54 protein-coding genes (1 of these 54 only partly in view) are annotated in these 57,120 nt (G+C 68.9%); 30 read left to right on the plus strand and 24 right to left on the minus strand.

What is annotated here, in order from left to right:
- Positions 1-111: 111 nt before the first annotated feature.
- The 3 genes from ACZ54P_RS21415 to ACZ54P_RS21425 form a co-directional block, all read right to left on the minus strand.
- On the minus strand, positions 112-690 hold the full coding sequence (locus tag ACZ54P_RS21415; RefSeq protein ID WP_465463306.1) for an LOG family protein: 579 nt from the start codon (positions 688-690) through the stop codon (positions 112-114).
- Positions 690-1,475: an LOG family protein gene (locus ACZ54P_RS21420; protein WP_465463307.1), complete on the minus strand. Its 786-nt coding sequence runs from the start codon at positions 1,473-1,475 to the stop codon at positions 690-692. Before ACZ54P_RS21420 ends, ACZ54P_RS21415 begins: the two co-directional genes overlap by 1 nt.
- A gap of 113 nt (positions 1,476-1,588) precedes the next feature.
- Positions 1,589-3,451, minus strand: a complete 1,863-nt coding sequence (locus ACZ54P_RS21425; protein ID WP_465463308.1) for a glycoside hydrolase family 9 protein — start codon at positions 3,449-3,451, stop codon at positions 1,589-1,591.
- 192 nt (positions 3,452-3,643) lie between these two features.
- Here ACZ54P_RS21425 and ACZ54P_RS21430 point away from each other — a divergent pair, with 192 nt between their 5' ends.
- From ACZ54P_RS21430 to ACZ54P_RS21455, 6 genes are all read left to right on the plus strand, one after another.
- Positions 3,644-3,853: a DUF397 domain-containing protein gene (locus ACZ54P_RS21430; protein WP_465463309.1), complete on the plus strand. Its 210-nt coding sequence runs from the start codon at positions 3,644-3,646 to the stop codon at positions 3,851-3,853.
- Between the two features lie 38 nt (positions 3,854-3,891).
- A complete protein-coding gene (locus ACZ54P_RS21435; protein WP_465463310.1) occupies positions 3,892-5,214 on the plus strand; it encodes a helix-turn-helix domain-containing protein in 1,323 nt (440 codons plus the stop codon).
- A gap of 278 nt (positions 5,215-5,492) precedes the next feature.
- Complete coding sequence (locus tag ACZ54P_RS21440; RefSeq protein WP_465463311.1) at positions 5,493-7,757, plus strand: M4 family metallopeptidase; 2,265 nt, start codon at positions 5,493-5,495, stop codon at positions 7,755-7,757.
- Between the two features lie 85 nt (positions 7,758-7,842).
- Complete coding sequence (locus ACZ54P_RS21445) at positions 7,843-9,432, plus strand: M28 family peptidase (protein ID WP_465463312.1); 1,590 nt, start codon at positions 7,843-7,845, stop codon at positions 9,430-9,432.
- A gap of 208 nt (positions 9,433-9,640) precedes the next feature.
- Positions 9,641-10,696, plus strand: coding sequence for a chitinase (locus tag ACZ54P_RS21450; RefSeq protein WP_465463313.1), 1,056 nt, complete (start codon positions 9,641-9,643; stop codon positions 10,694-10,696).
- An 82-nt stretch (positions 10,697-10,778) separates the two neighbouring features.
- Complete coding sequence (locus ACZ54P_RS21455; RefSeq protein ID WP_465463314.1) at positions 10,779-12,035, plus strand: helix-turn-helix domain-containing protein; 1,257 nt, start codon at positions 10,779-10,781, stop codon at positions 12,033-12,035.
- 123 nt (positions 12,036-12,158) lie between these two features.
- On the opposite strand, the gene dapE is transcribed toward ACZ54P_RS21455, so the two are convergent.
- Positions 12,159-13,232 carry a succinyl-diaminopimelate desuccinylase gene (dapE, locus tag ACZ54P_RS21460; protein WP_465463315.1) on the minus strand — a complete coding sequence of 358 codons (1,074 nt, stop codon included), beginning with the start codon at positions 13,230-13,232 and terminating at the stop codon, positions 12,159-12,161.
- A gap of 48 nt (positions 13,233-13,280) precedes the next feature.
- Between dapE and ACZ54P_RS21465 the strand changes: the two genes are divergently transcribed.
- From ACZ54P_RS21465 to ACZ54P_RS21475, 3 genes are all read left to right on the plus strand, one after another.
- Complete coding sequence (locus ACZ54P_RS21465) at positions 13,281-13,670, plus strand: hypothetical protein (RefSeq protein ID WP_465463316.1); 390 nt, start codon at positions 13,281-13,283, stop codon at positions 13,668-13,670.
- 28 nt (positions 13,671-13,698) lie between these two features.
- Positions 13,699-14,685 (plus strand): 2,3,4,5-tetrahydropyridine-2,6-dicarboxylate N-succinyltransferase, encoded by a 987-nt coding sequence (gene dapD, locus ACZ54P_RS21470; protein WP_465463317.1) that lies wholly within the window; start codon positions 13,699-13,701, stop codon positions 14,683-14,685.
- Positions 14,686-14,802: 117 nt separating this feature from the next.
- Entirely contained in the window at positions 14,803-15,774 is a 972-nt protein-coding gene (locus tag ACZ54P_RS21475; protein WP_465463318.1) for a CHAD domain-containing protein, read from the plus strand.
- Here the strand turns inward: ACZ54P_RS21475 and ACZ54P_RS21480 are convergent.
- Entirely contained in the window at positions 15,750-17,153 is a 1,404-nt protein-coding gene (locus ACZ54P_RS21480; RefSeq protein WP_465463319.1) for an FAD-dependent monooxygenase, read from the minus strand. The two genes, ACZ54P_RS21475 and ACZ54P_RS21480, sit on opposite strands and share 25 nt — an antisense overlap.
- A gap of 79 nt (positions 17,154-17,232) precedes the next feature.
- On the opposite strand from ACZ54P_RS21480, the gene ACZ54P_RS21485 reads away from it, so the two are divergent.
- Complete coding sequence (locus ACZ54P_RS21485) at positions 17,233-17,841, plus strand: TetR/AcrR family transcriptional regulator (protein ID WP_465463320.1); 609 nt, start codon at positions 17,233-17,235, stop codon at positions 17,839-17,841.
- Between the two features lie 102 nt (positions 17,842-17,943).
- Here the strand turns inward: ACZ54P_RS21485 and dapC are convergent, their stop codons facing one another.
- From dapC to ACZ54P_RS21500, 3 genes are all read right to left on the minus strand, one after another.
- A complete protein-coding gene (gene dapC / locus ACZ54P_RS21490) occupies positions 17,944-19,035 on the minus strand; it encodes a succinyldiaminopimelate transaminase (protein WP_465463321.1) in 1,092 nt (363 codons plus the stop codon).
- The gene (gene fdxA, locus ACZ54P_RS21495) at positions 19,032-19,352 is read right to left on the minus strand and encodes a ferredoxin (RefSeq protein ID WP_465463322.1); all 321 of its coding nucleotides are present in this window, start codon (positions 19,350-19,352) and stop codon (positions 19,032-19,034) included. Before fdxA ends, dapC begins: the two co-directional genes overlap by 4 nt.
- Positions 19,353-19,462: 110 nt before the next feature.
- The gene (locus ACZ54P_RS21500; protein ID WP_465463323.1) at positions 19,463-19,657 is read right to left on the minus strand and encodes a hypothetical protein; all 195 of its coding nucleotides are present in this window, start codon (positions 19,655-19,657) and stop codon (positions 19,463-19,465) included.
- Positions 19,658-19,709: 52 nt separating this feature from the next.
- On the opposite strand from ACZ54P_RS21500, the gene ACZ54P_RS21505 reads away from it, so the two are divergent.
- The 7 genes from ACZ54P_RS21505 to ACZ54P_RS21535 all read left to right on the plus strand — a co-directional run bounded on the left by ACZ54P_RS21505 (position 19,710) and on the right by ACZ54P_RS21535 (position 24,714).
- Complete coding sequence (locus ACZ54P_RS21505) at positions 19,710-20,444, plus strand: GNAT family N-acetyltransferase (protein ID WP_465463402.1); 735 nt, start codon at positions 19,710-19,712, stop codon at positions 20,442-20,444.
- Positions 20,441-21,439 carry a 2-phospho-L-lactate transferase gene (cofD, locus tag ACZ54P_RS21510; protein WP_465463324.1) on the plus strand — a complete coding sequence of 333 codons (999 nt, stop codon included), beginning with the start codon at positions 20,441-20,443 and terminating at the stop codon, positions 21,437-21,439. Before ACZ54P_RS21505 ends, cofD begins: the two co-directional genes overlap by 4 nt.
- Positions 21,432-22,769, plus strand: a complete 1,338-nt coding sequence (locus ACZ54P_RS21515; RefSeq protein ID WP_465463325.1) for a coenzyme F420-0:L-glutamate ligase — start codon at positions 21,432-21,434, stop codon at positions 22,767-22,769. Before cofD ends, ACZ54P_RS21515 begins: the two co-directional genes overlap by 8 nt.
- Positions 22,766-23,311, plus strand: a complete 546-nt coding sequence (locus ACZ54P_RS21520) for an NUDIX hydrolase (RefSeq protein ID WP_465463326.1) — start codon at positions 22,766-22,768, stop codon at positions 23,309-23,311. Before ACZ54P_RS21515 ends, ACZ54P_RS21520 begins: the two co-directional genes overlap by 4 nt.
- A gap of 31 nt (positions 23,312-23,342) precedes the next feature.
- Positions 23,343-24,059 (plus strand): hypothetical protein, encoded by a 717-nt coding sequence (locus tag ACZ54P_RS21525; protein WP_465463327.1) that lies wholly within the window; start codon positions 23,343-23,345, stop codon positions 24,057-24,059.
- An 83-nt stretch (positions 24,060-24,142) separates the two neighbouring features.
- Positions 24,143-24,493: a GntR family transcriptional regulator gene (locus tag ACZ54P_RS21530; RefSeq protein ID WP_465463328.1), complete on the plus strand. Its 351-nt coding sequence runs from the start codon at positions 24,143-24,145 to the stop codon at positions 24,491-24,493.
- Positions 24,494-24,522: 29 nt separating this feature from the next.
- Positions 24,523-24,714, plus strand: a complete 192-nt coding sequence (locus tag ACZ54P_RS21535; protein ID WP_465463329.1) for a hypothetical protein — start codon at positions 24,523-24,525, stop codon at positions 24,712-24,714.
- On the opposite strand, the gene ACZ54P_RS21540 is transcribed toward ACZ54P_RS21535, so the two are convergent.
- Positions 24,715-25,611 carry a DNA-3-methyladenine glycosylase family protein gene (locus ACZ54P_RS21540; protein WP_465463330.1) on the minus strand — a complete coding sequence of 299 codons (897 nt, stop codon included), beginning with the start codon at positions 25,609-25,611 and terminating at the stop codon, positions 24,715-24,717. It abuts the gene before it with no gap.
- Between the two features lie 2 nt (positions 25,612-25,613).
- The gene (gene manB / locus ACZ54P_RS21545) at positions 25,614-26,693 is read right to left on the minus strand and encodes a mannose-1-phosphate guanylyltransferase (RefSeq protein WP_465463331.1); all 1,080 of its coding nucleotides are present in this window, start codon (positions 26,691-26,693) and stop codon (positions 25,614-25,616) included.
- Positions 26,694-26,897: 204 nt separating this feature from the next.
- Here manB and ACZ54P_RS21550 point away from each other — a divergent pair, with 204 nt between their 5' ends.
- Positions 26,898-27,338, plus strand: a complete 441-nt coding sequence (locus ACZ54P_RS21550) for a hypothetical protein (RefSeq protein ID WP_465463332.1) — start codon at positions 26,898-26,900, stop codon at positions 27,336-27,338.
- A gap of 81 nt (positions 27,339-27,419) precedes the next feature.
- Here ACZ54P_RS21550 and ACZ54P_RS21555 read toward each other — a convergent pair whose 3' ends face one another.
- Both ACZ54P_RS21555 and ACZ54P_RS21560 read right to left on the minus strand, forming a co-directional pair.
- Positions 27,420-28,460, minus strand: coding sequence for a serine hydrolase domain-containing protein (locus ACZ54P_RS21555; RefSeq protein ID WP_465463333.1), 1,041 nt, complete (start codon positions 28,458-28,460; stop codon positions 27,420-27,422).
- 58 nt (positions 28,461-28,518) lie between these two features.
- On the minus strand, positions 28,519-29,382 hold the full coding sequence (locus ACZ54P_RS21560; protein WP_465463334.1) for a glycosyltransferase family 2 protein: 864 nt from the start codon (positions 29,380-29,382) through the stop codon (positions 28,519-28,521).
- Between the two features lie 122 nt (positions 29,383-29,504).
- Between ACZ54P_RS21560 and ACZ54P_RS21565 the strand changes: the two genes are divergently transcribed.
- Positions 29,505-30,038: a hypothetical protein gene (locus ACZ54P_RS21565; RefSeq protein WP_465463335.1), complete on the plus strand. Its 534-nt coding sequence runs from the start codon at positions 29,505-29,507 to the stop codon at positions 30,036-30,038.
- Between the two features lie 141 nt (positions 30,039-30,179).
- Here ACZ54P_RS21565 and ACZ54P_RS21570 read toward each other — a convergent pair whose 3' ends face one another.
- Both ACZ54P_RS21570 and ACZ54P_RS21575 read right to left on the minus strand, forming a co-directional pair.
- A complete protein-coding gene (locus tag ACZ54P_RS21570; protein WP_465463403.1) occupies positions 30,180-31,316 on the minus strand; it encodes a glycosyltransferase family 4 protein in 1,137 nt (378 codons plus the stop codon).
- A gap of 40 nt (positions 31,317-31,356) precedes the next feature.
- Positions 31,357-32,442, minus strand: a complete 1,086-nt coding sequence (locus ACZ54P_RS21575; protein ID WP_465463336.1) for a glycosyltransferase family 4 protein — start codon at positions 32,440-32,442, stop codon at positions 31,357-31,359.
- Positions 32,443-32,461: 19 nt separating this feature from the next.
- Here ACZ54P_RS21575 and ACZ54P_RS21580 point away from each other — a divergent pair, with 19 nt between their 5' ends.
- The 3 genes from ACZ54P_RS21580 (at position 32,462) to ACZ54P_RS21590 (ending at position 37,183) form a co-directional block, all read left to right on the plus strand.
- A complete protein-coding gene (locus ACZ54P_RS21580; RefSeq protein ID WP_465463337.1) occupies positions 32,462-33,400 on the plus strand; it encodes a glycosyltransferase family 2 protein in 939 nt (312 codons plus the stop codon).
- 188 nt (positions 33,401-33,588) lie between these two features.
- On the plus strand, positions 33,589-36,102 hold the full coding sequence (locus tag ACZ54P_RS21585; protein ID WP_465463338.1) for a glycosyltransferase: 2,514 nt from the start codon (positions 33,589-33,591) through the stop codon (positions 36,100-36,102).
- Positions 36,095-37,183, plus strand: a complete 1,089-nt coding sequence (locus ACZ54P_RS21590; protein ID WP_465463339.1) for a glycosyltransferase family 4 protein — start codon at positions 36,095-36,097, stop codon at positions 37,181-37,183. Before ACZ54P_RS21585 ends, ACZ54P_RS21590 begins: the two co-directional genes overlap by 8 nt.
- A gap of 76 nt (positions 37,184-37,259) precedes the next feature.
- Here the strand turns inward: ACZ54P_RS21590 and rfbD are convergent, their stop codons facing one another.
- Entirely contained in the window at positions 37,260-38,138 is an 879-nt protein-coding gene (gene rfbD, locus ACZ54P_RS21595) for a dTDP-4-dehydrorhamnose reductase (RefSeq protein WP_465463340.1), read from the minus strand.
- Complete coding sequence (rfbB, locus tag ACZ54P_RS21600) at positions 38,135-39,124, minus strand: dTDP-glucose 4,6-dehydratase (RefSeq protein WP_465463341.1); 990 nt, start codon at positions 39,122-39,124, stop codon at positions 38,135-38,137. The genes rfbD and rfbB overlap by 4 nt, the downstream gene beginning before the upstream one ends.
- 149 nt (positions 39,125-39,273) lie before the next feature.
- On the opposite strand from rfbB, the gene ACZ54P_RS21605 reads away from it, so the two are divergent.
- From ACZ54P_RS21605 to ACZ54P_RS21615, 3 genes are all read left to right on the plus strand, one after another.
- A complete protein-coding gene (locus tag ACZ54P_RS21605) occupies positions 39,274-40,815 on the plus strand; it encodes an LCP family protein (protein WP_465463342.1) in 1,542 nt (513 codons plus the stop codon).
- A gap of 90 nt (positions 40,816-40,905) precedes the next feature.
- Positions 40,906-42,222 (plus strand): LCP family protein, encoded by a 1,317-nt coding sequence (locus ACZ54P_RS21610; protein ID WP_465463343.1) that lies wholly within the window; start codon positions 40,906-40,908, stop codon positions 42,220-42,222.
- Between the two features lie 9 nt (positions 42,223-42,231).
- Positions 42,232-42,939 (plus strand): TIGR03089 family protein, encoded by a 708-nt coding sequence (locus ACZ54P_RS21615; protein WP_465463344.1) that lies wholly within the window; start codon positions 42,232-42,234, stop codon positions 42,937-42,939.
- 63 nt (positions 42,940-43,002) lie between these two features.
- Here ACZ54P_RS21615 and ACZ54P_RS21620 read toward each other — a convergent pair whose 3' ends face one another.
- The 3 genes from ACZ54P_RS21620 to ACZ54P_RS21630 all read right to left on the minus strand — a co-directional run bounded on the left by ACZ54P_RS21620 (position 43,003) and on the right by ACZ54P_RS21630 (position 45,621).
- Positions 43,003-43,428: a DoxX family protein gene (locus ACZ54P_RS21620; protein WP_037316109.1), complete on the minus strand. Its 426-nt coding sequence runs from the start codon at positions 43,426-43,428 to the stop codon at positions 43,003-43,005.
- Between the two features lie 421 nt (positions 43,429-43,849).
- Entirely contained in the window at positions 43,850-44,278 is a 429-nt protein-coding gene (locus ACZ54P_RS21625; protein ID WP_465463345.1) for a hypothetical protein, read from the minus strand.
- A 170-nt stretch (positions 44,279-44,448) separates the two neighbouring features.
- Entirely contained in the window at positions 44,449-45,621 is a 1,173-nt protein-coding gene (locus ACZ54P_RS21630; protein ID WP_465463346.1) for an acyl-CoA dehydrogenase family protein, read from the minus strand.
- A 104-nt stretch (positions 45,622-45,725) separates the two neighbouring features.
- Between ACZ54P_RS21630 and ACZ54P_RS21635 the strand changes: the two genes are divergently transcribed.
- Positions 45,726-47,375 carry a class I adenylate-forming enzyme family protein gene (locus tag ACZ54P_RS21635; protein WP_465463347.1) on the plus strand — a complete coding sequence of 550 codons (1,650 nt, stop codon included), beginning with the start codon at positions 45,726-45,728 and terminating at the stop codon, positions 47,373-47,375.
- Positions 47,376-47,445: 70 nt separating this feature from the next.
- Here the strand turns inward: ACZ54P_RS21635 and purE are convergent, their stop codons facing one another.
- From purE to ACZ54P_RS21660, 5 genes are all read right to left on the minus strand, one after another.
- Positions 47,446-47,943, minus strand: a complete 498-nt coding sequence (gene purE / locus ACZ54P_RS21640) for a 5-(carboxyamino)imidazole ribonucleotide mutase (RefSeq protein ID WP_125789901.1) — start codon at positions 47,941-47,943, stop codon at positions 47,446-47,448.
- 12 nt (positions 47,944-47,955) lie between these two features.
- Complete coding sequence (locus tag ACZ54P_RS21645) at positions 47,956-49,140, minus strand: 5-(carboxyamino)imidazole ribonucleotide synthase (protein ID WP_465463348.1); 1,185 nt, start codon at positions 49,138-49,140, stop codon at positions 47,956-47,958.
- Positions 49,141-49,199: 59 nt separating this feature from the next.
- Positions 49,200-50,405 carry a glycosyltransferase 87 family protein gene (locus ACZ54P_RS21650; RefSeq protein WP_465463349.1) on the minus strand — a complete coding sequence of 402 codons (1,206 nt, stop codon included), beginning with the start codon at positions 50,403-50,405 and terminating at the stop codon, positions 49,200-49,202.
- Entirely contained in the window at positions 50,380-51,753 is a 1,374-nt protein-coding gene (locus ACZ54P_RS21655) for a glycosyltransferase 87 family protein (RefSeq protein WP_465463350.1), read from the minus strand. Before ACZ54P_RS21655 ends, ACZ54P_RS21650 begins: the two co-directional genes overlap by 26 nt.
- A 79-nt stretch (positions 51,754-51,832) precedes the next feature.
- Positions 51,833-52,705, minus strand: coding sequence for a GGDEF domain-containing protein (locus tag ACZ54P_RS21660; RefSeq protein ID WP_465463351.1), 873 nt, complete (start codon positions 52,703-52,705; stop codon positions 51,833-51,835).
- A 256-nt stretch (positions 52,706-52,961) separates the two neighbouring features.
- On the opposite strand from ACZ54P_RS21660, the gene ACZ54P_RS21665 reads away from it, so the two are divergent.
- From ACZ54P_RS21665 to ACZ54P_RS21680, 4 genes are all read left to right on the plus strand, one after another.
- A complete protein-coding gene (locus tag ACZ54P_RS21665; protein ID WP_465463352.1) occupies positions 52,962-55,235 on the plus strand; it encodes a sigma-70 family RNA polymerase sigma factor in 2,274 nt (757 codons plus the stop codon).
- A 12-nt stretch (positions 55,236-55,247) separates the two neighbouring features.
- Positions 55,248-55,748: a GtrA family protein gene (locus tag ACZ54P_RS21670; RefSeq protein WP_465463353.1), complete on the plus strand. Its 501-nt coding sequence runs from the start codon at positions 55,248-55,250 to the stop codon at positions 55,746-55,748.
- 125 nt (positions 55,749-55,873) lie between these two features.
- Entirely contained in the window at positions 55,874-56,413 is a 540-nt protein-coding gene (locus ACZ54P_RS21675; protein ID WP_465463354.1) for a GtrA family protein, read from the plus strand.
- Between the two features lie 264 nt (positions 56,414-56,677).
- Positions 56,678-57,120 carry the 5' portion of an MDR family MFS transporter gene (locus ACZ54P_RS21680; protein WP_465463355.1) on the plus strand. It continues 916 nt past the right edge of the window, so only the first 443 of its 1,359 coding nucleotides appear in the window; it begins with the start codon at positions 56,678-56,680; the stop codon falls past the right edge of the window.

Below are 57,120 nucleotides of genomic sequence, written 5' to 3' on the forward strand. Positions count from 1 at the left end.
AGCCGAATCGGCCGACAAGGAGTCGGCGGCGCGGGGCGGGATGGGTTGGCCGTGAGTGGCGATTCGGGCTAGAACCCGAATCGCCACTCACGACCCACCGGACAAAAAGCGCTACTTAGCCCACTTAGGCCGCGGAGGAGGCACGTAGTCCGCGAAGGCGTCCAGAAGGACCGAAGCGTCCGAGTCGATCAGAAGCATGTCCCGGTACCCCGCCGACAAGAAGCCTTCCGAGACCATGTGGTCGGCGAACTTCAGCAGCGGCGCGTAGTACCCGCCGACGTCGACCATCCCGATCGGCTTCTCGTGCAGCCCGAGCTGGGCCCAGGTCCACACCTCGAACAGTTCCTCCAGCGTCCCGGCCCCGCCGGGCAGCGCGAGGAAGCCGTCGGACAGCGCGGCCATCTTCGCCTTCCGCTGGTGCATGTCGGCGACGACGTGGAGTTCGGTCAGGCCGGCGTGCGCGATCTCGACGCTGCCCAGCGCCTCCGGGATCACGCCGATCACCTCGCCGCCCGCGGCCAGCGCGGCGTCCGCGATGACGCCCATGGTGCCGACCGAAGCCCCGCCGTAGACGAGCCCGATCCCCCGCGCGGCCAGCAGCGTTCCCAGCGCACGGGCCTCGGCCGCGTAGCGCGCGTCGAAGCCCATCGACGAGCCGCAGAAGACGCATACCCTGCGCGGCGCCGCCATCAGTGGGTGTCCTCCCACGCCTTGTACGACTCTTGCACGACGCGCACGGCGTCGTCGATGTCGTCGGTGACGTGCAGAAGTTCGAGGTCCTTCTGGCCGATCTTGCCTTCGGCGAGCAGCGAACTGGCGATCCAGTCGTACAGGCCACCCCAATAGGCGCTGCCGAACAGCACGACCGGGAACTTCGTGACCTTCTTCGTCTGCACCAGCGTGAGCGCCTCGAACAGCTCGTCGAGCGTGCCGAAGCCGCCGGGGAGGCAGATGAACGCCTGCGAGTACTTGATGAACATGGTCTTGCGGGCGAAGAAGTACCGGAAGTTGACGCCGAGGTCGACCCATGGGTTCAGGCCCTGCTCGAACGGCAGCTCGATGCCGAGGCCGACGGAGAACCCACCCGCCTCGTTGGCGCCGCGGTTCACCGCTTCCATCGTGCCGGGGCCGCCGCCGGTCATCACCGCGAAGCCCGCGTTCGCGAGCGCGCCGCCGATCTTGCGGCCGAGTTCGTATTCCGGGTTGTCCCGTTTGGTCCGCGCCGAACCGAACACCGTCACCGCGCGCGGCACCTCGGCCAGCGCACCGAAGCCTTCGACGAACTCCGCCTGGATCCTCAGCACCCGCCACGGGTCGGTGTGCACCCAGTCGCTCGGCCCCCGTGAGTCCAGCAGGCGCTGGTCGGTGGTGCTGCCCTGGTCACGGCGATCCCGCCGCAGCACGACCGGGCCCTTGTGGCGCTCGATCGGACGTTCCGGGTACTGGCCGTCGGGGAACTCGCTTGTCTCACTCACCCCGCCAAGACTACGACGTCGTCACGGTCCGGAGCGGCAGCATCGCCGCGAACAGGAGTTGTCGGATTCGCGAACGCGGGACCCGCTCGGGCGAGCGGGTCCCGCGAAAGCGGCTAGGAACGTCCGGTCAGCGCGAACGCGAGCATGGCCGTCGAGGTGAAGTCGATGGCCGGCTCGTTGCTGGGCCACGAGGCGAGGTCATCGGCGTAGCGGGCCTCGGGGGTGTCGAAGGCTTCGAAGGGTTTCTTGCAGTCCTTCGAACCGGGCGGGAGCTCCATGTGCTCGAAGTTCTCCGCCCCGTTGGGACCGTTCACGACGGCGCCGTAGAGCAGTTTCTCCTCGCCGGCGAGGTTCGCCGCCTGATGGTGCGGGCACCGCGGGTACGTGGTGCCGACGCCGACGACCAGCGAGATGCCCCAGGCGTTCGCGCCGAGAGTGAAGTTCCGCTGCTGCGAGCCGAACGCCGCGTACCGGCGGTCCCCGGTCAGGTCCGCGTACAGCCGCTCGGTCGCGGCGAACCCGAAGCTTTTGCTCGCCGCGTCGAATTCCTTCACCGAGACGGCGGTCCGGAAAGGACTCTGAGCCGCGCTCGCGACACCTTCGTCGAGCTGACGGCGGAGGTCGCTGATCAGCTCCTTCGGACCGAGCGCCGCACCCGGGACACCGTGCCGCAGGAGCTTCGCCAGTTCGGCGTGCGCCAGCGCGCTGGTGTCGTACAGGTTGAGCGTGCTCTTCTCCTCGAGGTCGATGTATGCCTTCGCCCAGTGTGCCGCCTGCCGCGTCCAGTCGGTGGACCGCGGATCCCGCAAGGCCTTCCCCGCCAAGGCGAGCTGCGTCGCGCCGAGTTCCATGTCGTCCCGCCAGGACGATTCCGGGTAGTACGCGTGCGGGAACGCGGTGACCAGTTCGCCGACGTTCTCGGTCTTGGCCTGCGCGAACACCGAGGCGGCTTCGGCCAGGTACTTCCCGGCCAGCGCCGGGTTCCGCCGCGCCTCCACCTGCGCGCCGAGCGCGAACGCGGCGGCCACGCGGCCGGCGAGGTTCGGGCTGAGCGCGGAACCGCCGGGGTTCGCCGGGAAGACCGGCCGGTGCTTCACGAAATACTTAGGGTCACCGGGTTTCACGTCGAGCGGGTCGTCGTCGTGTGGGTTCCGCCAGACGTCGTGGTCACCGAGGAAGCCGAACTTGTCGCTCCCCGTCCCGATCCCGACCTGGGCGTAGAGCGTCTTGCTGTTCTGGTCCCACATCTTGTCGAGCCAGTCGAGGCCGAGCGTGACCTCCTTGGCCAGCGCCGGGTCGTAGCCCTCGCGGAGCACATAACCCAGCTCCGCCAACGAGTACGCCGTGTTCGACGTGAACTTGACGAAGTCGCCCGCGTCGACCCAGCCGCCCTCGACGTCGATCGGCCCGCCTGCCGGCTTCAGCGGTTCGGTGATCTCGTCACCGAATTCACCGCCGAACGCGGGCCATTCGTAGACCGTGGCCTGCTTGTCCGCCAGATGTGAGGGTTTACGGTCGAGACGGCCCGGAACGATGTCGTCGCCGTCGCGCTGCGCCTGGAAGAACTCGTTGGTGGCACGGACGAGCGGCGTGAAGAGCCGCTGCTTCGTGTCCACCCGGAACGTCGGCGACGTCGCCTTGGTCTCGCCGCTGACCTCGATCCGGTACTTGCCCGGCAGCCAGACCTTCGACAGGTCGAGCTGGTACACCGCCGGGTATTGCGCGTTCCACGCGCCGAGCGAAGCCCCGGTCCGTCCACGATGGACGGTCCGGCCGCGTTCGTCGACCACCGAAAAAGATCCCGGCGCACTGGACAGAAGATAGGCGTATTTGGTCTCGGTGATGCCGTAGCCGACCTGATCGACCCGGACCTCACCTCGCACCGCCGCCGCGGCCGAAACCGCCGGAACCGTCAAACCCCCGAGGACCAGTGCCGAAACCGCGGCCACCGCCCGGGACCAGGAACTCACCATCATCGGCGCCCCGCTCACAATTGGTCTTGCTTAGTTAAGAAAGTTTCCTTTTTATTGCGCACGACGCTAGCGCCCCGGCCAGCCCTCGTCAATATGTCCGTTTCACCCGACCGGTGAGTTCAGTTGCCAGTCGGGAAACCACAGGATTCGAAGCATGGTCAGCGGGTATCCCACAGATGACCGAATGGAGCTTCGATGACCCTCACCTGGCACGAGCGCATGTCCGGCTGGCACAAGTCGAGCTATACGCACTGGGAAGAGAACGCCTGTGTCGAAGTCGGCACCGACGGCACCCTCGTCGGCATCCGGGACACCAAGCAGCGGGAACTCCCGCTCCACGTCAGGCCGGTCCTCGTGGTCTCCGCGACCGGTTTCACCGCGCTTCTCACCCACCTGTCCGGCTGACCCCGGATACCCGCCGGGTAATCGTCTACCGTGTACCGATGCCGTCCCTGCGAACGGAGGCCGAACCACTCGGCGCGCGGATCCGGCGGTTGCGCAAGGCCCGCGGGCTGACCCAGCGTGAGCTCGCCGAGCCCCGCTACGACCGCGGTTTCCTCGCCAAAGTCGAGTCCGGCAGCCGCGTGCCCTCGGACGACGTCCTCTCCCATCTCGCGGTGCGGCTCGGCCTGACCGAGGACGAACTCCGCTTCGGCAGGCCGCCGGGCGCGGCCGAAGAACTCACCGCCGCGCTCGAGACGGCGTATCGGGAGCTGCAACAGGGTGGCCTCGATGCCGCCGAGCGGGAGTTCACCCGGATCGAAGACCGGGCGGCCGCATACCGGCTGCCGGACGTCCAATGCCACGCGCGGTTCTATCTCGGCGAAGTCCGGTGGCAGCGGTACGACATCCCATCGGCGGCCGAGGGCTTCGCCCACGCGATGGAACTCGCCGAAGCCGCGTCGCCCCGGTTGCGCGCGATGATCGTCAACCGGGTCGCCGCCTGCCGCGCACTATCGGGTGATCTGGGCGCGTCGGTCGCGCTCGTCGAAACCGCGCTCGCGGAACTCCGCGCCGCCGGCCCGGTCGATCCCGACGCCGAACTCGCACTGGTGACCGCGCTCATCCACCCGCTCATCGAAATGGGCGCGCTCCGCCGCGCCCGGCGGGCTGCCGAAGAAGGACGGCGCGCCCTCGCCTCCGCGCACCGCAAGGACATCGCCGCGCGCTACCACCGGCAGGCCGCGCAATTGTGGCAGGCGATCGGACTGGCCGACCGCGCCGAAAAGGATCTTTCGCGAGCGCTGCGGTTGTTCACTTCCATCGGCTACGACCGCGACGCCGCCCGGAGCCGCTGGGCCCGCGGCTTCCTGTGGCGGCGGCTGGGCAAACTCGACGACGCGCACGCCGAACTGCTGCTCGCCCGCGATCTCTTGGCCGAAGCCGGCTCTCAGGAAGGCGTCCTCGGCGCGACCATCGAACTCGCCGACGTCCGCCGCCGTCAAGGCGCGCTCGACGAGGCCGCCGAACTCGCCGAGGGAATCCGCCCGCTTCTGGATCGATCCCCCGACATCGAAGCCCAGGCGGAGGTTCTCCGCCTGCTGGGACTCATCGCCCGCGCCCGTGGCGATCTGCCCAAGGCGACCGCGTTACTCGAAGAAGCGGCCACCGCACAGGAAAAGTCCGAATTGCGCGGCGCGCTCGTGGCGACGTCGCTGCATTTGGGCGACACCTTGCGCGCCCGCGGCCTGCTCGGCGAAGCGGCGGCGGCGTATCGGCGTGGCGTTCGCGCGGCCGCGATGTCCGATTCCGGGCCGTTGGACTGAAAACCATACGAAAGTCGCCATATGTCGCGGCTGGCGGGAAAATCCTTACTACACAGGGATTTTACTCCTGGCGAAAAGATCTTCGACTGTTCCGCTAGGCCATCCGGCCCATTGACTCGTCCGGTGACCGGCTCCTTTACTCGGACGTGTCCATCGGGATAACTCCAGTTATCCCGGCGGACACACTCCCCGTCCCCGCCGTGCTCCCACCCCGGTCGAATTCCCCGCCGCGCCGCTGGCCGTCCCGGGTACACGGTCCTGCCCATGGAAGGTTCCCCATGACCGTTCAACGAGGGCTCAGAACAGGGTTGGCGGCCATCGCCGGCCTTGCCCTGAGCTTGACGTTCCCGGCGACCCCGGCGAACGCGACCACCGTCACCAGCCAGCCCGCGAGCCCCGATTCCGTGGCCGCGAACGCGGCCGACCAGGCCGCCGCGGCCGGTGTGGACAGTCTGCGCAAGGGCGCCCAGGAGGCTTTCCGCCGCGTCGGACTGACTCCGGGTGGCGGAGGGCTCTTCTACGCCGCTTACGAACGAACCTATCGTGGCCTGCCGGTGGTCGGCGGGGACGCGGTCGTGGTCGCCGACGGCGCCGGACGCGTCCGGGGCACCAGCGCCGCGGAGACCGCGGCGATCTCGGTCGACATCAAGGCCAAGATCACCGCGGCGAAGGCGACCGAGGTCGCCCGCGGCCAGCTGTCCACAGTGGACGGCGTCACCGCGCCGAAGCTCGTCGTACTGGCGGGGAATTCTCCGAAGCTCGCCTACGAGGTGGTCGTCGCCGGCACCAAGGCGACGGCGCCGAGCAATCTGCACGTCTTCGTGGACGGGACCACCGGCGCCATCCTTCAGACGCGTGACGACGTCAAGATGTCCAACGCTCCCGCTGCCGCGCAGACCACGACCGGTGAGGTCGGCACGCTGGGCGCCGGGAACAGCTACTACGTCGGCAACGTCTCCATCGACACGACGAACTCCGGTGGCACGTACACCATGCGCGACCCGCAGCGCACCAACATCAGCTGCGCCCGCCAGAACGGCTCGCCCTTCAGCGGACCGGACGACAACTGGGGCAACGGCTCCGGCACCGACCTGGAAACCGCCTGTGTCGACGCGCTCTTCGGCGTCCAGACCGAGTGGAAGATGCTGAGCGAATGGCTCGGCCGCAACGGGATCAACGGCAACGGCGGCGGCTTCCCCGCCTACGTCGGCCTGAACCAGGCCAACGCCTACTGGAACGGTTCCTCGACCACTTACGGCCGCTCCTCGGACAGCCAGCGCCAGGCAACCCCGATGGACGTCGTCGCGCACGAGTACGGCCACGCCATCTTCCAGACCACGCCGGGCGGCGCGGGCAGCGGCAACGAGAACGGCGGCCTCAACGAGTCCACCGGTGACATCTTCGGCGCCATCACCGAGCACTACGCCAACAACGCCAAGGACACCCCGGACTACGACGTCGGCGAGGGCGTGAACCTGGTCGGCCGCGGGCCGATCCGCTACATGAACCAGCCGAGCCGGATCTCCGGCAACCCCGACTGCTACTCGTCGTCCATCCCGAACACCGAGGTGCACGCCGCCGCCGGTCCGCAGAACCACTGGTTCTACCTGCTGGCCGAGGGCACCGCGCCGGTGGGCAAGCCCGCCAGCCCGACCTGCAACAACACCTCGATCACCGGTATCGGCATCCAGAAGGCCGGGAAGATCTTCTACAACGGCCTGCTGAAGAAGACCTCCAGCTGGAACCACAAGGCGGCCCGCAAGGCCACCCTGGAAGCGGCGCTCGCGCTGTACCCGGGTTCCTGCACCGAGTTCACCACCACCAAGGCGGCGTGGGACGCGGTCAGCGTGACCGCGGCGACCGGCGAACCGACGTCGTGTACCCCGCAGGGCAACGACTTCTCGGTCGGCGTCACCCCGGCGTCGGGATCGGTGAAGCCGGGCGAATCGGCCTCCGTCACGGTGAACACCGCGACCACCAACGGTACGGCGCAATCGGTGGCACTGAGCGCCAGTGGCCTCCCGGCCGGGGCGACCGCGACGTTCAACCCGGCTTCGGTGCAGTCCGGCACCTCCTCGACGCTCACCATCGCGACGTCGGCGAGCACCCCTGAGGGCACCAGCACCATCACGGTGACCGGTACCGGGGCCAGCGGCGCGCGCACCGCGCAGTACAAGCTGACCGTCGGCACCGGCGGTGACGTGCGGACCTACAGCAACGACACCGACTACGCGCTGAACGACTACGCCACGGTGAACAGCCCGATCACCTCGACCGCGACCGGCAACGCGGTGTCGCCGGTCAAGGTGACGGTGACCGGCACGCACACCTGCTCCGAGGACCTTCGCATCAGCCTGAAGGCCCCCGACGGCAGCACGTATTCGGTCAAGGCGACCGGTTCCCTGCCGTGCACCGATCTGGGCACCCGGAACTACTCGGTCAACGTGACCAACGAAGTCGCGGCCGGCACCTGGACCCTCGTGGTCTACGACGCCTACGCGCAGGACACCGGCACGCTCAGCAGCTGGTCGATCACCGTCTAGCCCCCGTTCCGTGAAGGCCTCCTTGCTTACCTTGAGGGTAGGGAAGGGGGCCTTCACGGACCGCCCGAGAAAGGAATACCCCGGCATGAAGTGGGGAAAGCGATTAGGCGCGGCCGTCGTCGGCATGGCCGCCGTACTGGGTGTCGTCACGGCGCCCGCGCAGGCGGCCACGGCCGCCGCCGCGCCGGACATCTCGCTCGCCAACGTCAAGGCGCACCTGAGCGCGTTGCAGACGATCGCCAACCAGAACGGTGGCAACCGCGCCTCCGGACGACCTGGCTATCCGGCGTCGGTGTCCTATGTGGCACAGAAACTGCGCGACGCCGGCTACAACGTCACGTTGCAGACCTGCACGACCTGCGCGGGCCAGAACCAGAACGTGATCGCGGAATGGCCGCAGGGTGACGCCAGCCAGGTGATCATGCTCGGCGCGCACCTCGACAGCGTCGCCGCCGGTCCCGGGATCAACGACAACGGTTCGGGTTCGGCCTCGATCCTCGAAGTCGCGCTGACCCTGGCGCGCGAGAACCCGACCATGGCCAAGCGGGTCCGCTTCGGCTGGTGGGCCGACGAGGAGTCCGGGCTGCGCGGGTCCAAGCACTACGTCAACAGCCTGCCGCAGACCGAGCGCACGAAGATCAAGACCTACCTGAACTTCGACATGATCGGCTCCGACAACTGGGGCTATTTCGTCTATGACGACGTGGCTTCGGTCAAGGCGGTGTTCGACGAGTACTTCAGGACGATCGGCATCCAGACCGAGGGCGACACGGAAGGCGACGGCCGTTCGGACCACGCGTCGTTCAAGAGCGCGGGCATCCCGGTCGGCGGTCTCGCGACCGGTGCCGGATACACGAAGAGCGCCGCGCAGCAACAGAAGTGGGGCGGCACCGCCGGAAGGGCGTTCGACAGCTGCTACCACCGCGCCTGCGACACGCTGTCCAACATCCCGGACACCCCGCTGGAGAAGAACAGCGACGCGATCGCCTACGCGGTCTGGAAGCTGGCTGTCGGCGCGTCGACGGGCCCCGACTTCTCGATCGGCCTTTCGCCAGCCTCCGGCACCGTCCAAGCAGGACAGTCGGCGACCGTCACGGTCAACACCACGACGACTTCCGGTGCGGCACAGGCGGTTTCGCTGAGCGCCAGTGGTCTTCCCGCCGGGGCGACCGCGACGTTCAACCCCGCTTCGGTGCAGTCGGGCGGTTCCTCGACGCTCACCATCGCGACGTCGGCGAGCACTCCCAACGGCACCAGCACGATCACGGTGACCGGTGACGGGACCTCGGTGGACCGCACGGCGCAGTACACGCTCACGGTCGGCGACGTCAGCGTGCGCACGTTCACCAACGGCACCGACTACGCGCTGAACGACTACGCGACGGTCAACAGCCCGATCACGTCCAGCGCGACGGGTACGGCGACCTCGCCGGTCAAGGTGTCGGTCACCGGGACGCACACCTGCTCCGAGGACCTCCGGATCAGCCTGAAGGCCCCCGACGGCAGCACGTATTCGGTCAAGGCCACCGGTTCGCTCCCCTGCACCGATCTCGGTACCAGGACGTACTCGGTGCCGGTGACCAACGAAGCCGCTTCCGGCACGTGGACGCTCGTGCTTTACGACGCCTACGCGCAGGACACCGGCACGCTCGACAGCTGGACCATCACCGTCTGACCACCCGAATGACGAAGGCCATCTCACGAGGACACCCGGCCTCGTGAGATGGCCTTCGTGCTTTTCACGGAACGAGGTCCGGACAACTTTTCGATATCTGGTCTAGACCACCCGATCGTCGGTAGCGGCGTGCGGACACCGCGATCTATGTTGAGCCGAACGGCCGCTTCCTGTTCAACCGCATTCCTTTTCGAGAGGGGAGCTGGGTATGTTCGGTCGCGTCTCACGGCTGCTCGCCATCACCGGCGCGGCGGTACTCGCCGCCACCACACTCGTCGTCTTGACCCCGGCGCAGGCCTCGGTGGACGCCGACGTCTGCCCGGTCAAGTCGAAGCCCGCGGGCAAGGTCCTGCAGGGCTACTGGGAAAACTGGGACGGCGCTTCGAACGGCGTCCATCCGCCGATGGGCTGGATCCCGATCACCGACGCGCGGATCAAAGCCAACGGATACAACGTGATCAATGCCGCCTTTCCGGTCATCCTGTCCGACGGAACGGTCAAATGGGAGGACGGGATGGACGCGACTGTGAAGGTCGCGACCCCCGCCGAAATGTGCGCCGCGAAGGACGCGGGCGCGACGATCCTGATGTCGATCGGCGGTGCCACCGCGGGAATCGACCTGAATTCCACCGCGGTCGCCGACAAATTCGTCTCGACCATCGTGCCGATCCTGAAGAAGTACAACTTCGACGGGATCGACATCGACATCGAGACCGGCCTCGTCGGCAACGGGAACATCAACTCGCTGTCGCCGTCGCAGAGCAACCTCATCCGCATCATCGACGGCGTACTCGCCCAGATGCCGCCGAACTTCGGCCTCACCATGGCACCGGAGACCGCGTACGTCACCGGCGGCAGCGTCGTCTACGGCTCGATCTGGGGCGCGTACCTGCCGATCGTCAAGAAGTACGCGGACAACGGCCGGCTGTGGTGGCTGAACATGCAGTACTACAACGGAAGCATGTACGGCTGCTCGGGCGATTCGTACCAGGCCGGGACGGTTCAGGGCTTCGTCGCACAGACGAATTGCCTCGACAAGGGTTTGGTGATCCAGGGCCAGACGATCCGCGTGCCCTACGACAAGCAGGCGCCAGGGCTGCCCGCGCAGGCCGGTGCCGGTGGCGGATACATGTCGCCCAGCCTGGTTTCCCAGGCATGGCGCAGCATTCCGTCGCTGAAGGGCCTGATGACGTGGTCGATCAACTGGGACGGCTCGCGGAACTGGACGTTCGGGCGAAACGTGAAAGCGTTGCAGGGCCGCTGAGACCCGCCTCGTGAGTGCTAATGACGGTTAGAACCGTCATTAGCACTCACGAGTCAGTTGTCGCGCCGTATCGTTCTCGGTCATGGGCGAGGAGATCGGTGGACGACTGCGACGGCTGCGCGCCGAGCGCGGCCTCACACAGCGTGAACTCGCCGAGCCGCACTACACCGCCGCGTACGTTTCGTCCGTCGAGACGGGGGCACGGACCCCATCCGGTGACGCGCTGCGCCATTTCGCCGCCCGGCTCGGGGTCGACACCGGCGAACTGCTCGGCGTGACCTCGCCCCGCGACGACGTCCGGCTCGATCTGGACATCGCGATGGCCGCGTCGGACTTCCTGACGGGGAAGGGCTCGGCTCTGAAAATGCGGCGGCTGGCCCGGCGAGCGGAGCGGATCGGCCGGGCGCGCCAGGCAGGGCTCGCCTGGCTGTGGCTCGCGCGGTACAGCGAGAGCGACGATCGGCCACGACTGATCGCCGCCGCCGAAGCCGCCCTCAGCGAGGACGTCCCGCCGTACCGCGAACTGGCCATGGCGTCGCGGGCGAACGTCCTGATCGGCTGGGGCGAACCGCACCACGGGATGCACCTGCTCCGGACCGCACTCGACGCGAGCCTTGAGGACCATCCGCATCCTGTGCTCCTGCTGACCTTGCGGGGACACCTCGCCGAAGGGCACCTCCGCCTCGGCGAGACCGCTCAGGCCGCGCAGCACGCGAGCGAGGCACTGCGGCTGGCTCGCGGGGACGAGGAGATCCTGACCGAACTCACCGAGAACCAACGACGATTGGCCGAGGCCTACCTCGGCGAAGGGCGGGTGGCGGACGCCGTCGCTGCCGTATCGGTACTGCACGATCTGCTCCACGAGCGTGCCTTGCGGCCGGTGCTGGCCCGGTGTCTGTTCGCGCGGGCCCTGGTCCGTCGTGCCGACGACCTTGAAGGCGCTCTCGCGGACCTTCGCGCGTCAAGGGCGGCCGCGCCCGATCACGCCGTCACCCTGGAACTCGCCGACCTCTGCCGCGAACTCGGTCGCCTCGACGACGCCGCCGCGCTGCTCTCCGAAGCGGCCGAAGCCATCCCGGCGGACTCGCCGCACTCCGCTTCGCTCATGTTCCAGCAGGGCTCACTGGCGTTGGCCCGTGGCGATCTCGAAGCAGCCGAAGCGGGCTTCACGCACGCCATCGACGTGGCCGCGCTCCGCGACGCTCGCGGCGTCTTGGCCGCTTCGGTCGACAAAGCGGGAGGGCTGCTTCTCGATCAAGGGCGCATCGAAGAGGCCGCGGACCTGCTGCGGCGTGGACTGCTCCTGCTGGGCGCCGAAGAGGACTCGCCGGGGCGATAGCAAAGGTCCCTTGCTCCCTTTCCGCAGGTCAGAGTGGCCAGGCGGCCATGAAGGAATCGGGACACTCAACGTCTCGATTCCTTCATCGTCACGGGAACGGTTCCCGCGGTTCAGCGACGGCGCCTAGCCGAGAAACTCGCGCAGCACCGCGGCGACCTGACGGATCTCACCGGCCCGCACGTGTTCCTGCCGCGTGTGCGCCAGCGTCGGGTCGCCGGGACCGAAGTTAACCGCCGGAATCCCGAGGGCCGCGAAGCGTGCGACATCGGTCCAGCCCAGCTTCGCGACCGCCTTGCCACCGGCCGCCGCGACCAGCTCGGCCGCCGCGGGGACGCTCAAGCCGGGCAAAGCGCCTGGCGACAAGTCGACAACCTTCACGTCGTAGCCCTCGAAGACCTCGCGAAGGTGGGCTTCGGCCTGCTCGGCGCTCCGGTCCGGGGCGAAGCGATGGTTCACCGTGAGCACGGCCTCGTCCGGTACGACGTTGCCCGCGACCCCGCCGCCGATCTTGGTGGCCTGCAGGCCCTCGCGGTAGGTCAGGCCGTCGATGTCGACCACTCGCGGCGTGTACTCGGCCAGCCGGCGCAGCGGTTCGGCGAGGCCGTGGATCGCGTTGACGCCCATCCAACCGCGCGCGGTGTGCGCCCGGACGCCTTCGACGCGGATCTCGATCCGCATCGTGCCCTGGCAACCACCCTCGATGCCGCCGTTCGAAGGCTCGCCGAGGATCGCGAGGTCGCCCCGCAGCCATTCGGGCAGCTCGCGCTCGATACGGCCGAGACCGTTCTTCGTCGCTTCGATCTCTTCGCAGTCGTAGAACACGAACGTGACGTCGTGCCGGGGTTCCCGGAGAGCGGCGGCGAGGTGCAGGAAGACGGCGTCGCCGCTCTTCATGTCGACGGTGCCGAGGCCGTGCAGGATCTCGTCGTCACCTGTCCCCTCACGGCGCACCGGCAGGTTCTCGTTGACCGGAACGGTGTCGAGATGCCCGGCCAGCACCACCCGCGAAGGACGGCCGAGGTTCGTGCGGGCGAGGACGGCGTCACCGTTGCGGATCACCTCGAGGTGGGGCGCCTGCGTCTCCAACGCGGCCTGCACGGCGTCCGCGATGACCTTCTCCTCTTCCGAGACGCTGAAGATGTCCACCAGCGCGGCGGTGAGGTCGACGGGGTCCGCGTGCAGATCGAGCGAAGGCATGCCCGCACCGTACCGGCGGGGCCGCGGGGCTACCGTGAGGGAGTGCGCATGCGAGTGGTCTTGGTCGCCCTTCTCCTGCTACTCAGCGGCTGCGGATCGGGCGAGGTCCCGGTGACGGTGAAGCCCACCCAGAGCGCCGGTCCGGACGTGCTGCCGATCAAGCTCAAGGCACTGACCACCGACCGGTGCTATCTGACGCCGGGAGCCGAATCACCCAAGGGCTGCCAGAAGTACGTCACCGAACTCTCCAGCGCCGCGGGCAGTGTCCGCAAGCGCAGGCCGGATCTGTCGGCGAGCGCCGACGCCCTCGATCGCCCGATCGCCGCCTTCCGCACCGCGAACTGCCAGGACCAGGCCGCGCCCGGCGGCGCGTGCGGCCAGGCGCTCGTCGACATGTCGGCGGCGTTGACCAGCGTGAAGAGCCTCGTCGGCGGTTGACGCAGGTCACTGGGTTACCGTTCAGGGCGTGAGCGAGCAGACCCCTGATCCCGAAACGACCGGCGCCACCGGCGTCGGACTGGCCACCGTCACGACCGACGGCACGGTGCTGGACACCTGGTTCCCGCTGCCCAAGCTGACCGAGAACGCCGAGGACAAGCCCGGCACGGTGCGGCTGACCGCGGAAGAGGCCTCCGAGGCCCTCGGCGAGGCGGCCGCCGCCCAGCTCGGTCCGGACACCGACCGCGGCGTCGAGGTCGTCGCGGTCCGCACCACCATCGGCCACCTCTCCGACGCCCCCGGCGATACGCACGACGTCTATCTGCGCCTGCACCTGCTGTCGCACCGGCTGGTCCGGCCGCACGGCGCGAACCTCGACGGCATCTTCGGCCTGCTGGCCAACGTCGTGTGGACCAACCACGGGCCGTGCCCGGTCGAGGGCTTCGAGGCGACCCGGCTGCGGCTGCGGGCGCGTGGCGACGTCACCGTCTACAGCGTCGACAAGTTCCCCCGGATGGTCGACTACGTCGTGCCGACCGGCGTCCGCATCGCCGACGCCGACCGCGCCCGTCTCGGCGCGCACCTGGCCAACGGCACCACGGTCATGCACGAGGGCTTCATCAACTTCAACGCCGGCACGCTCGGCGCCTCCATGGTCGAGGGCCGGATCTCCGCGGGCGTCGTGGTCGGCGACGGTTCCGACGTCGGCGGCGGCGCGTCGATCATGGGCACCCTGTCCGGCGGCGGCAAGGAGACCATCTCGATCGGCGAGCGCTGCCTGATCGGCGCGAACGGTGGCATCGGCATCTCGCTCGGCGACGACTCGGTCGTCGAGGCCGGCCTCTACGTCACGGCGGGCACGAAGGTGACCTTCGAGGGCAAGGTCGTGAAGGCGCGGGAGCTGTCCGGCATCTCGGGCGCGATGTTCCGGCGGAATTCGGGGACCGGCGCCGTCGAGGTCGTCGCGCGCAGCGGCGTCGGCATCGAGCTGAACGCGGCCCTGCACGCCAACTGACCTGCGAAAAGAGAGCAAGGGACCTTTGCTGTCACTCTCCCCCGGAGAGCGATAGCAAAGGTCCCTCGCTTCTCTCACGGCCTGTACCACCTCGCCGGTTCACCTAGAATTCATCTTGTGACAGCCGAGGCCCCGCCGCGCAAGAACGTCCCTTCGACCACCCCTGCCGCACTCGGGCTCGGTGAACGTCCCGCGAAAGCCGGGCCGGACGATCCGGCGGCCGCCCACGTCCGGGTCAAACTCGACGTCGAGATCCGCGCGCTCCTCGCGCACGAACCCGGCACCAAATCCGGCGCCGACCCCGAGGACCTGCACCAGATGCGGGTCGCGCTGCGCCGCATGCGCAGTGTCCTCAAGCTGTCGGGCCGCCTCATCGGACCGGACGCCGAACCGGTGCGCGCGGAGCTGGGCTGGCTCGGCCAGTCACTTGGTGAAGTCCGGGATCACGACGTCCTGATCGGACATCTGCGGGAGGTCGTCGCGGAGTTCGAGGTGCGCGACCAGCCCGCCGCGCGCCGTCTGGTCTCGAAGTTCGTCACCGAACGCGGAGTCGCGAAGCGGCGGCTCACACGCGCGCTCGCCAGCCCCCGGTACGCCGCGATGTTGCAGGACATCGGCCGTCTCGCCCGGCAGCCCGCCACCGGCGAATCCACTTCCGGGGCCGGGTCCTCCTCAGCGGATCTCGTCGCCGGCCTCGCGAAGCCGCATCAAAAGCTCGCGAAGGCCGTGAAGGCGCTTTCCACCAATCCCCCGGACGACGACCTTCACGCGCTTCGCATCTACGGCAAGAAGCTCCGCTACGCCGCCGAGATGGCCAAGCCTGCCGCGAAGAAGAAGCAAGCGGAGCGGATCCAGCGGCTGATCAAGGCCACGAAGAACTTCCAGACCGTCCTCGGGGAACATCAGGACGCCTGCGTCGCCGCCGATCGCATGCGCACTGTCGTCGCCTCTGTCGACGCCGAGGTCGCCTTCATCGCGGGCCGGGTCGCGGAGAAGGAACTGCTGCGCCGAGCCGAGGTCCGTGCCGTGTGGCGCGATGCCTGGGCCGAGGTCGACGAGGCCGCTCAGGCGGTGATCGCGCGAAGGTAGCCGTCCGGCCGGATCAGCACCTGGCGCCCGTTCTCGGCCTCGTATGCGGCGAAAGCGTGCCCGCCGACGTCTTCGAAGTCCACATCGGACAGGGTGCTGCCCGCGGGCAGGATTCGGCGCGCGCCTTCGGGCGCGGGACCGTCGCCGAACACCAGCACGGTCGCCTGCGGGCCGCGTAGCAGTTCGAAGAGCCGGACGGGTTTGCCGTTCGCGTCGGCCAGCGGCGCGTCCGGCGCGCGGTCGCCGGGCCGGATCCGGCCGGTCGACGCGGGCGCGAGCGGGCCGCCGCGATACCCGATGTCGAGCTGACGCGTGTTCTCGCCGCGTTCGTGCGCGTCTTCCGAGCCTTCCTTGTACTTCTCCAGGATCTCCGTGCTGATCTTCAGCACTCGCGCCGCGACGCCGCGCCGCTCGGGCTCGTAGCTGTCGAGCAGCTCGGCCGAACCATCGGCGAGTTTCCAGCCCAGGTTGTACGCGTCCTGCACGCCGGTGTTGAGCCCCTGTCCGCCGGTGGGCGGGTGGACGTGCGCCGCGTCGCCGGCGAGGAACACGCGACCCTCCCGGAATCGTCCGGCGAGCCTGATGTTCGGCCGCCACACCGTCGACCAGGCGAGATCGTGCAACCGGACCCCACCGCCGGACAGCTCGTCGAACCGGGACTGCAACGTCTTCAGCGACGCCTCGACCGCCTCCTCGCCCAGTGACGCGCCGAACTGGAAGTGCGGCACCCCGGGCAGCGGCGTGAGCACGATCCCCGACATCGGGTCCTCGGGCTTCGCGAACCAGTGCCCGTACGCGCGATCGAGCCCCTCAGCCTGGACGTCGCCGAGCAGCATGCGGATCGATTCGTCGGTGGTGCCCTCGAACGCGATCCCGAGCGCCTTGCGCACGAAGCTCTTGCCACCGTCCGCGCCGACGAGGTAGCCGACCCGGATCCGCTCGCCCGGCAGCTCGGCGGTCACGCCGTCGGCGTCCTGTTCGAACCCGAGCAGCGGGGTACCAAGCTCGACCTGGACACCGAATTCGGCGAGCCGGTCGCGCAAGATCGCCTCGGTTCGGGACTGGCCGAGGAACCAGCCGTTCGGATACGGCACGTCCGGCGTCGGCTCGACCGGTTCGGCCATCATCCGCTCGCCGACGACTTCGCCGCCCAGGTGGATGCGTATCGGCACCGGCGCCTGCCCGGCGGCTAGCACGGCGTCCAGCACGCCGAGATCTTCGAAGACCTCCAGCGTGCGCGGTTGGAGGCCGTCGCCGCGTGAACCCTCGAAGAACGTCTCGGCTTTCTCCACGATCCGCACACCGACACCGCGGCGCGCGAGATCGATGGCCAGCGTGAGCCCGGTCGGCCCGGCTCCCGCGATCAGAACCTCGGTCATCTCTCCTCCAGTGAATTATAATTCAGTGAATCTTGATTCACTATGACCGTTGCTAGCCTTCCGTGTCAAGGAGGTGCCGATGACGGCGACGAGCCGCAAGGAGAAGGCGGCGGAGACCGAGACCGCGCTCAAGGACGCGGCGAAGCGCGTTTTCGCGGCGAAGGGGTACCTGAACACCAAGATCACCGACATCACGGCGGAGGCCGGCCGGGCGGCGGGATCGTTCTACAACCACTTCGCGAGCAAGGAAGAGCTACTCGAAGCGCTCCTCGCGGACCTCGCGGCGGCGAGCGACGTCAACGCGTCCTCGCCGGAGCACAAAGCCGACTTCACCGACCCGGACGCCGTGCGCTGGCACGTCCGCGAGTACTGGAACTTCCATCGCGACAACGCCGCGACGATGCTCGCGCTGCGCCAGGCCGCGATGGTGAGCGACGAGTTCGCACGCACCTACGCGCGGTTCGGCGCCGATCAGGCGGAGGACATCCTCGGCCACCTCGGGTTCATCACCGCGGCGGGAATGGAACTACCGGCGTCGGAACGGCTCTCGCTCGCGATGATGGGCGAACTGGTCAACGGTTTCGCGCATACGTGGCTGCTGGATCCGTCCTCGGTCTCCGAAGAGGAGGCCATCGAGGCGCTGACGCGGTTCATCTACCGGGGCTTCACCGGTCGCGACGTCACCTGAGCGCCGCAGTCACCCTCGTGCTATGAAAGGTCCTTTCCTTGCAAATTTTGCAAGGAAAGGACCTTTCATAGCGCGCTACCCGGTGCGAGAACCGAGTCGAACTCAGGAGGCGAGGCGTTCCGCGGCCGCGTCGATCCGCTCGTCCGTCGCCGTCAGGGCGATCCGGACATGCCGTCCGCCCGTCGGCCCGTAGAAGGTGCCCGGCGCGGCGAGGATGCCGCGATCGGCGAGCCACTCGATCGTGTCGCGCGCGGATTCCCCGCGCGTGGACCAGAGATAGAGCCCCGCCTCGGAGTGCGAGATCTCGAAACCGCTGTCCAGCAACGCTTTCCGCAGCACCAGCCGTCGGCGTGCGTAGCGTTCCCGTTGCACGGCAAGGGCTTCGTCGTCCTTCAGCGCGGCGACCATGGCCTCCTGCACCGGACGCGGCACGATCAGCCCGGATTGCTTGCGGATCTCCAGCAGTCCGGCGACGAGCTTGGGGTCGCCGGTGACGAAACCGGCGCGGTAGCTGGCGAGGTTCGCGGACTTCGACAGCGAGTGGACGGCCAGCAGGCCGTCGAGGGTGCCGCCGTGCACCGACGGATGCAGGATCGACACGGGCTCGCTTTCCCAGCCCAGCGCCAGATAGCACTCGTCGGAGACCACGACGACGCCGCGTTCCCGCGCCCAGTCGACGACCTTGCGCAGGTGGTCGACACCGAGCACGCGCCCGGTCGGGTTCGACGGCGAGTTCAGCCACAGCATCGACGGCCGTTGCGGGCCGAGCGCGATCGTGCTGTCCGCACGCAGCAGGGAAGCGCCGGCCAGCAGCACGCCGACCTCGTAGGTCGGATACGCCACCTCGGGGATGACGACGAGATCACCGGGGCCGAAGCCTAGTTGCCGCGGCAGCGAGGCGACCAGTTCCTTCGAACCGATCGTCGGCAGCACGGCCTCGGCGGGAACGCCCTCGATGCCGTGCCGTCGCGAAAGCGCCTCGATCGCGGCGGCCCTCAGCTCAGGGATCCCGTGCGTGGTCGGGTACCCCGGGATGTCCGACACGGCGGCGAGTGCCGCGCGGACGCTCTCGGGGACCGGGTCGACCGGCGTGCCGATCGACAGGTCGACGATGCCGCCGGGATGTGCCTGGGCCTTCGCCTTCGCTTCGGCGAGGGAATCCCAGGGGAAATCAGGAAGAGCGACCCGGCTCATTCGCCCTGCGGGGGAAGAGCCTTGATGAAGGCGGGGTCGTGACCGGTCTTGCCGACCTTGGAGGCACCACCGGGCGAGCCGAGTTCGTCGAAGAAGTCGACGTTGGCCTTGGTGTAGTCGTTCCACTCGTCGGGGACATCGTCCTCGTAGTAGATCGCCTCGACGGGGCAGACCGGCTCGCAGGCACCGCAGTCGACACATTCGTCCGGGTGGATGTACAGCATGCGGTCACCCTCGTAGATGCAGTCCACGGGGCACTCGTCGATACACGCCTTGTCGAGCACGTCGACGCAGGGCTCGGCGATCACGTAGGTCACTGCGCACTCCTGCTTTATCTCTGCTTCACCAGTCTGCAACGGACATTACGCGCCCACGGGCGCGACCGGCCCGCTTAGGCCACCCTTATCCGTACTCCGGGTATGTGCCTTCAGCGGTCCCTCCGGCGCGGCGGCGGAGTGGCCCTGCTGTCCCCAGTGATGACGAATTTCGGCGCGGCGGGCTTCGCCGCCTCCGCGTTCTTCTCGTCGACGGGCTTTTCCGCGTCCCATGCGCGGTTGAAGCCGTCGGAGATCTCGCGGACCAGGTCTTCGTTGTGGCGATCGTCCTTGCGCGCGATGCTCATCGGGTCCCTCCACTGCCTTCCTTGACACAATCTAACCGTGAACAGTGCGGAAATGCTCGAGCTCACCTGTAGCCGGGCCTGGCCTCCCCTGCTGGAGAGCCGGATCGGGGACTGGCGACTGCGCTGGGCGGACGGGTTCACCGCCCGCGCCAACAGCGCCCTGGCGATCGGCGACCCGGGAAAACCGCTGACAGCGGCCCTGCGGGCGGTCTGTGACTTCGCCGACGATCATGCCATCCCACCGGTCGTCCAGGTGATCCAGAACACGTCCACCGAAGCCGGCCTCGCCGCGCATGGCTGGGTCCACCATGTGGAACACCGGCCCGCCCACGAGGTGCGGGTGATGACCGGACCGCTCTCGCGCGGGACCTCGTCGGGAGCGGTGGTCCTCGACGAGCCGACGTCCGGATGGTGGGAGCTGACGACGGGCGGCACCGAGCCCGCGGACGCGCCGCGCCACGTCCTCGGCACCGGCAAGGTCGGGTTCGGGGTCGTGGAACGGGACGGCGTGACGGCCGGGGCGGTGCGCGGCGGGATCGTCGGCGAGTGGCTGCACATCGCCCGGCTGGAGGTCCGTGCCGAGTTCCGGCGACAGGGGCTGGCACGCGGGCTGATGAACGCCATCGGCGCCTGGGGTGCCGCTCAGGGCGCGACCGGCATCGTGCTGCAGGTCGCCATGGGGAACTCAGGCGCGCTGAAGCTGTACGAGAGCCTGGGCTGTACGGAGCACCACAGGTACCGCTACTGGGCCCCTGGTCCGGACGCGTGCGAGGATCGCCTGTCGTGAAGGTCGTCATTGTGGTCGGTGGAGTGGGCGGGGCCCGCTTCCTGCTGGGGGTCAAACAAGCACTGGGTCTGCCCGCGATCGGTTCCGCCCCGGAATCGCCGCATGAGGTGACCGCGCTGGTGAACACCGGGGACGACGTGTGGATGCACGGTCTGCGCATCTGCCCGGACCTGGACACCTGCATGTACACCCTCGGCGGGGGGATCGACGAAGAACGCGGCTGGGGGCACTCCGGCGAGACCTGGACGGTCAAGGAGGAGCTCGCCGCGTACGGCGCCGAACCGACCTGGTTCGGTTTGGGCGACAAGGACATCGCGACGCACCTGATCCGTTCGCGGATGCTGCGCGCGGGATATCCGCTCTCGCAGGTCACCGAGGCGCTGTGCGACCGCTGGCAGCCAGGCGTCCGCCTGCTGCCCATGTCGGACGACCGCGTCGAAACGCACGTCGTGATCGACGATCCCGACCACCCGGAGCAGCGGAAGGCGATCCACTTCCAGGAGTGGTGGGTGCGCTACCGCGCCGAGCCGAAGGCGCATTCGATCATCGCGGTCGGCGCCGACGAGGCGAAACCGGCGCCGGGCGTGCTGGACGCGATCGCGGGTGCCGACCTCGTGCTGTTCGCGCCGTCCAACCCGGTCGTCTCGGTCGGCACCGTCCTCGGCGTCCCCGGTGTGCGCGACGCGCTGCGGAAGACGCGCGCCAAGGTCGTCGGTATCTCGCCGATCATCGGCGGGAAGGCGTTGCGCGGTATGGCCGACGCCTGCCTGAGCGCGATCGGGGTGGAGACGTCCGCGGAAGCCGTCGGGCGGCATTACGGCTCCCGCGAGGAGTCCCCGGAAGGCGTGCTCGACGGCTGGCTGGTCGCCGAGGGCGAAACCGTCGACGTACCGGGGGTCGCCGTCCGCGACGTCCCCCTGCTGATGTCCGATGTGGACGCGACCGCGGCGATGGCGCGCGCGGCCTTCGAGCTGGCCGGAGTTTCCGTTGACTGACCACGCTTCCGCGAAGATCGAGATCCTGCCGGTCGACGGCCTCCCGGAGTTCCGCCCCGGCGACGACCTCACCGGGGCGATCGTCACGGCGGCCCCCTGGCTGCGGTCGGGCGACGTCCTGGTCGTGACCAGCAAGATCGTCTCCAAGACCGAAGGCATGCTGATCCGGGTCCCGGCCGATCCTGAGGAGCGCGACGCCGCCCGGCGCAAGCTCGTCGAGGAGGAGTCCGTCCGCGTGATCGCGCGGATCAACCGGACGGTGATCACCGAGAACCGGCTGGGCATCGTGCAGGCCGCGTCCGGTGTGGACGCGTCGAACGTGGCCTCCGGCGAGGTCGCGCTGCTGCCGTCGGATCCGGATGCCTCCGCGCTCGCGCTGCGGAACGGGCTGCGCGAGCGACTCGGCGTCGAGGTCGCGGTCGTGATCACCGACACCATGGGCCGCGCGTGGCGGGTCGGGCAGACCGACGCCGCGATCGGCGCGTCCGGCCTGCGGGTGCTGCACTCCTACGCGGGCGAGATCGACAGCCAGGGCAACGAACTCGCGGTGACCGAAGTGGCGATCGCCGACGAACTCGCCGCCGCGGCGGATCTGGTCAAGGGCAAACTCGGCGGGACCCCGGTCGCCGTCGTACGCGGTTTGCCCTTGACCGACGACGGATCCACCGCCCGCAAGCTGATCCGGCCGGTCGAAGAGGACCTGTTCCGGCTCGGCACCAACGAAGCCATCGCCCAGGGCCGTCGGGAAGCCGTGCTCGCGCGGCGTTCTATCCGGTCTTTCACCGACGAGCCGGTCGATCCCGACGTGCTGCGCCGTGCCGTCGGAACGGCACTGACGGCTCCCGCGCCGCACCACACCAAACCGGTCCGGTTCGTGTGGCTGCGCGAAGAAGGCTTGCGCCGCAAGCTTCTCGACGCGATGAAGGCGTCGTGGCAGGCCGATCTCGAAGGCGACGGCTTCACCTCGGAGCAGGTCGCGAAACGGCTCAGCCGAGGCGACATCCTGTACCGGGCACCCGAGGTCGTGGTGCCGTTCCTCGTCGCCGAGGGCGCGCACACCTACCGCGACGACCGCCGGAATGCCTGTGAGCACACGATGTTCACCGTCGCCGGCGGTGCGGCGGTGCAGGGTCTGCTGGTCGCGCTCGCCGCCGAAGACCTCGGCTCGTGCTGGATCGGGTCGACCATCTTCGCGGCCGGCATCGTGCGTGAGGTCCTCGGCCTGGACGCGCGCTGGGAGCCGCTCGGCGCGGTCGCGATCGGCCATCCCGCCGCCCTGCCGCCCGCCCGCGGTGCGAGCGAACCCGGTGAAGGACTCCTCGAACTGTGAGCCTGCATGACGACGCTGTATCCACTTTGTCCGGTTGGCGACCGGCGGACGCCGCTCAGGAATCCTTGCGCCAGGCCTATTTGGGCTTCCTCGCCGCTCGTGACGACGTCTGCCGTCGCGAATGCGCGGCGGGACACATCACCGCGTCGGCCGTACTTCTGGACGCCGACGCGGAGAACGTCCTCCTCACCCTGCACCCGCGAGTCGGACGCTGGCTGCAGCTCGGCGGGCACTGCGAACCGGGTGACGCGACGCTCGCGGACGCGGCACTGCGCGAGGCACGCGAGGAGTCGGGCATTCACGACCTGGTCATCGATCCGGTGCCGGTGCATCTCGACGTCCACCCGATCACCTGCTCGCTCGGCGTGCCGACCCGGCATTTCGACGTGCGTTTCGCCGTGCGCGCACCGAAAGGCGCACAACCGGTTCAAAGCGACGAATCGGACGATCTTCGGTGGTGGCCGGTGAAATCCCTGCCGACCGGATCGGAAGATCTGGCCGAACTGGTGGAAGCCGCCTTGCCCGCGACGTCCGGCCGTTAAGGTGTCGGCTGACGTCCTAAAGGGGGAATCAATGCTGACGGCGCTGACGCCATACCTCGACCGGGTCCGGGTCCACAGCAGCGGTGACGGTGACGGCTTCGGCTGGTTTCTGCTGATCCTGGCGATCATCATTATCATCATCGTGGTCGTGGTGATCATCGTGAAGGTCAACCAGGCGAAGAAGCCGCCGATGACCTTTCCGCAGAACCCGAACTTCGGCGGTGGCGGCCCGGCTCCGGGTTTCCCGCCGCCTCCCCCGCCCACCGGTGGCCCGGCGCCGCAGGGCGCTTGGCAGCAGCAGCCCCCGCCCGGTTTTCCGCCGCCTCAGCCCGGTTACGGCCAGGCGCCCGGCTTCCCGCCGCCGGCCCCGGTTCCGGCGGGTTTCCCGCCGCCGCCCGGTCAGGCCTTCGGCGCGCCTCAACCCGGCATGTTCCAGCCCGGCATGTTCCAGCCCGGCATGCCCCAGCCCGGCATGTCCCAGCCCGGTTTCCCGCCGCCGCCCCCGCCGTCGGGTCCGCCGATCGACGGCAGTGCCGACCGCACGCAGGTCGTGTCCCCGCAGCAGCAGGCGGACGCCGGTGCCGACCGCACCCAGGTCGTCTCGCCCGCGAACGCGGACCGCACCCAGGTCGTCTCACCCGCGAACGCGGACCGCACCCAGGTCGTCTCCCCGGCGGGCGGCGACCGCACTCAGGTCGTACCCGGTGGCGCGGGTGACGCCACCCAGGTGGTCCCGCCCCGTCAGTAGCCCCGGATGTCCGTGAAGGCCTCCTTCCCTACCCTCAGGGTGGTGAAGGAGGCCTTCACGGCATTCCAGCAGGGAGAAATCGCATGATCAGGGTCGACCCGAACTCCTCGGTCCCGCCCTTCGAGCAGGTGCGCACCGGCTACGCGGCGCAGATCAACGACGGCGCCCTACCCGTCGGGGCGAAACTGCCGACCGTGCGCAAACTGGCCGAAGACCTCGGCATCGCCCCGAACACCGTCGCCAAGGCCTACCGGGAACTCGAGGAAGCGGGCCTGATCGAGACCCGCGGCCGCGCGGGGACGTTCGTCAGCGCGGTCGGCGACGAGTCCCGTGAACGGGCCCAGCAGGCGGCGGCCGACTACGCGGCGCTGACCAGGAAACTGGGTCTCGACCGCGACGAAGCCAAAGCGATCGTCGACGCCGCGCTGGGCTGAACCCCGCCCCTGCCGGTTAGGCTCTCGGCATGGTCTTCCTTCTGGTACTGGTCGTCCTCTTCGTGGTGCTGGCCGCGGTCGGGATCGGCGTCTACTTCCTCGTGAAGTCGAACAACAAGCCGCAGCCGCCCGCCCTGCCGCACCACCAATACCCGCCCCAGAATCCCCAGCAGTACCCGAGCCAGCAGCAGACCTACCCGCCGCAGGGCTGGGGCAACTAGTCACATGGCGCGGTAATCACGAAGTTCGATCTTCGGCCCAAACCTCGGGCGGCGGAATCCGGCCGTCGACAGGTAGCGCACCGCGCGCTGCCGCTGAGGCGAATACGGCGCCAGCACCTCGGACATCCCGGCGTCGTCGAGTTTCGTGCCGACGAGCGCGTGCCCGACCATCGACGGGATGTTGTAGTCGCCGAAGCTCACCGCGTCCGGGTCGCCCCAGGCGCGCTGCGCGATCTCCGCGGCGGTCCACACTCCGATGCCAGGGACCTTCCGCAGCCAGGCCCGTCCTTCCACGCCCTTCAGCTCGATGGCCTTTTCGAGCCGGGGCGCGACGCGGGCGGCGTTGATGAGCGTCGTCCGCCGCTTCAGGTCCACCCCGGCGCGATGCCATTCCCAGTCCACGATGGACCGGATGGCGACGGGCGTCGGCGGCACCCGCAACCGGGACGGCCCCGGCCCAGGCGCCTGCTCCCCGAACCAGCGGCACAGTTCGCCCCAAGACCGCAGTGCCTCCGTGCTGGTCACCTTCTGTTCCAGCACGGCGAGCACCAGCGCGTCCCACACCCGGCCGGTCGAACCGAGCCGCAGCCCCGGATTGCGGCGCCGCGCCGACGCGATGACGTCATGGTGCGCCACGAATTCGGAGTCGTCGTCGTGCGCGCCCAGCATCGCCGGGACACCGTCGAGCAGCCTGTCCGCGCCCGGGCCCCAGGCCTCCGCCTCGATCTCGCCGTCCGCGCGCCGCAGCAGCGCGAGCGTGCCCGCGCCGTCCGCGGTGTTGGCGGCCAGCCAGGTGACGCCGCCCTCGGTGCGGACGACGTTGGGCGAGTGTGACCCACGGCTCAGCGGACCCAGCACCGCGTCCAGGTCGAGTTCGTAGCCGGGGGTGAACCGCATGGCTAAGCGTCGCTCGAGAAACGAATGCCGCCCTCGGGCAGGGTCACCCCAGGCCATACGCGGACGCCGTCGAGCAGCTCACAGCCCGCGCCCACCGTGGCACCGTCCCCGATGACGACGCCGCGGAGCACGGCTCCCGCGCCGACCTTCACCCCGGCGCCGAGCACCGAGCGCTCCACAACGGCCCCTTCGCCGACCTCGGCGCCGTCGAAAACGACCGATCCGTCCACGATCGCACCCTTGCCGATCAGCGCGCCCGCGCCGATCGTCGTCCCGCCACGCAGCTCGGCCTCCACGAAGACGCCGGCGCCTTCCAGCACCAGCGCGTCACCGGTCGGCCCCGGCAGCGCCGACGTCGGCGCCACACCGCGCACGAGGTCCGAACTACCCTGGACGAACGCCTCCGGCGTGCCGACGTCGAGCCAGTAGGAGGAGTCCACGAACCCGTGCAGATGCGCACCGTTATCGAGCAGCGTGGGGAAGGTCTCGCGTTCGACCGAGACCCGGCGGCCGGCCGGGATCGACTCGATCACCTCGCGGCGGAAGACGTAGCAGCCGGCGTTGATCTGGTCGGTCGGCGGATTCGGTGTCTTCTCCAGGAAGGCAGTGACGCGGCCGTTCTCGTCCGTCGGCACCGAACCGAAGCGGCTGGGATCGGCGACGCGCTGCAGATGGAGGGTTACATCGGCGCCGGAATCCGTGTGCGTCCGCAACTGTTCTGCGAGGTCGGCACCGGAGAGGATGTCGCCGTTGAAGACGATCACGTTGTCCGCGCGCAAGCGGTCGTAGACGTTGCGGATGGCGCCGGCGGTGTCGAGCGGCTCTTCCTCGACGACGTATTCGAGTTCGAGACCGTGCTCCGACCCGTCGCCGAAGTACTCCTCGAAAACCTCCGCCCGATACGAAGTTCCCAGTACAACGTGGGTGATCCCGGCCTCGCGGATCCGCGAGAAGAGGTGGCTCAGGTACGGCGTGCCCGCCGTCGGAAGCATCGGTTTGGGCGCCGAGAGGGTCAGCGGGCGCAGCCGGGTTCCCTTCCCCCCGACGAGCACCACCGCATCGGCCTTGACCTCAGACGTCACAGAGAACTCCTCCTGTATCACGCGCCGCCGGGCGACAAGCCGCGGGAAACCCTGACGGCGGCCGCCCCGAGGGCCTACCCTAGACAGCACACAGTCGGCCCTGAACCCAGAGGGCCCCAGGTCAGTCGGGAGGCCTAGGGGATGGACCCCCGTGCTCGGGCGGACGCCTTGCTCGCACGTGCCAGCGCACGTGGAGCCTTCGTCGTGACACCGGACAACGCGACGTCACCGATGGACTCCGCGAATACCCAGCAGATCCCCCGATCGGTGGTCGCGGAGATCGACCGTTCGTCGGACCCGGACACCACCACACAGCTCCCGGCCTCACTGATCGCGGAGAACGACCATCCGCTGGCGGGGCCCGAGCCGACGACGCGGCTGGACATGCCGCCGGTGCGGTCCGAGGAGCCGACACGGCCGCAGCCGCACCCCCGTCGGCAGGGCACGCAGCCGACGCGGCCGCTGCCGCAGGCGACCACCCCGCTCACCCGCAGACCACCCGCCGCTCCGGTGCGAAGTCCGCTGATGGAGCGGCCGGAGCAGGAGCAGGAGACGGCCGAGAACGAGGTCGGCGGCCTGGTGCCGACGGTCAAGCAGAACCCTTCGGGCCGGTCCAACCTTTCGCGGCGGCTGGACGGCATCTAGTCCCCTCGCGCGTGCTATGAAAGGTCCTTTCCTTGCAAATTTTGCAAGGAAAGGACCTTTCATAGCGTTCGGGGACCCACCTCAAGCAGCGCGGATCACCCGATCGATCTCCTTGATCGCCGCACCCCCGCCGTACGTGGCATTGGACAGCATCGCGACGTCCAGCCCCTTGCCCGGATAGTGTCGCGCGAGCGAGCAGACGCCGACGTTCCCGCCGTCCTTGTAGTAGTTCCACACGGAGCCGTCCTGCTCCAGGACGAATTCGAGGCCGAAGCCGTACCAAACGCCGCTGCTGTGGCGCACCTGCGGCGTGAGGAACTCCTTCGTGCGCTCCGGTGAGAGAAGCCGTTCCTCCCGGATGGCGCGCAGGAACAGGACGAGGTCGCCGACGGTGCAGTACGCACCCCCATCGGGTGAACCGATCGGCGGGTAACTGAAGATGTTCTGCTTCCAGCCGGTGACGCGCTCGCCGTCGAGGACCGGGTCCCAGCCCTCGGCGACCCTCGGCCGCGGATCACGCCGGTCGAAGAAGCCCGAATCGGTCATCCCCGCGCGGTCGAGCACGGCCTCCTGGACGTGGTCGCGATACGGCCTCCCGGTGATCTCCTCGATCACCAGCCCGGCGAGGACGTACCCAGAGTTGCAGTACCGGCAGCCCTCGCCCGGCGCGAAATTCGGTGCCCGGTAAGCGAAATTGGGCAGATGATCACGCGTGTCCACGACCGAGTACACCGGCTTGCCGACCCACAGGGCCTCGTAGCTTTCACCGGCTTCCTCGTCCGCGTCGTCGGCGATCCCGGACGTGTGCGTGAGCAGTTGCCGTGTCGTCGCCCCGAGCGCGATCGCCGTGCCGGTGAGGTCAATGATCTCGCCGATCGGGCGGTCGAGGTCCAGCCGTCCTTCGTCGACCAGTCGCAGCGCGGCGATGGCGGTGATGAGCTTGGTGACCGACGCCGTGTCGTACCGGACGTCCGGCGCGTTCGGTACCGACCAGCGGCGGCTGGCCAGGCCGTAACCGCGCTCGAACAACGTCTCGTCACCGCGCCGGATCAGCACGACCCCGGAGAAGCGGTCTTCACCGGCGCGTTCGGTCAGCCGGCTGTCCAGTTCGGCGAAGTTCATGCACCGACGGTAACGACGGCCGGGAGCCGAGTCGCGTGAGTTCCGGTGACCGGAACGGCTACTTCTTGCGCGTTTCCAGCTTGAGCCGCAGCGCGAGCCCGATCTTCACCGCGAGCATGACCGGTTTCCACCGGAGGCCGCGGTGACGGTCCGCGAGGTAGCGGTAGGCACTGTCGTGGTGCGCGCGCAACATCTTCTCCGAAGCCTGCGAAGTCGAGTGCCCGCCGATGTGCATGACGCTGGACGAAGGCGCGTACACGTTCAGCCAGCCCGCGCGGGACAGCCGTTCGCCGAGGTCGACGTCCTCGAAGTACATGAAGTAGCGCGTGTCGAAGCCGTCGACCGAGTCGAAGGCTTCGCGACGGAACAGCTGGCAGGACCCGGAAAGCCAGCCCGCCGTGCGTTCGACCGGCGTACCGCTCTCCTGGCGGTACTGACGCGTCCACGGGTTACCCGGCCAGATCTTGCCGAAGACCGCGTGCCCGATCCCGCGACCGAACGACGGCAGCAGCCGGGCCGACGGGTAGACGGTGCCGTCGAGATCGTGGATGAGCGGCCCGAACGCGCCACCGCGCGGCCAGCGTTCGGCGACCTCCAGCAGCGCGTCGAGCGAACCGGGCTCCCATTCGAGGTCCGGGTTCACCACGACGACCCAGCCGTAGCTGTCGTCGAGTTCCGCGACACCGCGGTTGGCTGCCGTCCCGTAGCCGACGTTCTCGCCGATGCTGAGCAGCTTGACGTTGTCCCGTCGGGCGGCCCTCTCCGGCGCGCCGTCCGTGGAGGCGTTGTCGGCGACGACGACCTGGACTTCCCGGTCCGTCGCCTTCTCGAGCGTGTCGAGGAACTTCTCGAGGGTTTCGCCGGGGAAGTACGTCACGGTCACGACGGCGAGCCCGTCGCCGTAGCTGGGGTGCTCAGTCACGCGGCCATTGTCCACCCGTCACGGAACGCGACTTAGGCCCCCTCTCGAGACGGCTTGCGCTATCGCAACAGAGCGTGCTCACCCCGATGCTTTTCGCAATCATCGACGGGCAGAATAGACCGATGCCCGTGCACGCCTTCATCGACGAATCGGTGCGCGACCAGCGCTACCTCCTGTGCATGACGCTGGTCGCACCAGCTCAGCTCGCGCCGTCAAGACGGGAGCTGCACGCGTTATTGCTGCCTGGCGCACGGGAGCTGCATTTCAAGAAGGAGAAAGAACCTCGTCGAAGACTGCTGATCGATCGCATCGCCACGTTGGAAGTCGCGACGACCATTTACCAGGGTTCATGCACTCGAAAAACGGAGGAAGACACCCGGCAGAAATGCCTCGAACGCGCTGTCACCGACTTGCTCGCCAAGAGCGCTCACCGATTGGTCCTCGACTCACGGGATCATCGCGATGTCCACGATCGCAAGACCCTGCAGCGAGCTCTCGGCTATCGCCCGTCCAAAACCGAACTCACCTACGAGCATCTCAACTCGACGTCTGAACCTCTGCTGTGGATTTCCGACGCCGCAGGCTGGTGCTTCGGCGCGGGCGGGAATTGGCGCCGGAGAGCGACCCGGCTCATTGATTCGATCATCGAGGTGTGAACAGCGAAAAGCCCGCGAGACGACCGTCCGGACGCGTCACGGGCTTTCATACTCAGCCCCACCGGGGCCTCGCATCTTCAAGCATACCCCACACCGCATGATGACTCGGCGTTGCGGATCTTCAGCACCTGCAGGGACGACTCAGCCTGCCCGCCGCTGCGCATGCCGGTGCCAAGCCTTCGCGTAAGCCTCCCGGTGCCGCTCCGCGGTCGTCGCCCACGAGAACTCCTTCGCCCGCCGGAGCGCGGCTTCGGCCAGCTCCGCCCGCCGCGAGGGATCGTCGAGCAGTTCCGAGATCGCCGCCGCGACGTCTCCGGCGCCGACCCCGCAATAGGCGACCGCGTCCCCGCCGACCTCGGGCAGCGAAAGCCGCCGGGTCGTGACCACGGCCGCACCGCACGCCATCGCCTCCAGCACCGGCAGTCCGAAGCCTTCGCCGAGGCTCGGGTACGCGACCAGTTCGGAACCGCCGAGGAACCCGGCGAGCGTGTCGAACGGCAGGTAGCCCGCCCGGATCACCCGCAGCCGGTGCGGCACGGCGTCCAGGGCGCGTTCGACCTGCGAATCCCAGCCCGGCTGCCCGGCCAGCACCAGCGCGGGCGGATTCGGCCTGCCGGTGACAGCGTGCGCGAAGCCGCGGATCAGCGCCGGCACGTTCTTGCGCGGTTCCAGCGCGCCGAGGAAGGCCACGTACGGCGTCCTTCCGAGACCGACGGCCTTACGCGCGGCCTCGATCTCGGCGGGCGAAGGCGGATGGAACCGGTCCGGTTCGACGCCGTGGTGGATGATCTCCAGCTCGGCCGTCCGCACCTGGCCGACACGCTCCAGTTCGGCCGCCGTCGCGAGGCTCGGCACGACACACAGCGTCGCGCGGCGAAGCGCCGTCGCGGTCCAGGCTCGGAAGAAGCGCGCCTTCACCGAAGAGTGCAGGATCGCGTCGGTGAAGAAGGTTGCGTCGTGCAGCGTCACCACCGAAGCGGCCGGGCTGGCCAGAGGCATCGTGTAGTGCGGCGAGTGGACGACGTCGGCGGCGAGTCGCCGGACCAGTCTCGGCAGCGTCGCCTGCTCCCAGGTCAGCCTGGCCGTCCTGGTCGAAGTCGACGGTGAGGTGGGCACGATCCGCGCACCGGGCGCGAGCCGGTCGTAGAGCACCGCGTCCCGCGGCTGGCAGACGACGGTGATCCGCGCGCCGTCCGCGTCCAGCGCCGCGACCAGCGAATCGACGTAACGACCGACGCCACCCCTGTCCGCGGGGACGGCGGTCGCGTCGATCAGCACGCGAGGGTCATCGGTCACCCTTGCAGGGTACGGCGGCGCACTAGCCGCGCGGAGAGGAACCGAAAAACTGATCGCGCTGGTGAAGGCCCCAAACGGCCGAAGCGGCACGCCTCCAGGTGAACTCACTCGAACGGATGAGGCCACCATCACTCAGCGCAGCAGCCTGCTCCGGATGGCCTAGTACCTCCTCAAGGGCCTTGGCAAGCGCTTGCGCGTCCCCCACCGGTACGACGACGCCCGCTCCCCCGGCCACCTCGACCAAGGCCGAGACGTCCGAGTGCACCACCGGCACCCCCGCCGCCATCGCCTCGATCAGCGGCAGCCCGAAGCCCTCCGCCCGGCTCGGCATCGCGAGCACCGACGCTCCCCGCAACGCGAACGCCAGTTCCGCGTCGCTCACCTTCCCCAGCAGCCGGACGTCGGCGCCGTGCCGCCGCGCCAGCGCCACCGGGTCGATCCCGCCCCAGCCGGGCTGCCCGGCCAGCACCAGCGGCGTCCCGATCCGGCCGACGGCCTCGATCAGCACGTCGATGCCTTTACGCGGCTCGATCGTCCCGATCGCGAGCACGTATCTCTCGGGCAGTTCGACCTCGGCGAACGCGGCAGGCGGCCGCACGCCGTGCGGGATCACGCTCACCGGCACCGAAACCGGCACCAGCCTGGCGAGCTCGTCCGCGACGGCTCGCGTGGGCACGGTCAGCGCGGTCGCCCGCCGCGCGGCCCGCGCGATCACCGCCTTGTGCCACGCGACGCCACGCGGGGTGAGCGTCTCGGGATGCGTCCACGGCACGGTGTCGTGCACCGCGACCGACAGCGTCCGCCCCCTCGGCACCCGGGCGGGCGCGAGCGGCGTCGGCGCGTGGACGGCGTCACCGCCCGGCCACCATGGCAGGCCCAGCTGCCAGGCCGCGATCAGCGCCCGCGACGGGATCGGCAGCACTCGCGGCCCTTCGACACCTTCGACCACGGCGGCCTCGACGTGCGCATGCCGCGCGACCACGCTCGACACCGTCCAGCCCGGCGGCGCGGTCTCGGCGAGCGCCCGCAGCAGCTCAGCGGTGTAGCGGCCGGTCCCGCCGGGGACGGGCGCCAGCAGCTGCTCGGCGAGAACGACCAGTTCGGGCATGGTCTCTATTGTCTCTGGCATGACCGACGCCGAACCGAGCACCACCGTCGTCGTGGTCACCTGGCGCGGCGCCGCGCATGTCACCGCCTGCCTCGACGCGCTCGCCGCGCAGTCCCGTCCGCATCGGACCCTGGTCGTCGACAACGCCTCGGACGACGGAACGGCCGCGCTCCTGGCCGCCCACCCGTCGAAGCCCGAGGTGCTCCGCCTGCGGCGCAACACCGGTTACGCGGGCGCCATGGCCGCGGCGCTGGCCAAAGTGGACACTCCGCTGATGGCCTGGCTGAACGACGACGCCGCGCCTGCCCCGGAGTGGCTGGCGACCTGCGAAGACACCCTCGCCGAAGCCCCGCTCGCCGCCGCCGTGAGCGCCCGGCTGGCGCTGGCCGACGGGACCGTCCAGTCCACCGGCGTCCGGCTGACCGCCGACGGCCACGGCGCCGACCTGCCCGGCTCCGCCGGCGAGATCTTCGGCTTCTGCGGGGGCGCGGCCGTACTGAACGTCGAGGCGCTCCGCTCCGCCGGCGGCGTCCCGGCCTCCTACTTCTGCTACTACGAGGACACCGACACCGCGTGGCGGCTGCGGCTGGCGGGCTGGGACGTCGTCAGCGCCGACGCCGACGTCACCCACCAGCATGGCGCCAGTACCCGGCCCGGTTCGGTCCAGTTCCACCTGTGGAATGAACGCAATCGCCTGCTGACCCTCCTGCGGTGTGCTCCGCGCGAGGTCGCGCTCCGCCAGCTGGTGAAGTTCGCCGCGCTCACGCTCGTCTTGCCTTTGAGAGGGCTCCGTCATGCTAAGAAGCCGGCGGCGCCGAACTTCCGTCTGAGCCTCCGGTGCCGGGTGCTGGCCGCCGTGGTGCTCCGGCTGCCGCGCACGCTGGTCGAGCGACGGGCCATCGGGCGCCGCGCCGCGCTCGGCCGAGGCGCGGTCTGGGAGGCGTGGGCCGGGCTTTAAGCTCTGACGGAAGACGGAGATGAAGGTCGAGTCCGAGAAGGGGCCCGCCCCCGGCCGAAGGCCCCGCTTCGCGGTGGCAGGGCGCCCCGAGCACCAGTGGTGCCGGGCGGGCGAACGAGCGCCCTGGCGGCGCGATGCGGTCGCGGGCTCTTCAGGACACCGTCCAATCGAGTGCAGGGAGTACGGCTTTGGCGCAGGGGGAAACGCAACCGGTCGTCTCGGTGATCGTGGTGAACTATCGCGGAGCCGCCGACACCGTCGCCTGCCTGCGCGCGCTCGCCGAACACGATTACCCGAACCTCGAAGTCATCTGCGTCGACAACGCGTCCGGCGGCACCGACGTGGCCGAGATCAAGGCGGCGGCCCCGGGCGTCAAGCTCGTCGAGTCCCCGGTGAACTCCGGCTTCGCGGGTGGCTGCAACCTCGGCGCGGCGCACGCCACCGGCACCGTCCTCGCCTTCCTCAACAACGACGCCCGCCCTGCTCCGGGCTGGGTGCGCGCGGCCGTCGCCGAACTGCGCGCGCAGCCGACGGTCGCCGCGGTGGCCAGCAAGGTCCTCGACTGGGACGGCACCGGCACCGACTTCGTCGACGCGGGCCTGACCTGGTTCGGCATGGGCTACAAACGCCACGCCGGAAGCCCGCTGGCCGACGTCCCGGCCGCCGAACACGAGATCGCCAAGGACGTCCTGTTCGCCACCGGTTCGGCGATGTTCGTCCGCGCCGGGGTGTTCGCCGAACTCGGTGGTTTCGACGAGCGGTTCTTCATGTTCTACGAGGACGTCGACCTCGGCTGGCGCCTCAACCTACGCGGCTGGCGCGTCCGGTACGTGCCGGAGTCGCTGACCTACCACAAGCACCACGCCACCATGTCCACAGTGGACGCCCCGGACTCTGGGCGCGAGACGTTCCTGCTGGAGCGCAACGCGTTGGCTGCGCTGTACAAGAACCTCTCCGACGAGACACTCTCTCGGGCGCTGCCCGCCGCGCTGGCACTGGCCGTCCGCCGGGCGACCGCACGCGGAGACCTCGACGCCACCCGGTTCGACCTCGCCCAAGGCGTCGGCCCGGCCGAAACCGGTCCGGTCGAGGTGCCCCGGACGACGTTGGCCGGCGTGCTGGCGATCGATCAGTTCGTCGAGCTGCTGCCGTCGCTCGCCGAGTCGCGCGCCGCCGAGCAGGCCGCCCGCGTCCGCACCGACGCCGATCTGCTTCCTTTGCTGCGCAAGGCTTTGGAGCCCGCGTACCCGCTGCCGCGTTACCTCGCCGCGCACGAGATCCTGGTCGAGACCTTCGGCATCGACGCGCTCTTCGGACAGCGCCGCAAGATCCTGGTGATCACCGGGGACGCGATCACCGAGCGGATGGCGGGTCCGGCGATCCGCGCGTGGAACATCTCCGCGACATTGGCCGCCGAACACGACGTCCACCTGGTGACGGTCAACCCGCTCGCCGACCCGCCGCCCGCCCCGTTCCAGGTCAGCGCGGCGACGCGGCGTGAGCTGGAGGCCCCGATCGCGTGGGCCGACATCGTCGTCCTGCAGGGCCACGTGCTGGAACTCGCGCCCGCGCTCAAGAAGCAGTACGCGCACAAGATCGTCGTCGCGGATCTCTACGACCCGATGCACCTGGAACTGCTGGAACAGGGCAAGGGCGTCGCCGACGACAAGCGCGCGAAGGATCTCATCGGGGTCACCAAGGTCCTCGACGCGCAGCTGGAACGCGGCGACTTCTTCCTGTGCGCGTCGGAGCGGCAGCGTCATTTCTGGCTCGGGCACCTCGCCGCGATGGGCAGGCTTTCGCCCCGCCTCTACGACGCGGACCCGACCACGCAGTCGCTGCTCTCGGTCGTCCCGTTCGGCTTGTCACCGCAGGCACCGGTCCGCACCGGACCCGGCCTGCGATCCACTTTGGACGGCATCGGCGAGACCGACCACGTCGTGCTGTGGGCGGGCGGGGTCTACAGCTGGTTCGACCCGCTCACCCTGGTCCGCGCGATCGAGAAACTGCGGCAGCGCCGCGGCGACGTCCGGCTGGTGTTCCTCGGGATGAAGCACCCCAACCCCGAAGTCGCCGAAATGGACATCGGCGCGCGCACGATGCTGCTGTCCGACACGCTCGGGCTCACCGGCAAGCACGTGTTCTTCAACCAGCACTGGGTGCCGTTCGAGGAGCGCCAGAACTGGCTGCTGGACGCGAACTGCGGCGTCACCACGCACTACGAGCACGTCGAGACGACGTTCGCGTTCCGCACGAGGGTGCTGGACTACCTGTGGGCCGGGCTGCCGATCGTCACCACCGATGGCGACTCGTTCGCCGACCTGGTCCGCGAGGAGCGGCTCGGCGTCGTCGTCCCGGCCGAAAACGTGGACGCGCTGGCCGACGCGCTGGAGAGGGCTTTGTACGACGAGAAGTTCGCGGCGGGCTGCGTCGAGCGGATGGCCGCCGTCGCCCAGCGCTACGCCTGGCCGGAGGCGCTGAAACCGCTCGTGGAGTTCTGCCGGAACCCGCGTCCCGCGGCCGACCGGCTGCCCGGCTCGGAAGACCTCGTGGTCACCGAACCGGTACGGGGCAAGGAAATGCTGCGTCGCGACGTCGACCTGATCCGCGAATATCTCGCCGACGGCGGCCCGAAGGAGCTCGTGCGGCGCGTCGGCGGCCGGGTGGTCAAGGTCGCCAAGCAAAGGCTCGGCCGTGGCTGACCGCCCCTTGCGCGTCCTGCTCGACGGGACCCCGCTTCTCGGTGCCAGGACGGGCATCGGCCGGTACACGGTCGCGCTGTCCGAAGAGCTCGCTTCGATGTCCGAAGTGGACACTCGCGCGGTCGCGTTCACCTTGCGCGGCTGGCGACGGCTGCGGCACGTGCTCCCGCACGGCGTCCGGGCCCGCGGCATGCCGGTGGCGGCGCGGTTGCTGCGCAAGGCGTGGCTGCGTTCGCAACTCCCGCCGGTGGAACTGTTCGCCGGACCGACGGATGTCGTGCACGGCACCAACTTCGTCCTACCCGGCCGGTTCCGCGCGGCAGGTGTGGTGACGATCCACGATCTGGCCTTTTTGGACGCTCCCGAGGAACTCGCGCCGAGCGATCACGAGCTGCCGCGACTGGTCCGCCGCGGCGCCCGGCTCTCCGACGTGATCTGCACGCCGACCAACGCCGTCGCCGACCGGATCGCCGAACGGCTCGACGTGGACCGCCGCAAGATCGTGGTCACCCCGCTCGGGGTGAACCCGGCCTGGTTCACCGCGCGGCCGCCGGACAAGGAACGCCGCACGGAACTCGGGCTGCCGGACAAGTACCTGCTCTTCGCCGGCGCCCCCGGACCTCGCAAGGGTTTGCACTGGCTTCAGCGGGCGCACGAGGCGGCGCCGGATCTGCCGGATCTGGTGTTCGCCGGGCCGGGGTCGTTCTCGGTGGGCTCGCGTTCGCGGCATCTCGGCTATCTGTCGGACGTGAACCTGCGGACGGTCGTCGCCGGGGCCAGCGCGCTGGTGCTGCCGTCGCGCGACGAGGGTTTCGGGCTCCCGGTGCTGGAGGCGATGGCCTCGGACGTGCCCGTGGTGTGCACGGACATCCCGGCGCTGCGCGAAGTCGCCGGGAACTGCGCGAGCCTGGTCCCGTACGAGGACGTCGACGCGCTCGTGGAGGCGTTGCGGATCGCCGTCAGCGACCCGCACGCCGTCGCCACCTCGGCCGCGCGCCGCGCTCACGTCGCGAACTTCACCTGGCGCGCGTGCGCCGAACTCACCGTCGCCGCCTACCGCAAGGCCAGCACCGAACACTGACGCCTCGCGTTTCGTCCTCTAAACGCGGTACTTGCGTGTGCAACTACCGCATTCAGAGGACGAAACGCAGGAGAGATCAGGACGCGAAGTAGGCCTTGAGCGCCTCGGACCAGTCCCGAAGCGGCGTGAGACCGGCTTCGCGCCACGAAGCGTTCGACAGCACGCCGTACGACGGCCGAGTCGCCGGACGCGGGTATTCCGCCGTCGTACAAGGCTTCACCCGCGCCGGGTCGGCACCGAGTTCCGCGAAGATCGCCCGCGCGAACCCACACCACGTCGTCGACCCGCCACCGGTGCAGTGCAGCACCCGCCGCGCCGGCCCTTCCCCGGCCGCCACCCGGCCCGCCAGCTCCAGCAGGCCGGCCGCGAGATCACGGGACCATGTCGGCGAACCGGTCTGATCGTCCACAACGGACAGCTCTTGGCGCTCCTTTTCCAGGCGCGCCATGGTCTTCACGAAGTTCGCCCCGGTCTTGCCGTAAACCCAGGAGGTACGGACGATCCAGGAGCGCGCCCCGGACCCGAGGACGGCGTCCTCGCCCGCGGCCTTCGTCCGGCCGTAGGCGTTGAGCGGCCCCAGCAGATCATCGGTCTCGTACGGCGAAGTCGCGTCTCCCGCGAAGACGTAGTCCGTCGAGACATGGATGAGCGGCACTCCGCGCGACGAGCACGCCGCGGCGAGCACCCTCGGGCCATCGGCGTTCACCGCGAACGCGCGCTCCTCATCGGTTTCCGCCGCGTCCACCGCGGTGTAGGCCGCCGCGTTGATCACCACCGGCGAGGTCCCGGCCGCGCGGGCCCTGGCCGCCAGCGCCGTCACCGCGGCGATGACCTGGCCGGCGTCCCGCACGTTCAGCTCCGCCGACGACGGCGTCACGGCATCCGGCGCCAACGCGGCGATGTCCTGCCCCAGCTGACCGGAACCACCCGGCACGAGAATGCTCAGCACCGTCATTTCCCCTGTGCCGAACGGTTCTTCAGCGGCTCCCACCACGACCGGTTTTCGGCGTACCAAGCGACGGTTTCGGCCAAACCGTCCTCAAAGGACATTTGAGGCGCGTAACCGAGCTCCCGCGAAATCTTGGTGATGTCGACCGAGTACCGGCGGTCGTGCCCCTTGCGGTCCTCGACCGGCTCGACCATCTCCCAGTCCGCGCTGACGGCGGTCAGCAATCGCTCGGTCAACTCGCGGTTGGTCAGTTCCGTGCCACCGCCGATGTTGTAGACCTCGCCCGGCCTGCCGCCATCGGCGACGTACTGGATACCGCGACAGTGATCGTCCACGTGCAGCCAGTCACGCACGTTGAGCCCGTCGCCGTACAGCGGCACCTTCTTGCCGTCGAGCAGGTTGGTCACGAAGAGCGGGATGACCTTCTCCGGGAATTGGTACGGACCGTAGTTGTTCGAGCACCTCGTGACACAGACAGGCAGTCCGTGCGTACGGAAGAAGGAACGTGCCAACAGATCCGAGGACGCCTTCGAAGCCGAGTACGGCGAATTCGGCTCCAGCGCGTGGTCTTCGCTCCACGAACCCTCCTCGATGGAGCCGTAGACCTCGTCGGTGGACACGTGCACGAATTTCCCGACCTCGGCTTCGAGCGCGCCCTGCAACAGGGTCTGCGTGCCGAGGACGTTGGTCAGCACGAAGTCGGCCGCCCCGGCGATCGAACGGTCCACATGGGACTCGGCGGCGAAGTGCACGACCAGGTCGACACCCCGCATCAGTTCGCTGACCAGGGCGGCGTCGCAGATATCGCCCTTTTCGAACCGGTAGCGCGGGTTCTTGCTCACCGACTCCAGATTCGCTTCGTTACCCGCGTAGGTCAGCTTGTCGAGCACGACGACCTCGGCGTCGGCCAAGCTCGGGTACGCCCCCGTCAGCACTTGCCGGACGTAATGCGAACCGATGAACCCGGCACCCCCAGTGACCAGCACCCGCATCCCGCGACCCTCTCTCACGACTTCCCGACCGGCCGAGTGTGTCACGACCGGAGCAACCTTTCACCAGCCTACGGACGTCTAACACGAGGATCAGTAGAGTTATGACCGAGGCACACGTGTGCCCTGGGGAGATTCGTGGAGGACCGCACGTGACCGAGTGGCCTGGGCCACCCATTCCGGCGCGCCGTGGCGGCGTCGTGGTGTTCGCCCGTCGCGGGGTGAAGGTCGTGTTCAGCCTGGTCTCGATCACGATCCTGGCGCTGACCTGGTGGGGCTGGCAGTTCATCGGCGACCCGTCGCAGGGATTCGCCACGACCAACCTCTTCGAGGACAACGGCCACCCGCCGGCGAAACCGCTGGACGGCGCGATCGACATCCTGCTCGTCGGCCAGGACAGCCGCACCGACGCGCAGGGCAACCCGCTGCCGCGCGAGGTCCTTGACATGCTTCACGCCGGCAACTCCGACGGCGAGCGCCAGACCGACACGATGATCCTGGTGCACATCCCCCAGAACGGGAAGAAGGCGACCGCGATCTCCTTCCCCCGTGACTCGTGGGTAGAGATCACCGGCGGCTTCGGCAAGCACAAGCTCAACAGCGCGTACGTGTACGCCTACAACGACACGTCGAGGACGTTGCAGCAACAGGGCAACACGAACCTCAAGGACGTCGACGCCAAGGCCAAGGACGCCGGGCGCAAGAACCTGATCGCGACGCTGGAGCAGTTCATCGGCAAGCCGAAGATGATCGACCGGTACGCCGAGGTGAACCTGTCGAGCTTCTACGAGATCACCAAGGCGATCGGCGGCGTCGAGGTCTGCCTCAACGGTCCGGTCAAGGAACGGAAGTCCGGGGTCGACCTGCCCGCCGGGCGGCAGTCCGTGGAAGGCGTCCAGGCGCTCGCGTTCGTCCGCCAGCGGTACGACCTGCAGAACGGCGACCTCGACCGGATCGCGCGCCAGCAGGCCTTCCTGTCCGGGCTGGCGAACAAGGTCCTTTCGTCGGACGTCCTGGCCAACCCGGCGAAGATCGCGAACCTCATCGAAGCGGTGAAGAAGTCGGTCGTGCTGTCGGCGGGCTGGGACCTGCCGGAGTTCGCCGCGCAGATGCGCGGCCTGACCAGCGGAAACGTCGAGTTCCACACGATCCCGACCCAGGGTGACGCGACCATCGGCGGCGCCGCCGTGCTCCGCGTGGACCCGGCGCAGGTGCAGGCCGAGATCAACCGGCTGACCTCCGACGGGCAGCCGCCGTCCACCGAGGCCCCGGCCACCCTGCCGGGCGCGGAAGCGGTGACCGTCGAACTGTTCGACGGGTCGGGTTCGCCCTCGTTGGCCGCCGACACCCGGAACCTCTTGCAGGGCAAGGGGTTCAAGCTCGCGGCCGACACCAAGCTCAGCACGCGCAACTCCACCGTCATCCGGTATGCGCCAGGCGACGAGAAGGCGCTCGACCTGATCAAGCAGGTCTTCGGCACCACGGTGCTGGCCGAAGCGGATCGCGATGTCGCCCCCGGCAAGGTGCGGGTGCTGCTCGGCAAGGACTTCAAGGGCGCGTCCGCCGGCCCCGGCGGCGCGACCACGGCGCCGCCCAAGTCGTCTGCCGCCTCGAAGCCGGCCCAGCCGCCCTCCAGCGCTCCGGCGCCGACCACGACGCCGATCGTCGCGGGCAATGTGCCCTGCGTCAATTAATGTCCGGGTACTCAGCGTGGCCGACCTCCCGGTGACCTAGCCTTCTCTTACGATCGGACCAACGGGCAGCGCGAGGGGTGGTGAACAGGGATGGACAGCGAAGACAAGGACATCGGCGAACGCTCGGCTACATCGGACACCGAAGAGCCGAAACCGGACGAGGCCGCCACCTCGGACACCGAGAGTGACGAAGAGCCTCCGTTCGTCCCGACGCCGTACCCCCGGGACCAGCTCCCCCAGCCCTCCACCCCGGCCGAGGACGAAGCCGTCTCGGGCGTCCTCGCCGTGCCCGAGCGCCCGCTGCGCCGCGCCGGGAGGCTCACCCGCCGGATCGCGCTCGGCCTCGTGTCGCTGCTCGCCCTCGGCACGACGGGCTACGCGTATGTCACCAAAGACCAGTTGCAGAACAACGTCCCCACGACGAACGCCCTGAGCAGGGCGGACGATCCCGCCGCGCCGCCCGCCGACGACGGCGCGACCGACATCCTCCTGGTCGGCAGCGACGCGCGCACCGACGCGCAAGGCAACCCGCTGCCGTCGAAGGTGCTCAAGCAACTGCGTACCGAGGAAAAACCCGGCGTCAACACCGACACCATCATCATCCTGCGCATTCCGAAGACGGGCGGAAAGCCGTCCGGCGTCTCGATTCCGCGCGACACCTGGACCGACATCCCCGGCCGCGGCAAGAACAAGATCAATTCCGCATACGGCGCCGCGAAGGCCAACTACGCGAACGCGCACCGCGGCGAGTCCGACCAGGCGAAACTCGAACGCGATTCCGACCAGGAAGGCCGCAAGGCACTGGTCCAGACCGTCCAGGATCTGACGCAGATCCGCATCGACCACTACGCCGAGGTCAACCTGCTCGGGTTCTACCTGCTGACCGAGGCGCTGGGCGGGGTCAAGGTCTGCCTGAACCACGCCACCGAGGACAAGGACTCCGGCGCGAACTTCCGGCGCGGGGAACAGGTCGTCTCCGGCGGCGAGGCGCTGTCCTTCGTGCGCCAGCGGAAGAATCTGCCGCACGGCGATCTCGATCGCATCGTGCGTCAGCAGACCTTCCTGTCCTCGGCGCTCAACCAGGTGCTCTCGGCGGGCACGCTGACCAGCCCGTCGACGATGAGTGGCCTGATGGACGTCGTGCACCGGTCGATCGTCCTGGACGAAGGGCTGGACCTGCTGGAGTTCGCGCAACAGGCGAAGGGCATCGCGTCGGGCGACCTGACGTTCACGACCATTCCGGTGGTGAACATCAACGGCCGCAGCGAGGACGGCCAGAGCATCGTCGAGATCGACCCCACCGCCGTGCGGACCTTCGTCTCCGGCCTGGTGGGCCGGGGCGGTGGCGGCGGGGCGCCGGGGGCGGTTCCCCTGCTCGCCGCTTCGAGCGTTCCCTGCGTGAACTAGCGTTGGGGCGTGAGCCTCACCGATCTCTTGCTGCGGCCCCTGCTCGGGTCGCTCGCGAAACCGCTGATCACCCACTACGACGACAAGCAGGGCAGCCGGGTCGAGCTGTCCGTGGCGACCACGGTGAACTGGGCGGCCAAAACGGCGAACTGGCTGGTCGACGAGTTCGACGTCGAGCCGGGCGACGAGGTCGCGGTGGTGCTGCCGTCACATTGGCAGACCGCCGGCGTCCTGCTGGGCGCCTGGTGGTGCGGCGCGAGGGTGGTGACGGAGACCGCGGGCGCGCGGGTGGCGTTCATCGTCCCGGACGGCGTTTCCGACGCGGCCGCGACCGCCGTCGTCTCACTGCACCCGATGGGCCTGGGGCTGCCCGCCGGTTCCGTGCCGGACGGGGCACTGGACTACCTGACCGAGGCCCGACTTTCGGGCGACCAGTTCAGCCCGCTGTTCCCCGTGCCCGGCGACACTCCCGCCCTCGATTCGTCCACTGTGGACGAAGTACTCGCCGAAGCTCGTTCCCGTGCTTCTTCGGCGAGTTTGTCCGCGGACGACCGTGTTCTGTCCACTGTGGAATGGATTGACGCGGAAGGAATCCTCGCGGGATTCCTGACGCCGCTCGCGGCCGGGGCGCATCTGGTCCAGGTCTCCAACGCGGATCCGGCCAAACTCGCTTCGCGGCGCGAAGCCGAGCGGACGACCGCGGATCTCCCCTCCTGAAGTGAAATGAAGGGTCCTTTCCTTGCAAATTTTGCAAGGAAAGGACCCTTCATCTCAAATGGGTCAGGCGTCCTGAAGCTGCTTCGCCTCACGCTTGCGCCCGAAGAGCACATGGTCGAGCGAGAGCTTTCCGGCGTTGAAGCCGAGCGCGAGTCCGGCGACCGCCAGGACGAGGACCAGCTCGTAACCGCCCTGACCGGTCAGGCCGTTGTCGAGGTGCACCGAGAGCAGAGCACCGACGGAAACCACGACGAAGCCGAGGCCCACCAGCGGCGTCAGGAAACCGACGATGAACAAGATCGCTCCGACGATCTCCACCGCGATCGCGAAGATCGCCGCGAGCGTCGGCAGCGGGATTCCTGTCTGCTCGAAGAACTTCGCCGTGCCGTCGATCCCGTTATCCCACTTCTGCAGGCCGTGGGCGAGGAACACCACACCGACCCCGATCCGGCCCAGCAGGAGGGCGACATCCTTGAAACGAGCGAACATCGGGTATCAGCTTTCTGATCGGTGAAAATTCAACTTACCCGGATCACGGTAGGGCACCGGGCGCCTCCGACGGCACCTCCAGAGCGTGATCGACAGGTATCCGACAGGAAGCGCACTCGGACAGCGGCATGCCCGCCGTGGAAGGTGGCGCACGTTATGCGGGCAGCGTCGAGTCCGTCGCCCTGGTGTCCCGCTTCACCTGGGCGACGCTCACCCGGGCGAACCGGCCCTGAAGTCCCGTCGCACCCTAGGCGGCACTTGGTCGAACGACGGCGTCTCACGCCACTATGTCGAGCCCGAAGAGACGGTGGTTTGAACCGGCTACGCGATCGCACCTGACGACTCTGCTCTCGCTGGCTCGCCCACTGACCGAGTACCTGGCGGACTCGCGGTTCGCGTGGGTCGAGAAGCCGGAATCGCCTCAGCGATCCGTCCGCCGGTGCTCCGCGGCCAGACCCGTCCAGCCCCCACTGACGGCCAGCACCTCCAGCACCCGCTCGGCCTGCTCGGCGAACCCGGCCAGATCGGCGTGCAGCAACGCTATCCGCTCGGCGTCGAGCGGGACCTCGTCGTCGGCCCACAGCTCGATCACCGTGCTCACGGTCCACACGAGGAACTGGATGATGCGGATGAACTCCTCGGACGGCTCGGCCACCGCCTTGCGGTAGCCCGTCTCGATCTCGTCGCACGCCGCGACCAGCTCACGCAGCGGCTTGACGACGTCGGCCGCCGTCCCGTCCCACGCGGCCGACGGCCACATGCGATCGCCGAGCTCGAGCCACAACCGCCAGCCGGCGATCAGCTCGGCCTCGTCGTGCGGTGTCCACGACACCGGAGCGGACCAGAACATTCTTCGAGAGTGACACCGTGCGGCCATGATCGCCGCCCCTCCGTGAAGCATCTCACCGAAGCCCCCGCATTTCGTCCTCTAAATGCGAAGTCTTCGACGCCGCAAGTACGTGAAGGCCCCCTTCACTGCGCTAGACGCAGTGAAGGGGGCCTTCACGTACTTGGTGAGGCTCAGCCCTTGAGCAGGGCGCGTGCCATGACCATGCGCTGGATCTGGTTGGTGCCTTCGTAGATCTGGGTGATTTTCGCGTCGCGCATCATGCGCTCCACCGGGAAGTCGCGCGTGTAGCCCGCGCCACCGAAGAGCTGCACGGCGTCCGTCGTCACCGACATCGCGATGTCCGACGCGTACGCCTTCGCGGCCGCGGCCAGGTAGCCACCGCGCTTGTCGCCGCGTTCGGTCGCCGCGGCGGAGGCGTAGACGAGGTTACGGGCGGCCTCGATCTTGATGCCCATGTCGGCCAGCATGAACTGGACGCCCTGGAACTCCGAGATCGACTTGCCGAACTGCTTGCGTTCCTTGACGTACGCGATCGCCGCGTCGAGCGCGCCCTGCGCGATGCCCAGCGCCTGCGCGCCGATGGTCGGGCGGGTGTGGTCGAGGGTGCGCAGCGCGGTCTTCAGACCGGTGCCGGGCTCGCCGATGATGCGGTCGGCGGGGATGGTGCAGTTCTCGAAGTGGATCTCGCGGGTCGGCGAGCCCTTGATGCCGAGCTTCCGCTCCTTCGAGCCGACGGTGAAGCCGGGGTCGTCCTTGTGCACGACGAACGCGGAGATGCCGTTGGCCTTCTTCTCGGCGTTGGGGTCGGTCACCGCCATCACGGTGTACCAGGACGATTCACCCGCGTTGGTGATCCAGCACTTGGTGCCGTTGAGCACCCAGTGGTCGCCGTCGAGCTTCGCGCGGGTGCGCATCGACGCGGTGTCCGAGCCGGCTTCGCGCTCCGAAAGCGCGTATGACGCCGACGCCTCACCGGAGGCGATGGAAGGCAGCACCAGCTTCTTGAGGTCTTCCGACGCCGAAAGGATGATCGGCACCGTGCCCAGCTTGTTCACCGCCGGGATCAGCGACGCCGACGCGTCGACACGCGCGACCTCTTCGATCACGATGCAGGCGGCGATGGCGTCCGCACCCTGGCCGTCGTAGGCCTCGTCGATGTGGACGGCGTTGAAACCCGACTTGACCAGGGCATTGTACGCCTCGATCGGGTACCGCTCGTCTTCGTCGACCTCGGCCGCGTACGGCTCGATTTCCTTCTCCGCCAAGGCACGGACCGCGGCCCGCAGCTCTTCGTGCTCCTCGGCAAGCTGGTACAGACCCGGGCCGTCAGACACCTTCGTCACCTCTTCTAACGCGTGGGGGAGTTCGACCGATGTTAGCGCTCGTTCACATTGTGCGACATCGCGAGCGCTTGTGTCTTTGGCCGCAAAGTCCGTACGTTCGGGTGATGCAGCTCACTCAGCTTCCCAGGTCGCTCGACTATCCCGAGGTCCCGGTCGGCTCGATTCTGGCCGGCGCCGCTGCTCGCTGGGGTTCCCGGACGGCCTTCGCCCACGGAGACCAGAGCCTCACCTTCGCCGAGACGTACAGCGCGGCCTGCCGGTTCGCGAACGCGCTGCGCGCCGAGGGCGTCGGGCGCGGCGACGTCGTCGCGCTCCACTTGCCGAACTGCCTGGCGTACCCGGTCGCCTACTACGGCACGCTGCTCGCGGGCGCCACCTTCAGCCCGGCGAACCCCCTGCTCCCGCCGGACGACCTCGCCTTCCAGCTCGCCGACGCCGGCGCGGTCGCCGCCGTCACCGTCGGCCCTGTCGCGCGAGTGCTCGCTTCGATCCGAGACCGGACGTCGGTACGGCTGAGCATCGTCGTTCACCCGCCCGAAGCAGTGGGCGACGGCGAGGTCGAGTTCACGAAGTTCTGCTCCGATCACTCCGACGAGCGACCGGACCTGAAGATCGACATCTATCGCGATCTCGCCCATCTGGCGTACACGGGCGGTACGACCGGTCGTTCGAAAGGTGTCTGCCTGCCGCACCGGAACGTCGTGGTCAACAGCCTGCAGAGTTCCTGTTGGCGGCTGGGCGCGGTCCCCGCGCTCGACGACGCGGGCGAGGTGACCGTCGATCAGCTCGGCGAACCGGACGAGTGGCCGTCCCGGATCGGCACCGGGATCGCGCTCAACCTGACGCCGTGGTTCCACGCGATGGGCACCATCGCCGCGCTCAACGTCCCGCTGCTCGACGGCGGCACCGTCGTCCTGCACGACCGCTTCGACCCGGCCGCGTACGTGGCCGACGCCGAGATGCTGCGCGTCACCACCATCGGCGGCGCGCCCGCGCTGTTCGCGGCACTGCTCGCCTGCCCGGCCTTCCACACGGCCGACCTGTCGTCAGTACTGACCATCGGCTCCGGGGCGGCGCCGATGAACCACGAGATGATCCGCGCCCTGCACAACCGGTTCCCCGGCGTGATCATCACCGAGGGCTACGGCCTCACCGAGGTCACCATGGGCGCGGTCATCGCGCCGTCCTACCGTTCCGCCAAGCGCAAGGTCGGCTCGGTCGGCCTGCCGTTGCCGGACACCGAAATCAAGATCGTCCCTGCCGAAGGCGGCGAAGTTTCCTTGCCCGCCGGGGAACGCGGTGAGGTGTGCCTACGCGGGCCCCAGGTGATGACCGGATATCGCAACCGCCCGGAGGAGACCGCGGCCGCGCTCGTCGACGGCTGGCTGCACACCGGCGACATCGGCATCCTCGACGAGGACGGCTATCTGTCCATAGTGGACCGCAAGAAGGACATGCTGCTGTACAAGGGATACAACGTCTTCCCGCGCGAACTCGAAGAGCTGCTGATCACGTTGCCCGGCGTCTCGGCGGCCGCTGTCGTCGGCAAACCGGACACCGAGGTCGGCGAACTGCCGGTCGCCTTCGTGGTCCGCTCGGATGAAAACGTCACCGCCGAGCAGCTCATGGCGGCGGTCGGCGAACGTGTCCTGCCGTACAAACGACTGCGAGCGATCCACTTCGTCGACCAGATCCCGGTCTCGGCCGCCGGGAAGGTGCTCAAGCGGGAGCTGCGGAAGCAACTCGCCGAATGACGCCACGCGTTTCGTCCTCTGAACGCGGTGGTTCGACGCCGAACTACCGCATTCAGAGGACGAAACGCGGTCAGCCTTCGACGCGTTTGCGCAGGGCGGCGTCCTTGTCGAGCACCAGCTGCTCCAGATCCGCCTGGAACCGGGCCATCTTCGCCTGCAGTCCCTCGTCGGAAGCGGCGAGGATCCGCACCGCGAGCAGACCGGCGTTCCGTGCGCCGCCAACGGAGACCGTCGCGACCGGGACACCGGCCGGCATCTGGACGATGGACAGCAGCGAGTCCATGCCGTCGAGGTACTTCAGCGGCACCGGCACGCCGATCACCGGCAGCACCGTCGCCGACGCGACCATGCCCGGCAGGTGCGCGGCACCGCCGGCACCCGCGATGATCACGCGTACGCCGCGCGAAGCGGCCGACGTCGCGTAGTCGAGCATCCGCTGCGGAGTGCGGTGCGCCGAGTAGACGCCGACCTCGTATTCGACGCCGAACTCGGCCAGCGCCTGTCCGGCCGCTTCCATCGTCGGCCAGTCCGAGTCGCTGCCCATGATCAGGCCAACCTGCGGCGCCATTTCCATTACTCCCTAGTGAATTTCGTAGCCGTCGAGCCAGACGGCGTGGGAAAGCCAATGCGCGGAGAGCAGGGCGCGGTCGCGCAGCTCCTCCATGCGTTCGCCGGCGAAATTGACGTGGCCGAGTTTGCGGCCGGGGCGTTCTCCCTTGCCGTACAGGTGAACGCGGACGTCGGGGTACCGCGCGAACAGGTGATGCAGCCGCTCGTCCGGGCCCATCTCGGGTGCCTCGGGCGCGCCGAGGACGTTCGCCATCACGCAGGCGGGAGCGATCAGGTCGGTGGCCCCGAGCGGGTAGTCGAGCACGGCCCGCAGATGCTGCTCGAACTGTGAGGTCCGCGAGCCGTCCTGCGTCCAGTGTCCCGAGTTGTGCGGGCGCATCGCGAGTTCGTTGACCAGCAGCCCTTCGTCGGTCTCGAACAACTCGACGGCGAGCAACCCGGTCACGTTCAGTGTCGCCGCGATCCGCAGCGCGAGGTCCTGCGCCTGCTGTGTGCGCTCGTAGCTCAGCCCCGGCGCGGGCGCGAGCACCTCGGTGTTGATGCCGCCGGATTGCACGGTCTCCACCACCGGCCACGCCGCGCCCTGTCCGAACGGGGACCTGGCCACCAGCGCGGACAGTTCGCGCCGCATGACGACCTTTTCCTCGACCAGCAACGGGGTTCCGGCGTCGAGCAGTTCGGGGACGGTTTCGCGCGCGTGCTGGGCGGTGTCGAGCATCCAGACGCCGCGGCCGTCGTAGCCACCCTGTGCCGCCTTCAGCACGACAGGCCAGGAGTGCTTGTCACCGAAAGAGATCACATCGTCCACAGCGGACACTTCGGCGAAGTCGGGGCCGGGGATCTCGAGTCCGGCCATCATCTCGCGCATGACGAGCTTGTTCTGCGCCATCGACAGCGCGGCCGGATCCGGCCGGATGGTGACGCCTTCCATCGCGAGCGTCAGCAGGTGCTCGCCGGGAACGTGCTCGTGGTCGAAGGTCAGCACATCGACCCCGGCGGCGAACGAGCGCAGCGCTTCGAGATCCGTGTGGTGCCCGTGCACGACCTCGCCCGCGACGAGGCCGGCGGATTCGTTCTCCCCGGCCGCCAGCACACGCAGGGACTGGCCGAGGGAGATCGCCGCCTGGTGGGTCATCCTGGCCAGCTGCCCGCCGCCCACCATGCCGACGATCGGAAGACCGGTTCGCTTGTCCACTACTGCCGCACACTCCCGCTAGAAAAGCCGTGCTCGAAACCCTTGCGCCGGGGATGAGATTACTTGGCCGCCACCGCCACGACCTGGGCGGACCCGCGTCGCAGCTCTCGCACCGCCAAGCCTGTGATGGTGATCGCAGCGGTGAGGACGTAGACGTTGCCGAGCAGCGACCAGCCCAGCCCCCAGCCGAACTCGGTGTCCCCGCCGTTGGGCACGAACATGATCACGCCGCTCACGAACAGCACCGCGACGCTCGCGGCCGGAACCCACGATCGGCGGACGACGAGCAGGACGAGCAGCGGCACCGCCCACACCCAGTGGTGCGACCAGGACACCGGCGAGAGCAACAGCCCGTAGAACGCCGTCACCAGCAACGCGCCGACCTGATCACCGCCGCGGTGCAAGCGCACGACCAGCCAGACGGCGGGCACGGCCAGGACGGCGGCGATCGCGATGGCCACTGTCAGCGACCACGGCGCGAGTGCCGAGGCGCGGTTCACCAGCCCGTTGAGTGACTGGTTGAAGATCCAGTGCACGGAGCCGACCCGGCTGGGGTCGGTGGCCGCTTCGGTCCAGAACCGGAAGGCGTCACCGGGGATGACCGCGAACATCACCGCTTCGAGCGCGACGAACGTCCCGAGCGCCCGCAGCGCGTCCTTCCAGCGTCCGGTGAACAGCAGATGCGGCACGAAGATCAACGGCGTCAGCTTGATCGCGGCCGAGATCCCGATCAGCACCCCGGCCCAGCGCGAACCGCGTGCCGAAAGCACCAGGACGTCGAGGACGATCAACGCCATCAGGACGATATTGATCTGCCCGAGGAAGATCGTCTTCCAGACCGGCTCCAGGGCCAGCGCACCCGCCGTGGCCAGCGGCAGAACCCACCACCGGGTGATGGGAGCGCCACAAGCGCGGGCGACGACGGAGATCACGACGCTGAGGCAGACCAGCGAGAGCGCGCCGACGACGCCCCAGGTCAGCCCCGCCGGGACGATCGCGAGCGGCAGGAACAGCGGCGCCGCGGCCGGGGTGTAGGTGAACGGCAACAGCACCCACGGCGGCAGTGTCGTCAGCGCCTCGCGTGTGTAGAGCGGTTCGCCCTTCAGCAGGGTGAGCGCGCCGGCGCGGTAGACGGCGCTGTCCGCGCCGAGGTGCCATTCGCCGAGCCAGGCCGCGATGCCCACCACGAGCATCGCCAGGGCGAGCGCACCCGCCAGCGCGACCCCGACGACGCGGGGCTCAGCCGCGGGGCGCGACTTCAGCATGCTCGCCGTCGTCCCCCGCAGCGTCCCGCTCGGTCACCGTGGGCCGTTTCCGGCGCAGGTACCACCACCGTCCAGCGAGGGCGAGCGCCAGCACCAGCGGCATGAAGATGTACGCGCTGCCGAGGATGTTCTGCCACACCTTCCAGTGCAGCTCGACGTTGCGGCCGTTCGGCAGGATCAGCAGCACACAGCTGATGAAGACGAAGAACACCGCGAAGGTGCCGAGCCAGCGTTTCCACGCGGTGGCGGGTGTGGTCTGCGGCAGGCGCGAGACCAGCAGGACGACCAGCGGCACGACCCAGACCCAGTGATGGGTCCAGGAGATCGGCGAGACCAGCAGGATCCAGAACGCCGTCACCAGCATCGCCGCGAGCGCCTGGCCCTTGCGGTGGAAGCGCAGCACCAGCCAGATCGCGGGGATCGCGAGCAGCGCGCCGATCCCCATCGCCGCCTTCGACGCCCAGGGCGCGAGCTCGGTGAAGCGGTTCATCAACGCGTTCAGCGACTGGTTCCCCGCCCAGTGCACCGGGCCGATACGGCCGGTGTCGGGCAGGGTGTAGGTCCAGTACCGGGCCGCGTCGTGCGGGATGATCAGGAACATCAAGCCCTGCATCACGACGAACGTGACGAGCCCGCGGACGGCGTCCATCCGGCGGCCGGTGATGAACAGATGTCCGAGGAAGACGATCGGGGTGAGTTTCACCGCGGCCGCGACGCCGACGAGCACCCCGCCCCAGCGGCTGCCGCGGGCGCCGATGACCAGGATGTCGAGCATCACGAGCGCCATCAGGATCAGGTTGATCTGACCGAGGAAGATCGTGCGCCAGACCGGTTCGAGGCCGAGGAAGACCAGGAAGAACGCGAGCGTGGACCGAGCGGGCGAGGCCCACCAGCGGGGGCCGTCGGCAGGCGGCTTCGGCAGCGCGCCGATGGCGATCCGGACGCACAGGGCCATCGCGAGCAGCGAGACCGCGGTCAGCAGACCCCAGGCGACCTGTGTCGGCACCAGCGCGAGCGGGATGAACAGCAGCGCGGCCGTCGGCGGATAGGTGAACGGCAGCAGCGCCCACCACGGCTCCACCGGAAGAGTGTTGGCGTCGTACAGCGGATCGCCGTTGAGCAACGTCTCCGCGCCGGCGCGGTACACCGCGCTGTCCACGCCCAGCACCCATTCGTGCTGCCAGCCCCAGATGCCGAAACCGATCGCGACCAGCGGGATCACCGAGAGGATCAGGATCGACCTCGGCCGGACGGACAAGCGGGCGAGCGACTTTCGCAACGAGAGGCGATGCTGCGGTCGGCTCGCCGAAACGTCGCCGTTCGGATCGGCGGAAACAGTCCGGGTCACGGAAACAGGAAATCATGAACCGGGTCGTCGCTGGTCGACCGGGTCGCCCGCGACCTGGAGAACGTCTTGCGCTAGCCCCTCAGGAACGGGCGAGCGAGGTGAGCAGATCGCAGGCCGCGTCGTAGGACGGCGGGAGCCGGACCGCCGAAATCCGCGGACGGCCGGTATCGCGTAGCTGCGCGTCCACCGAAAGCCGCTCGTTGAGCGCCCGTCGGAGGGCGACGCCGGACGAAGCGAGCCTTACGTCCTTCGACACCAGCGCGCCCGCGACCGACGGCCCGAGCGAGGCGACGCTCTCCCCGCCGTCGAACACCTGCTTCAACGCGTCCGCCACCAGGATCATCGCGGTCAGCCGTGGCCAGCCCGCGACGGAGCTGAAGTCCATCGAGACCACCAGCAGCGTGTGCGCCTCCGACACCGGCCGCTCGTCACGGCGGGCCTGGCGGTACAGCTCACTCAGCCGAGTCCTCAGGTACGCGGCGGTGGGCAGTCCGGTGAGTGGTTCGGTGACTTCGGTGTGCGCGAGCTGATCGGTCGCCACGTCCGCCCACGCCAACGCCGTCACCCGGAGTAACCGGGATGGCGTGGCGTCGACATCCGGTGCGAGGAAACCGTCCACCGCGTCTAGGTCGGCGAGCACGGCGTACAACGCCGCGAGATCCGCGAGCGTCTCGGCCAGTCCGGCCCCCGCCGCGGCGCGCGCCCTGCCCAATCCCGCGAGGGCGGTCTCCGTGACCTCGGCGGTGACGGCTCGTCCGTTCTTGATCACCGCCGCGCAGACGGCGTCGACCTCGGGGAGGCCCCAGTCACTGGGGAAACGCCAGCCCGAGGCCAGGCTGGCCGTCCGCCAGCGAGCCCGCAGGGCGCGGAGAGAGCGGTCTCGTTCGAACCGGTTCCAGGCGGCTTGCCCGTCGGGTCCCCCGGACGGCGCACCGGTCGCCGGTACGTCCACTGGCCACCGCCCCTTCCGTCCTGATCTTTTCGATCTTGCGATCGCTTCACGGTGGGGACGCCGGTCCACGGCCGGTGTGACGGCGTTTTCCAAGGATCTTTCCGAACTCTTCGGTAACCCGGCCTGGGTGAAGGTGTTGCGCCCTCCGGGTCATCGGCGGTACCGCGAGGTGACGTGCGTCGCCCGGTCCGTCACACTGAGCCTGTTCGGGCGTCAGACGAGTAGAACCCGCCCAACCAGCAGATGAAGGAGTCCCGTGTCCATCGTTCCCGCCGATCTCTCCGGTAAGAGTGACGCCGAGCTGATCGCCGAGGTGCGTGACGGGAAGATCGCGTCTTACGGAACGCTTTACGAGCGTCACGCCGGCGCGGCGCACAACCTCGCCCGCCAGCTCGCCCGGTCCAGCTCGGAAGCCGACGACCTCGTTTCGGAAGCCTTCGCGAAGGTCCTGGACACGCTGCGTGGCGGCAAGGGCCCCGAAACGGCGTTTCGCGCGTACCTGTTGACAGCGCTCCGGCACACTGCCTACGACAAGACACGCAAGGAAAAACGCGTCGACCTGAACGAGGACATGTCCGACGTCGGCGGCGCCGTCGGCGAAGCGTTGACTGTCCCCTTCTCCGACACCGCCGTCGCCGGGCTCGAGCGCACGCTCGCCGCGAAGGCGTTCGCCCGGCTGCCCGAACGATGGCAGGCGGTGCTGTGGCACACCGAGATCGAGGGACAGAGCCCCGCCGAGGTCGCGCCGCTGCTGGGACTGACCGCGAACGGCGTCTCCGCGCTGGCCTACCGGGCCCGCGAAGGCCTGCGACAGGCGTATCTGCAGGTCCACCTTGCCGAGAACTCCGGCGAACGCTGCCGCGCGAGTGCCGACAAGCTCGGCGCGTGGACCCGCGACGGCTTGTCCAAACGCGAACGGGCCCAGGTGGAGAACCACCTGGACGAATGCGAGAAATGCCGCGCGCTGGCCGCGGAACTGGCCGACATCAACGGCGGTCTGCGCGGGATCATCGCGCCGATCGTGCTCGGTGGCGCGGCGCTCGGTTACCTGGCCACCGCCGGGGCCGGCAAGGCGAGCGCGGTCACCGCGGCCGCGACGGCCGCCGCCGCGGGGTCGACTTCGGGCGGGGCGGCGGGCGCCGCCGCGGCCGGACCGCGCCAGTTCGCCGGGGTGGCCGGATCGAGTGCGGCCATCGTCGCCGCGGTCGCGGTGGCACTCGCCGCCGGTGGCGGCACCCAGGAGATCCCCGCGGCGGCGTCCGTCCCGCCGCCCGCCGCGGCACCCGCTTCTCCGCAGCAACCTCCGCCCGCCCAGCAACCACCTCCTGCTCAGCAACCACCTCCCGCCCAGCAACCGCCGCCCGCGCAGCAGCCACCGCCGGCTCAGCAACCTCCTGCTCAGCAGCCGCCGCCCGCGCAGCAACCGCCGCCGGCTCAGCAACCTCCGCCCGCCGAGCAGCCCGCGCCGCCGTCGCCGGTGATCCCATCGCCTCCGGTGATGACGGCGGCGACCCCGGCCGGTGGCGTTCAGCTCCAGCCCGGTGAAGAAGCCAACCTGCCGATCACCGTGCGCAACGACGGTGGCTCGAAGTCCGAACCTGTCGCGGTCTCGCTGAATCTGCCGAAGGGCGTGACGGCCGTCCCCGCCGCCGGCGGTGGCGCGCCGGGCGTCACCGGCTTCCGGCAGCAGGCGCCCGCTCCGATCGCGGTGAGCTGCCCCGGCGGTACCGGCACCGTGTCGTGCCGGACCGGTACCGGACTCGAACCGGGACAGTCCGCGGTGCTGACGTTCCGGCTGCTCGCCGATGAAACGGCCGTCGACGGCAGCATGGTGACCGGTTCGGTGACGGCGGGCGCGCAGATCAAGGTGTCGGTCGCGGTGAAGGTCAAGGTGCCCGCGCCACCGGACGACCTCGTCCTGCGGGCCGAGAGCGACGGACTGGCGGCGTTCCCGTGGAACCGGAACCCGCTGGTGCTGGTCCGCGTGAAGAACACGGGCAAGACGACGAAGCCGGTGACGATCACCCTCGACCACCGGGTGCTCAACTCCTGGAGCGTGTACGGCATCCCTTGTCGGCCGACCGGCGAAGGCGCGTCGTGCACTTCGCGTGGCTCGTTGACTCCGGGACGTCAGGTCAGCCTGTGGGTCCGGTTGAAGGGACGTCCGGCGGACAACCTTCCGGTGACGGTGAACGCCACCCTCGGCGTCGCGAAGGCGAAGCCGGTGGAGGTCCACTTCGGCTGCTGGCACCACTGGTGTGACGACTCGGCGCTGCTTCCGCCGACCACTCCGCCTTCGCTGCCGTCGGTGCCTTCAGTCACTTCGAAGCCTCCGGCCACTTCGGAGACGACGAAGCCAGGGCGACCTGGATGGCCTGCTCCGTCGAAGAAGCCTTCGCCGTCAGGGACGCCTTCGGAATCGGCGAAGCAGGAGCCGGCCCCGCAGCCCACGACGACGAGCGCGCCACCGCGGCCGGGTAAGTCGAAGCCGACTGTGAAGCCCGAAGGGGTCTTCGGAGGTCTCCTTTAGTAGCGTGCCCTCATGCTGGCGAAACACCGGGAACTGTTGCGTTTCGCCACGGTTGGGGGTGCGAGTTTCGTCATCACGATGACGATCACCTACGGGCTGAAGTTCACCGTGCTGACCGACAAACCGGTGACCGCGCTGGTCATCGGCGTCCTGGTGGCGACCGTTTTCTCCTACGTGGCGAATCGCGAGTGGTCCTTTCGGACCCGGGGCGGTCGTGAGCGGGCACACGAGGCCGCGCTCTTCTTCCTGCTCAGCGCGATCGCGCTCGGGCTCAACGCGCTCCCGCAGCTGGTCTCGCGGTATGTGCTCGGGCTGGAGCAGCCGCACGTCGGGCTGCTGACCCAGGAGATCGCGGACTTCGTCAGCGGCGTGCTCGTCGGGACGCTGCTCGGCACCGTGTTCCGCTGGTGGTCGTTCAAGAAGTGGGTGTTCCCCGAAGCCGACGCGCGGCCGCGGCTGCTGCGGGGCGGCGGGCGCCGCGCTCCGGACGACCTGGACGACCGGGCCGCCTGACCTGGGAAGTGACAGCAAAGGTCCCTTGCTCCCCCGTCGCCGGGAGAATCGCCCAAAGTGTCATATAACGCTCCGGCTATGCCCTACCAGCCCATTCGAGAGCCGGAGCGAATTAGACTGGTCGGGTGACCGTGGTCGAATCCGTCCTTTCCCGGACGCCGGAGCCGTTCCGATCCGTGCTGATCAAGCACCGTGAACTGCTGAAGTTCGGAATCGTCGGCGGCACGACGTTCCTGGTCGACAACGGCGTCTGGTACCTGCTGAAGCTCAGCGTGCTGGAGTCGAAGCCGACCACCGCGAAGGCGATCGCGATCATCGTCGCCACGATCGTGTCCTACATCCTCAACCGCGAATGGTCCTTCCGGACCCGCGGCGGCCGCGAGCGGGCACACGAGGCGACGCTCTTCTTCGCGATCAGCGGGATCGCCGTGGTGGTCAACCTGATCCCGCTGTACACGTCGCGGTACGTCTTCGATCTCGAAGTGCCGCACGTGACGCGGTTCGTCCAGGAGTTCGCGGACTTCACGAGCGGGTCGATCATCGGCATGCTCCTGGCCATGTTCTTCCGCTTCTGGGGTTTCAAGAAGTGGGTCTTCCCGGATGAGCTGGGCAAACGCCGCCGGGACAGCGACGAGCCGGACGAAGACGTCATCCCGCTCCGCTGAGTAGTTCCCGGACAGGTACTTGTCAAAAGACATGTGAATGTCTAGGGTCATCCATGTCAACGTTCCTTCACAGGTGACGCCGGCCGGGTTCGTACGGTCGAGCGGGACGAATTCGAGGTGATCGCCAAGCGCGAAGAGGACCGCATCCGGTTCGGATGACGGTTGAGCCTTTTCCCGTCTTGGCGGGGATGCCGGGGCTGCTTTCGAAGCAGCGCTCCGCGTCCTTCGCGTTCCCTCGTTTTCTCCAGTGAATGGATCTTTTTCTTGAGCACCGCTCTCGGCGCGCCTCCGCGCGTCCAGCACACCCTTGCCCTCGTCGGGCTTTTCGCCGCCGTGTTCCTGGCGATGCTCGACGCCCAGGTCGTCGCGACCGCCCTCCCCCGCATGGTCGGCGAACTGGGCGGCGCCGCGTCGTTCGCCTGGGTCACCACCGCCTACCTGCTGGCCGGCAGCGTCAGCGCACCCGTCTACGGGAAGCTCGGCGACCTCTTCGGCCGCAAACGCGTCGTTCTCGCCGCGATCGCGCTGTTCACCCTCGGCTCCCTCGCCTGCGCGCTCGCGCCGACGATGCCGCTGCTGATCGCCGCCCGCGTCCTGCAGGGCGTCGGCTCCGGCGGCCTGTTCGTCGCGGTCGCCGCGATCATCGGCGAACTGTTCCCCGGTCGCGAAGGCGCCCGCTATTTCGCCTGGTTCTCCCTCTGTTTCGC

It is taken from the genome of Amycolatopsis sp. NPDC034160 (genome assembly GCF_055575355.1).

Excerpts from the sequence above, each read along its gene's own strand:
- ACZ54P_RS21455 (WP_465463314.1), top strand. The coding sequence starts at position 10,779 with ATGGGCGAGGAGATCGGTGGACGACTGCGACGGCTGCGCGCCGAGCGC.
- ACZ54P_RS21425 (WP_465463308.1), bottom strand. The coding sequence starts at position 3,451 with ATGATGGTGAGTTCCTGGTCCCGGGCGGTGGCCGCGGTTTCGGCACTG.
- ACZ54P_RS21530 (WP_465463328.1), top strand. The coding sequence starts at position 24,143 with ATGATCAGGGTCGACCCGAACTCCTCGGTCCCGCCCTTCGAGCAGGTG.
- ACZ54P_RS21610 (WP_465463343.1), top strand. The coding sequence starts at position 40,906 with ATGGACAGCGAAGACAAGGACATCGGCGAACGCTCGGCTACATCGGAC.
- dapC (WP_465463321.1), bottom strand. The coding sequence starts at position 19,035 with ATGAGCCGGGTCGCTCTTCCTGATTTCCCCTGGGATTCCCTCGCCGAA.
- ACZ54P_RS21670 (WP_465463353.1), top strand. The coding sequence starts at position 55,248 with ATGCTGGCGAAACACCGGGAACTGTTGCGTTTCGCCACGGTTGGGGGT.
- ACZ54P_RS21635 (WP_465463347.1), top strand. The coding sequence starts at position 45,726 with ATGCAGCTCACTCAGCTTCCCAGGTCGCTCGACTATCCCGAGGTCCCG.
- ACZ54P_RS21580 (WP_465463337.1), top strand. The coding sequence starts at position 32,462 with ATGACCGACGCCGAACCGAGCACCACCGTCGTCGTGGTCACCTGGCGC.
- ACZ54P_RS21650 (WP_465463349.1), bottom strand. The coding sequence starts at position 50,405 with ATGCTGAAGTCGCGCCCCGCGGCTGAGCCCCGCGTCGTCGGGGTCGCG.
- purE (WP_125789901.1), bottom strand. The coding sequence starts at position 47,943 with ATGGCGCCGCAGGTTGGCCTGATCATGGGCAGCGACTCGGACTGGCCG.
- ACZ54P_RS21465 (WP_465463316.1), top strand. The coding sequence starts at position 13,281 with ATGCGAGTGGTCTTGGTCGCCCTTCTCCTGCTACTCAGCGGCTGCGGA.
- ACZ54P_RS21505 (WP_465463402.1), top strand. The coding sequence starts at position 19,710 with ATGCTCGAGCTCACCTGTAGCCGGGCCTGGCCTCCCCTGCTGGAGAGC.
- ACZ54P_RS21485 (WP_465463320.1), top strand. The coding sequence starts at position 17,233 with ATGACGGCGACGAGCCGCAAGGAGAAGGCGGCGGAGACCGAGACCGCG.
- ACZ54P_RS21620 (WP_037316109.1), bottom strand. The coding sequence starts at position 43,428 with ATGTTCGCTCGTTTCAAGGATGTCGCCCTCCTGCTGGGCCGGATCGGG.
- dapE (WP_465463315.1), bottom strand. The coding sequence starts at position 13,232 with ATGCCTTCGCTCGATCTGCACGCGGACCCCGTCGACCTCACCGCCGCG.
- ACZ54P_RS21565 (WP_465463335.1), top strand. The coding sequence starts at position 29,505 with ATGCCCGTGCACGCCTTCATCGACGAATCGGTGCGCGACCAGCGCTAC.
- rfbD (WP_465463340.1), bottom strand. The coding sequence starts at position 38,138 with ATGACGGTGCTGAGCATTCTCGTGCCGGGTGGTTCCGGTCAGCTGGGG.
- ACZ54P_RS21440 (WP_465463311.1), top strand. The coding sequence starts at position 5,493 with ATGACCGTTCAACGAGGGCTCAGAACAGGGTTGGCGGCCATCGCCGGC.
- rfbB (WP_465463341.1), bottom strand. The coding sequence starts at position 39,124 with ATGCGGGTGCTGGTCACTGGGGGTGCCGGGTTCATCGGTTCGCATTAC.
- ACZ54P_RS21535 (WP_465463329.1), top strand. The coding sequence starts at position 24,523 with ATGGTCTTCCTTCTGGTACTGGTCGTCCTCTTCGTGGTGCTGGCCGCG.
- ACZ54P_RS21450 (WP_465463313.1), top strand. The coding sequence starts at position 9,641 with ATGTTCGGTCGCGTCTCACGGCTGCTCGCCATCACCGGCGCGGCGGTA.
- ACZ54P_RS21445 (WP_465463312.1), top strand. The coding sequence starts at position 7,843 with ATGAAGTGGGGAAAGCGATTAGGCGCGGCCGTCGTCGGCATGGCCGCC.
- ACZ54P_RS21435 (WP_465463310.1), top strand. The coding sequence starts at position 3,892 with ATGCCGTCCCTGCGAACGGAGGCCGAACCACTCGGCGCGCGGATCCGG.
- ACZ54P_RS21430 (WP_465463309.1), top strand. The coding sequence starts at position 3,644 with ATGACCCTCACCTGGCACGAGCGCATGTCCGGCTGGCACAAGTCGAGC.
- ACZ54P_RS21625 (WP_465463345.1), bottom strand. The coding sequence starts at position 44,278 with ATGTTCTGGTCCGCTCCGGTGTCGTGGACACCGCACGACGAGGCCGAG.
- ACZ54P_RS21540 (WP_465463330.1), bottom strand. The coding sequence starts at position 25,611 with ATGCGGTTCACCCCCGGCTACGAACTCGACCTGGACGCGGTGCTGGGT.
- ACZ54P_RS21575 (WP_465463336.1), bottom strand. The coding sequence starts at position 32,442 with ATGCCCGAACTGGTCGTTCTCGCCGAGCAGCTGCTGGCGCCCGTCCCC.
- ACZ54P_RS21415 (WP_465463306.1), bottom strand. The coding sequence starts at position 690 with ATGGCGGCGCCGCGCAGGGTATGCGTCTTCTGCGGCTCGTCGATGGGC.
- ACZ54P_RS21525 (WP_465463327.1), top strand. The coding sequence starts at position 23,343 with ATGCTGACGGCGCTGACGCCATACCTCGACCGGGTCCGGGTCCACAGC.
- ACZ54P_RS21480 (WP_465463319.1), bottom strand. The coding sequence starts at position 17,153 with ATGACCGAGGTTCTGATCGCGGGAGCCGGGCCGACCGGGCTCACGCTG.
- ACZ54P_RS21555 (WP_465463333.1), bottom strand. The coding sequence starts at position 28,460 with ATGAACTTCGCCGAACTGGACAGCCGGCTGACCGAACGCGCCGGTGAA.
- ACZ54P_RS21500 (WP_465463323.1), bottom strand. The coding sequence starts at position 19,657 with ATGAGCATCGCGCGCAAGGACGATCGCCACAACGAAGACCTGGTCCGC.